This window comes from Pseudomonas sp. I3-I5, from assembly GCF_022699445.1.
Classification (GTDB): Bacteria; Pseudomonadota; Gammaproteobacteria; order Pseudomonadales; family Pseudomonadaceae; genus Aquipseudomonas; species Aquipseudomonas fulva.
Genome location: NZ_CP093940.1, coordinates 4,067,124 through 4,123,426, shown reverse-complemented (window position 1 = coordinate 4,123,426; position 56,303 = coordinate 4,067,124). Strand labels below are relative to the sequence as shown.

Genomic DNA, 56,303 nt, shown 5'->3' with positions numbered 1-56,303 from the left:
CAAACCAGTGCTCGGCCTCTTTCACGTCCAGCCCGGCACCCAGCAGCGCGAACATCTTGCCAAGGGCCGCCTCCCGCGTCATGCCGCCCCCGCTGACCAGGCCTGCTGCCCGCAGGCGGCTACCGGCAGCATAGGTATCGAAGACCACATCGCCTTCCGGGCACTGGGAAATGGCCACCAACATGACGCCACGCTGGCGTGCTGCACGCAAGGTGTCGAGCAGCGCCTGATCATCGGACGGCCCAGTGCCGCTGCCATAGCATTCCAGCAACAAGCCCTGCACGCCGCTGCCGAGCAAAGCCTCCAGATGACCTGCCTGCAAGCCAGGGAACACCGGCACTACCGCAAGGTTCACGCGCTCACGGGGCTGCTGGTAACCCAAGTGCGCCGGCAAGGGGGCTACGTGCTCACTCTGGCGATGGCGCGGCAAGGCCGCAAAGGCATCGAACGCTTCGCTGCGCAGCTTCGAGGCGCGGCAACCGTGCAGCAGCTTGCCCGCGAAGTACAGTTGCACACCCGCTTCGAGGGGATGATCGAACTGGCGCAGTGCGCCGCACAGGTTGTCCCAGGCGTCGCTGCCAGGTGCCCCTGCCGGCAGCATCGAGCCGGTCAGCAGGATGGGAACCGGCAGCCCCAGCAACAGGAACGACAGTGCCGCTGCACTGTAGGCCAGGGTGTCGGTGCCATGCAGCACCAGTACCGCATCATGGCCACGGACACGCACGGCATCGACGATCGCATCACGCATCGCCAGCCAGTTGTGCTGCTGCATGTTGGCACTGTCGAGCAGTGGGTCCAGTTCCTGGAGTGTCCAGGTGACTTCGGGGGCGTCTGCCATCATGGCGAAGTGATCGCGCATGCGGGACTCGAAGCCGCCGGATGGGGCCAGGCCTTCCGGCGTTTCGAGCATGCCGATGGTGCCACCGGTGTAGAGCACGAGGAGGTTCTTTACTGCGCGCATGGAAAGCGTCCGTAGCGATGAACGGGAAAGAAGAGCCGCGCTTTGCAGGGAAGGCTAGTGGGGCCGCAATGCGGCCCCTGGTGACTCAACCGACTGGCACAACCCTCGCTGGGGCGGCTGGCGATGTCAGCCTATCAGCGCAGCGGCTGAGCCTGGCCGACAGCTTTGTCAGCGGCTGTTTCCACCTGCGGGTTGGCAGGCCATGCAGTGCGGTCCAGGTCCAGGTCGGCGAACTTGGCCGAATCGAACACAGGCTGCTTGATGCCAGCCTTGCGCTGGTCATCGTAGTCGCGCATCACACGCAGGCCGACCTTGAACAGCAGGGCCAAGGCCATCAGGTTGACGAAGGCCAGGCACGTCATGGTGATGTCAGCGAAGGCGAACACGGTGGTCAGGTCCTGCATGGAGCCCCACACGACCAGCGCCAGCACCAAGGCACGGAAGCCCATCAATACTGCCCGGTTACGGGTGAGGAACTGCAGGCTGTTCTCACCCAGGTAGTAGTTGTAGAGGATGCAGGTGAACACGAACAGCGACAGGGCCACGCTGACGAAGATACGGCCCCAGTCGCCTACCACGGCAGCCAGCGAGTTCTGGGTCAGGACAATGCCATCGCCCTCGAAGCCAGGGGTGTAGAAGCCCGACAGCAGGATCAGCAGCGCGGTGCAGGTGCAGATCACGAACGTATCCAGGAACACGCTGAACGCCTGTACCACACCCTGGGCACCTGGGTGCTTCACGGCTGCGACGGCGGCCACGTTCGGTGCGCTGCCAAGGCCGGCTTCGTTGGCGAATACGCCACGCTTCACGCCCATGACGATGGCGCTGCCCAGCAGGCCGCCAAACGCCGGGTCAAGACCGAAAGCGCTCTTGAAGATGGTTTCGAGCATGGCCGGCACGTGTTCGATCTGGGTACCGATCACGTACAGGGTCACGCCGATGTAGGCCAGGGTCTTGATCGGTACGAGCAGGTCGGACACCGCCGCGATGCGCTTGATGCCACCAATGAAGGTGATGGCCAACAGCACTGCCAGCACGATGCCGGTGTGGCGCGGGTCGAAGTGGAAGGCGTTTTGCAGCGAGTGGGTCACGGTGTACGACTGCAGGCCGATGAAAGCGAAGCCATAGGTGACCAGCAGCAGAATCGAGAAGACGATCGCCATGCCCTTGTACTTCAGGCCATGCTGAATGTAGTAGGCCGGGCCGCCACGGTACAGGCCGTCGCCGTCGGCGCGCTTGTACACCTGGGCCAGGGTACATTCGAAGAAGCTGCTCGACATGCCCACCAGCGCGGTGACCCACATCCAGAACACGGCACCTGGGCCGCCCAGCGTCACGGCGATGCCGACACCTGCAATGTTACCGGCGCCCACGCGGCCGGCCAGGCTCAGCATCAGGGCCTGGAATGAACTCAGTTGGCCTGCCTGGCCACGCAGCGATTCCTTGAATACGCTAAACATGTGTACGAAGTGGCGGAACTGGACGAACCGGGAACGGAGGGTGAAGTAGCTACCCAGCCCCACGATCAGCACGATGAGCAGTTTCCCTGAGAGGAAATCGTTGAGTACTTCGAGCATTGGAAAATGACCTCGATTCTTATTCTTCGTGTGGAAAGACCAGCGGCCGGCAGGCGTACCGCTATTCGTTGGGGCGCATGGTTGGCCATGACAAGAGTCGTTACAATTTCGCGGTTTGGTCTTAATTGATGCGACTTGATGCTAAACTGGCGTCATTCGCGTCACGTAGGCCTTTGTCATGAGCGAGCATTTCGCTACCAATCTCAAGCTGGCTTGCAGCCACTACCGCTCTATCTCCGAAGTTTGCCGCCAACTGTCGATCAATCGCGCCCAGTTCAACAAATACCTGAGCGGCCAAAGCCGTCCGACGGCTTACAACCTCAAACGCATTGGCGATTTCTTCGGGGTGGAGGAATACGAGCTCGACCTGCCCGCCGATCAGTTTTCACGCTTGATCGGCGCGCGAGTGCCGTCTTCGGTCGAGCAAACCGGCGATCCGATCAGCGAGCTGTTTCGGCCTCTGCATGATCACGCGGGCAACCTGTCGCGTTACTGCGGGTATTACTTCGAGTACTCCAACTGCATGTCGGTGCCGGGTACGGTCCTGGTGTCGCTGGTGCATCTGTGGGAGGAGGGCGGTCGCTTCCTGTTCGAGCGCCAGGAGCGTCAGGAGCGGTCTACCGCGACAGACCAGCACGCCGAAGTGCGCTGTCGTTACCTGGGGGCTGCCTTCCAGTTGCAGGACCGGGTGTTCCTGATCGACTACGAATCGCTTACCTTCAACGAAATGAGCCAGACCATTCTCATCCCAAGCTTCAAGAGCCGTATCACCCGCCTCAATGGCCTCAAGGCCGGCGTGTCCAGCGGGGACCGGCGCAATCCTGCCTGTACCCGAGTGGTGTGGGAGTACCTGGGGCAAGAGATCAATCGCATCAACGCGTACCGCCAGGTGAAACTGTACCGGCCTGATGATCCACGCATAGATGAAGACATCCGCGAGCGGCTGGATGTGGGCCCGCTCAGGAATGGGTTGTTTGAAGTCGAGTAGGGGGAGCCGCGTCATGCGTGGTAGAGGATGAGGTCGGCCACGGCGCAACCTCCTCCGCCGCAATGATCATACGGCCCCACGTTGGACTTCCCCGCCCGGAAACCGCAAAATGGCCGCTTTCCCTTACAACCTCCGGATCTGCTGACTCTATGCGTATGCGCCTAATGCTGTTGGGTGGTGGCAATGCCCTCGGGCAAGCGCTGATTCGTCTTGGGGCCGAGGAGGACATCGCTTTCATGGCGCCGCGCCCTCCAGAGGAGGGCTGGGCGCCTGCCAGCCTCACCCAGTTGCTCGACGATCATCGCCCCGACGCCGTGGTCAACCTGGCGTATTACTTCGACTGGTTCCAGGCCGAGTCGGTCAGCGAGCAGCGTCTGGCGCTTCAGGAGCGCGCGGTGGAGCGGCTGGCAGAGTTGTGCCAGCACCACCAGATCACACTGGTCCAGCCCTCGAGCTACCGTGTGTTCGATGGCTCGCGTGCCACCGCCTACAGCGAGAAGGACGAGCCATTGCCGCTTGGCCTGCGTGGGCAGGCCCTCTGGCGTATCGAACAAAGCGTGCGTGCGGCCTGCCCGCAACATGTGCTGTTGCGCTTCGGTTGGGTGCTGGACGAAAGCATCGATGGCCTGCTTGGCCGTTTCCTGACGCGCGCCGAGCTCCCCCAGGAATTGCTGCTGGCCGATGATCGCCGTGGCAACCCGACACCCGTCGACGATGCGGCCAGGGTCATTCTCTCGGTGCTCAAGCAGCTGGACTGCAATTCGCCGCTGTGGGGGACCTACCACTACGCCGGGAACGAAGCGACCACCCCCGTGGCGCTAGGCCAGGCGATTCTCGCCGAGGCCGGCCAGCATCGTCAGCTCGCTGTACAGACGCCAACGCCGCAGGCTCATGCCGCGCGCCCGGATGCCAGCGAAGAGCCGCAGAACGCCGTGCTGGCCTGCAAGAAAATCCTTCATACCTTCGGTATCAAGCCCCGTGCCTGGCGTGCAGGCTTGCCGCCTCTTCTGGACCGGTTCTATCGCCATGGCTGATGCCCCCATCCTGATCACCGGCGGTGCCGGCTTCATCGGCTCCCACCTGAGTGACGCCTTGCTGGCGCGTGGCTACGCCGTGCGCATCGTCGACGACCTCTCCACGGGCAAGCGCGACAACCTGCAACTGGACCACCCCCTGCTTGAGCTTGTCGAGGGGGACGTTGCCGACGCCGAGCTGGTCCAGCGCGCTGCGGCGGGCTGCCAGGCCGTGGTGCACCTGGCTGCGGTGGCCTCGGTGCAGGCTTCGGTCGACGACCCGGTGCGCACGCACCAGAGCAATTTCATCGGCACGCTCAACGTGTGCGAAGCCATGCGTGTTCACGGGGTGCGCCGCGTGTTGTTCGCGTCCAGTGCAGCGGTCTACGGCAATAACGGTGAAGGCCAGTCCATCGCCGAAGACACACCCAAGGCGCCGCTGACACCGTATGCCGTGGACAAGCTGGCCAGCGAGCAGTACCTGGAGTTCTATCGGCGCCAGCATGGCCTTGAGCCTGTAATCTTCCGGTTCTTCAATATCTTCGGGCCGCGGCAGGATCCTTCCTCGCCCTATTCGGGCGTCATCAGCATCTTCAGCGAGCGTGCAGTGCAAGGCCAGCCAATCACCGTGTTCGGTGACGGCGAGCAGACGCGGGATTTCCTGTATGTAGGTGACCTGGTGCAGGTCATGGTGCAGGCGCTCGAACAAGCGCAGGTCGAGGAGGGGGCCGTGAACATCGGTCTCAACCAGGCCACGTCGCTGAACCAGATGCTCGCTGCGCTCCAGCAGGTGGTGGGCAGCTTGCCAGCAATCAGCTACACCACGCCGCGGTCGGGCGACATCCGCCATTCGCGTGCGGACAACAGGCGGTTGCTGGCTCGTTTCGACTTCCAGCGGGCCACCTCGATGGTGGAGGGGCTGGCCCGGTTGCTGGGCAAGCTCCGTTAGCAATCGAGGGGCGCTCTATTGGGCGTTCAGCAAGACGGTAACGAAAAAGGGGCGGCCTTGGCCGCCCCGTGCGTTTTGCAGCGGTCGATCAGAACTTGTAGCCCAGGCCGACCATGTAGACCCAAGGGTCCACGTCCACGTCGACCTTGGTCTTGCTATAACCCAAGGCGCTCGGGCCGTTCACGCTGGCCTTGGTGTCGATGTCCACGTACCAGACGGCGGCGTTGACCAGCAGGTTGTCGGTGATCATGTAATCCATGCCCAGCTGGCCGGCGAACCCGACCGAATCCTGCAGTTTCAGGTTGCTGAACCCTTGCTGCTTGCGGTTGCTGCTCAGGTCTTCATCGAAGAACAAGGTGTAGTTGATGCCCACGCCCGCATAAGGTTGGAACTTCGACGACGCCTCCATCGGGTAGTACTGCAACGAAAGGGTCGGCGGCAGCTGCTTGATGTCGGCCAGCTTGCCATCCAGCCCGCCGCCCAGCCCTTTCACGCCTACCGTGTGCTTGAACGGCGTGGCTGCCAGCAGTTCCAGGCCAACGTGGTCGGTGAGCATGTAGGCGAATGCCAGACCCAGCTGGGTATCGCTGTCCAGGGTCGCCTTGGTGCCTGCCACCTTGTTGCCGTCGAACTTCAGGTCGCTGCTGCTCTCGTTGGGCGCAGTGGTGATGGCGCCTGCACGTACGATGAAATCACCGGGCTGATACGCGTGCGCAGCCGGGGCGGCGAGTGCCAGGGCCACGAGTGAGGCACCGAGCAAGGACTTGTTCATGGAAGCTCCCAAAGGACGTTGATAATCGTGTAGTCCAATGGTACGGATGCGATTAAACAGAAAGTTTGACCCAGCTCAACGAAGCGTCTGCACCGGCCTTCGGAAGGCTCATCTGAGTTCGTAGGCGTAGATCTTCTCGGCTTCCATCTGGTAACCCGCCTCAGCCAGTTCGCTGCTCGAAGGTTTGACGTGCATCGTGCCCTCTATCCAGTAGGGCTGGTACAGATCCTCTACCCGTACGCCCATTTCACTGACGATGTGCACAATCTGGTTCGACGGGGGCGGGGGCACATGGATGCACGCGCCGTAGTACGGCACCAGCAGAAATTCGGTGGTGCGGCCTTGCTCATTGACTTCCAGCGGCACGATGTAGCCCGGCAGCTTGATCTGCTGGCCATCGAGGCTGTTCACCACCGGTGCACCGGGCGCCTGCTGGCGCGCGGCTGGGGCGGACTCGGCAGACAGCGCATCGCTGAGCTGCGACATGTCATGCAGGGGTGCCAGTTGCGGTGCGACGACCGGTGCGCCCTCTGGGATCAGGGCGGGCCAGTCGAGCTCCCGGGGCTGCGATGCCCACGCAGGCACCGCGAGCATCACGAGCAGCGAACAAAGCAGGCGCCGGGCGGAGCTGCTGATTGACAGGCCGGCGCCAAAACGGCCAGTCCATGCGCTTGCTAGCGCGTCGCGAGCCACGAAGCAGGCGGTGAGAAATCGCATCATCACAGGCTCTCAAAGGTGGATCGACAAGCCATCTGCCAACGACTGTCGATAGGCTCGCCATGCCGGAACGCTGCCCATCAACAGCGCTGCGCCAAGGATGATAGCCAGCAACGACCATTCATGCGTGCTGGGCCAGGCCAGTGGCAGGTACAAGCCATAGTTGGCCTGCACGTAACCCTGGGCCAGGGCGATACCGGCGTACAGCAGGCCAAGCCCGGCAACGATCCCGGCAGTTGCCAGTGCCAGGGCCTCAAGCACTAGCAGCCCGGCGATGTGCCATGGCCGTGCACCGACCGAGCGCAGGATCGCCATTTCCCGGCGGCGCTCGTTCAGGCTGGTGAGGATCGCCGTGAGCATGCCAATCAGGCCAGTGAGCACGACGAACAGCGACACCACGAACAGGGCCTGTTCGGCAGTGCCCATCAGGCTCCACAACTCCTGCAACGCCACCCCTGGCAAAATCGCCAACAGCGGCTCGTTCCGGTACTCATTGATTTCGCGCTGCAGGCTGAAGGTGGCGATCTTGTTGTTCAAACCCAACATGAACGCCGTGATCGCAGCGGGTTGCAGGTCCATGCCACGCGCCTGTTCTGCACTGATGCGTCCCGCACCTCGGGCCGGCACGCCGTTGTGCCAGTCGATATGGATGGCCTCCATGCCGGCCAGGCTGATGTGCAAGGTGCGGTCAACCGGCGTGCCGGTGCGCTTGAGTACACCGACCACGGTAAAGGGTTTGTCGTCGTGCTTGACCAGGCTGATCGCCGCCACGCCATGGGCCAGCACCAGTTTGTCGCCCAGCTTGTAGTGCAAGGCATCGGCAACCTCTGCACCCAGTACCACCTCGAAAGGATCGTCGGCAAATTCCCGGCCCTGGCGCAATGCCAGGTGCTGCTTGCGCCCGTACTGATAGTGGTCGAAATAGGCGCCGGTGGTGCCCATCACCCGGTAGCCGCGGTGCGAGTCGCCCAAGGAGATGGGGATCGCCCACTTCACCCGTGGGTCCTGGGCGTAGTGCTGGTAGCTGTCCCAGCGGATGTTGTTGGTGGCATTGCCGATGCGAAACACCGAGTACAGCAACAGGTTCACCGAGCCTGACCGCGCCCCGACAATCAGGTCAGTACCACTGATGGTGCTGGCAAAGCTGGCGCGGGCTTCGGTGCGCACCCGCTCGACAGCCAGCAGCAGGCACACCGACAAGGCGATGGCGAACGCGGTGAGAAAGGCGGTGAAGCGGCGGTTGGCCAGGCTGGCCAAGGCAAGACGAAGCAGGTACATCATGCCTCCCGGGGTTTGGCGGCGCGATTGAGCTCGGCCAGGGACAGGTGACGGTCGAACAACGGGGCCAGGCTTTGGTCATGACTGACGAACAGCAAGCTCGAGCCTGCCGCGCGGCATTCGTTGAACAGCAAGGCGATGAACGCTTCGCGGGTATCGGCATCCAGCGCTGATGTGGGCTCATCGGCGATCACCAGCTCGGGCTGGCCGATCAAAGCGCGGGCAGCGGCGACGCGCTGCTGCTGGCCGATCGACAGGCTGTCGGCCCGCCGCGCCAGCAACTGCCGATCGCCCAGGCCCAGATGGGCGAGCAATTCGCTGGCGGCCTGGTCGACGCTACCGTGGCGCTCGATGGCACGCTGGGCGCGGCTGCGGGAGAAACGACAGGGCAGCTCGACATTTTCCCGTACCGAGAGAAACGGCAGCAGGTTGAATTGCTGGAAGATGTATCCGGTGTGGTCCACACGGAAACGGTCACGGGCACCTTGGCCGAGTAAGGCCAGGTCCTGCCCAAGCAGTTGGATTCGCCCACGGGCTGGCCGGTTGACCCCGCCGAGCAAGCCCAGCAGGGTGGTCTTGCCACTGCCGCTGGGGCCCTTGAGAAACACGGCTTCACCGGCTTGCAGGTCAAAGGCGGGGATATCCAGCAACGGCGGTTGCCCCGGCCAGGCGAACTCCACGCCTTGCAGGTGGATCAGCGGCTGGTTCATTCAGAGTGTGACCACGGCCTTGGTTGGCGCGGTTTCCACTCCCTTCTGGCCGTTCGGGCCGATCAATTGCACATTGATTTTCTGCGTGGCGGGGAAGGCCTTGAACAGCGGCGACAGGTCGATCTGGGTGAGCTTTTCAGGCGCTGCGCAGGTGAATTGGTAATGGGCGTTGATGTCGCTGTGGACGTGGCCTTTCTCGTGCTCGTCGCCATCGTCGTCAGCCTTGGCCGCATCCCCGAACAGTGGGCTTTGCAGTTCTTGCTGGTCTGGCGTGCAACCAGCGGCCGCCGTCAGGGCGAACAACTTCAGGGGCTGTTCCAATTGCTGACGCACGGCGGCTACCTTGGCCTTGTCGGCATCGCTGCTGGCCATGTGCTCGAAGCCGACCAGGTTCATCGCCGGGCTGTCCAGCTCAAGCTCCAGGGTTTTGCCGTCGAGCACGGCATTGAGCTTGGCCACACCATGCTCATGGGCGGCAAGCGTGCCATGGCCGTGATCATGCTCATGTTCATCGTGGGCATGGGCCATCATGGCCAGGGGCAAGCAGGCGAAGGGCAGGGCTAGCAGCAGACGACGCATGGATGACTCCAGGAGCAGGTCAATAGGAGTGGTTATGTTATAACGATTGTTTGGCGGGCCGCCAGCCTCGTGGCTCAGGTTTCATGTTGCGGTAGCATGGCGACAATGACTTGAGTGAGGACCTACAGTGAGAATTCGTGGAACGATCGGTGAGTGGCCGGTGGACTTGACCATTGAGCTTGATCCCCAGGAATGGGCGCAGTTGGCGCGGCCAACCGAACAACTCCCCGCTTCGACACCCCAGCCAGCTGCCGCGATGCCTCCCGCAGCGACGAAGGATGACGGGCCATGGCGGGTAGCCTGCGAGTTGTTGCGCACGGCTGGCCGTATGGAGGGGCCAGAGCTGCTTGAGCAACTGCAGGGCGTCACGGGGGACTTTGGCGCAGCCAAGCGGTTGCTGGTGCGGTTGCGGCACCATGGGCAGGTACGGGTGTTCAGTGAGGGCGAAACGCCGATGTATGTATGGCAGACCGACGAAAAGGCGTAGATGACCTTCAAAGGCGTGACAGGTGTACCTGTGGCCGGCTCGCGGGTCATGGATGAACAGCCCAGGCAACGGGTGCTGTGCAGTCATCGTCAAGCTGTAGCCCTCATCAGCCTCCAGCCATTCTTAGCCCTCGGCGAAGCCTGAGCAAGGGCATGAGCAAGGCGGCGTGCCTCACTCGTGCCCTTCACGCCTGATAAGCGTCAGTACATCGCAGCGAACAGCTTACGGCGATACGTACCCACCAGCGGATGGGCACTGCCGAGCAACTCGAACACCTGCAGCAATGCCTTGTGCGGTAGCCCATTTTCGTAACCGCGATTGCGCTGGAACAACTTGAGCAGGCTTTCAAGCGCGGGCTCGTACTGCTGGCGTGCCAGCTGCTGGATGCACAGTTGGTACGTGGCCTCGTCATCTTGTGGGTTCTGTGCCAGACGGCTTTTCAGGTCTGCAACCTCCGGCAGGCTGGCGGCCTGGCGCAGGAAAGTCAGTTGCGCCTTGGCGCCGGCCAGGGCGGCCTTATGGTCCTCGGTCTTGACCGCGTCTAGCACCACCTGGGCCTCGCCCAGCTCACCGCGCTCGGCCAGGCAGCGGGCGTACAGGATCAGGCCTTCGGCGTTGCTATTGTCTTCTGCAAGCAATTGCTGCAGCACCGCTTCGGCTTCGCCAAAACGGCTTTCGGCGAACAGCGCCTGAGCCTGTTCCAGCGGCGAGGCGGTGGGTGGCGCCGGCAGTTGCACATGTGGCTCGAGCATGGTGCGGATCGCCGATTCCGGCTGAGCACCGGCAAAACCGTCGACCGGCTGGCCATCCTTGAACAGCACCACGGTTGGCAGACTGCGGATGCCGAATTGCGCCACGACCTGTTGCTCGACGTCGCAGTTGATCTTGGCCAGCAGCAGTTCGCCCTGGTACTCCTCGGCAATTTTTGCCAGAAGCGGCATCAGCGCTTTGCAAGGCGCGCACCATTCGGCCCAGAAATCGACCAGCACTGGCTTGTGGAATGAATTCTCGATCACCAGCTGCTGGAAGGTGGCATCGGTGGCATCGAAGATATAGGGGGTGTCCTGGGTCATCGCGACTCTCGCAAATCCGTGAATGGCACCACTATAAAGGCTCGCGGCTGGCGTGGTACAGGCTGACCCGGCGGAATTCGTGCGGCTCGGCCAAGTCCGGCAGGGTCAAGGCGTCGAGCACCCCAAGTGGTCGGTACAACGGGTGGCTGAAGTCCCGTACGCGAGAGTCGGCCACCAGTGCCTGTCGGCCCCGGTCGAGGAAGGTATCGAGCAGCGGCAGGTTGGCGCGGTCGTAGAGCACATCGGCCACCAGGATCAGGTCGAAACGGTCATCCTCGGCAAAAAAGTCGCTGCTGTAGCCCAGTTCCACCTGGTTCAAGGCGGCGTTGGCACGGCAGGCGTCCAAGGCCAGCGGATCAAGGTCGCAGGCCACGACCTCCAGCGCACCTGCACGGGCAGCGGCGATGCCGGCGATACCGGAACCGGCGCCAAAATCGAGCACCCGCTTGCCGGCTACCCACTCCCGGTGCTCGGCCAGGTAGCGCGCCATGGCCAGGCCACTGGCCCAGCAGAAGCTCCAGTACGGCGGATCTTCGAGAATGCGCCGGGTTTCTTCGCTGCTAAAAGCGCGGTCCATGTTCTGATCATCGATCAGCCATAATTTCAACGCACAGTCAGGCAGGTCGCTGATCACCAGCCGTGCCTCGCCAATCAGGCCGCTCAAGGCCTGTTGCAACGCCACTGGCGCCACTTACGGTGCCTTTTCGAACTGCAGCGGGCCGGTGGCCTGGGTCTGTGCCTGGGTGATGCGCAGCGGCGGCAAGTGCATGATCAACTGGCCTGAGCGGCTGGCTCGTCCACGCAGCTCTACCCTGGCGCCGGCCGGAAATGCCTCGGGGTTGAAACGCAGCTGGTAGGGCAGGGCCTGGCCGGTACCCGGCAAGGTGCTACTGGCCAGCAGCTGTTGCGGCCTGTCGCGGTCATCGATCACCAGCAGGGCAAGTTCTACCTCTGCGCCGGCGGGGATGCCCAGCAACGTGCCGCTCAGCTCACGCTGATAGGCCGGCAAGGGGCCAAGCGGCTGGGTCTTTTTGGACACTTTGGCGGGCGCCGGAGCAGGCGGTTGTTCGGTCTTGGGCTGGTCACTGCCGCAGGCGGTGAGCAGGGCGGCGCAGCACAGCACGGCAAGCGCTCGAAGTGGCATGGGGTAGTCCTTCAGGGGCAGAATTGCATGGATGTTAACCCCTTTGGCTTGTCTTGCCAGTGGGATGCGCTACCATGGCCCTCCCTTTTTTTGTTGCCTGCCACCATGCACTGTCCCTTTTGCGGTGCCAACGACACCAAGGTCATCGACTCGCGCCTGGTCGCCGAGGGCGAGCAAGTGCGGCGCCGTCGCGAATGCGTCGCCTGCGGCGAGCGCTTCACCACCTTCGAGACCGCCGAGCTGGTACTGCCCCGGCTGATCAAACAGGACGGTACTCGCCAGCCCTTCGACGAAGACAAGTTGCGGGCCGGCATGCAGCGTGCGCTGGAAAAACGCCCTGTCAGTGTCGAGCGCCTCGAGGCCGCCCTGGCCCACATCAAGAGTCGGCTGCGCGCCACCGGCGAGCGCGAGGTCAAGTCGCTGGTGGTGGGCGAGCTGGTGATGGGCGAGTTGCGCAAACTCGATGAAGTCGCCTACATCCGCTTCGCCTCGGTTTATCGGCGCTTCCAGGACCTTGACGAATTCCGCGAAGAAATCGACCGCCTGGCCCGTGAGCCGGCCAAAGAGTGAGCATGCAAACCCCCGCAGCTGTGCTTGACGCCCATTACATGGCCCGTGCCCTTGAGTTAGCGCGCAAGGGGCTCTACACCACCCACCCCAACCCGCGTGTGGGTTGCGTCATCGTCCGTGATGGCGAGGTGGTGGGCGAGGGCTGGCATGTGCGCGCCGGGGAGCCCCATGCCGAGGTGCATGCGCTTGCCCAGGCAGGCGAGCGTGCGCGGGGCGGCTGTGCCTATGTCACCCTCGAACCCTGCAGCCACCATGGCCGTACGCCGCCGTGTGCCGAAGCCTTGGTCAAGGCCGGTGTGGCGCGCGTAGTGGCCGCCATGCAGGACCCCAATCCCCAGGTGGCTGGGCGGGGCCTGCAGCGACTTGCCCAGGCCGGTATCGACGTGGCCAGCGGGGTGCTCGAAGAGCAGGCGCGGGCACTCAACCCCGGGTTCCTCAAGCGCATGGAACAGGGGTTGCCGTTCGTGCGCGCCAAGCTGGCCATGAGCCTGGATGGTCGTACCGCCATGGCCAGCGGCGAAAGCCAGTGGATCACCGGCCCTGCGGCGCGTTCTGCCGTGCAGCGTCTGCGCGCGCGCTCCAGCGTGGTGCTGACCAGTGCAAGCAGCGTACTGGCTGACGGTGCCCGCATGACGGTGCGTGGCGCCGAGTTGGGCCTGGACGCCGAAACCACCGCGCTTGCCCTGAGCCGGGCACCGCTGCGGGTGCTGGTCGATGGCCGTTTGCGCTTGCCCTTGCAGGCGCCCTTCTTCCAGGCCGGCCCCGCGCTGGTGGTGACCGCCGTCGCAGATGACCCTCGTTATGCCGCTGCCGGCCATGAACTGCTCAGCCTGCCGGGCGACAATGGCCATGTGGACCTGCGTGCCCTGCTTCAAGCTCTGGCCGCCCGTGGCGTCAACGAAATCCTGCTGGAAGCCGGCGCCGGCCTGGTCGGGGCCTTCGCCCAGCAAGGCCTTGTCGACGAGTACCAGCTGTTCATGGCAGGCACCTTCCTGGGCTCAAGCGCACGCCCACTGCTGGACTGGCCACTGAACCGCATGAGCGAGGCACCGCGGCTGAAGATCACCGACATGCGCGCAGTAGGCGATGACTGGCGGGTCACAGCCGTACCGCTGCCTGCGCCCGGCGTATAATGCGCGGCTTGCCCCGCGCACACCGTTTTGAGGAAGACCCATGTTCACCGGCATCATCGAATCCATCGGCACTATCCGCAGTCTGACGCCCAAAGGTGGCGACGTGCGCGTGCACGTCGACACCGGCAAGCTTGACCTGGGTGACGTCAAGCTCGGCGACAGCATCGCCGTCAATGGCGTTTGCCTGACGGCGGTGGAATTGCCTGGCAACGGCTTCTGGGCCGATGTGAGCGTGGAGACCCTCAAGCGCACGGCTTTCGTCGACTTGAAAAGTGGCAGCAAGGTCAACCTTGAAAAAGCGCTGACGCCAACCACCCGGCTGGGGGGACACCTGGTCAGCGGTCACGTCGACGGTGTCGGCGAAATCATCTCGCGCAGCGATAACGCCCGCGCCATCCAGTTTCGCGTGCGTGCGCCGCGAGAACTGGCCAAGTACATCGCCCACAAGGGTTCGATTACCGTCGATGGCACCAGCCTGACGGTCAACGAGGTCAATGGCGCCGAATTCGAGCTGACCATCGTCCCGCACACCCTGTCCGAAACCATCATGGCCGACTACCGCGCAGGGCGTCGGGTAAACCTTGAGGTCGACCTGCTGGCCCGTTACCTGGAGCGCTTGCTGCTGGGCGACAAGGCGGCCGAGCCGAGCAAGGGCAGTGGCATCACCGAAAGTTTCCTGGCCGCCAACGGCTTCTTGAAATCCTGATTGAGAAGGGGGTGCCGCGTGGCGCTCAACAGCATCGAAGAACTGGTCGAAGACATCCGCCAGGGCAAAATGGTCATCCTGATGGATGACGAAGACCGTGAGAACGAAGGCGATATCATCATGGCAGCCGAATGCTGCCAGCCCGAGCACATCAACTTCATGGCCAAGCACGCCCGTGGCCTGATCTGCATGCCGATGACCCGCGAACGTTGCGAAACCCTCAAGCTGCCCCTGATGGCGCCGCGCAATGGTTCAGGCTTCGGCACCAAGTTCACCGTTTCGATCGAGGCTGCCGAGGGTGTCACCACCGGCATTTCCGCCGCCGACCGTGCCCGCACCGTGCAAGCGGCTGCCGCCAAGGACGCCAAGGCCGAAGACATCGTCAGCCCTGGGCACATCTTCCCGCTCATGGCTCAGCCAGGCGGTACGCTGGCTCGCGCCGGGCACACCGAGGCAGCCTGCGACCTGGCACGCATGGCCGGGTTCGAGCCCAGCGGCGTGATCTGCGAGGTGATGAACGACGACGGCACCATGTCGCGCCGCGCCGAACTGGAAGTGTTCGCTGCCGAGCACGGCCTGAAGATCGGCACCATCGCCGATCTCATTCACTACCGCATGATCCACGAGCGCACCGTGCAGCGGGTTTCCGAGCAGTCGGTGGAAAGCGAGCTGGGCGAGTTCAACCTGGTCACCTACCGCGATGCGGTTGAAGGTGACGTGCACATGGCCTTGACCCTGGGCGCCATCTGCGCCGAAGAGCCCACCCTGGTGCGCGTGCACAACATGGACCCGCTGCGCGACCTGCTGCTGGTCAAGCAGCCGGGTCGCTGGAGCCTGCGCGCCGCCATGGCCGCCGTGGCCGAAGCCGGAAGCGGTGTGGTGCTGCTGCTGGGGCACCCGCTCGATGGCGATGTGCTGCTTGCGCATATTCGCGAAAGTGCAGGCGATGCACCGGCCAAGACCCCGACCACCTACAGCACCGTGGGTGCCGGTTCGCAGATCCTGCGTGACCTCGGCGTGCGCAAGATGCGCCTGCTGAGTTCGCCGATGAAGTTCAATGCGATATCCGGATTCGACCTGGAAGTTGTAGAATACGTGCCCTCCGAGTGACTTGAGGCGGCAATGACGCCCTGCAGCTCGAGTCCATACCCCTGTCGAGGCCGCCAGCAAGCGGCCTTGCGTTTGAAGATGAGAATATCGCAATGACCCTGAAGACCATCGAAGGTACCTTCATTGCCCCCAAAGGTCGCTATGCTTTGGTGGTTGGCCGCTTCAACAGCTTCGTCGTCGAAAGCCTGGTAAGTGGTGCCGTTGATGCCCTGGTACGCCATGGTGTCAGCGAAAACGACATCACCATCATCCGTGCGCCTGGTGCGTTCGAGATTCCGCTGGTTGCCCAGAAGGTCGCCCAGCAAGGTGCTTACGACGCGATCATCGCGCTGGGCGCTGTAATCCGTGGCGGCACCCCGCACTTTGAATACGTGGCGGGCGAGTGCACCAAGGGCCTGGCTCAGGTGTCCATGGAGTTCGGTGTTCCTGTGGCGTTCGGCGTACTGACCGTCGACTCCATCGAACAGGCCATCGAACGTTCCGGCACCAAGGCCGGCAACAAAGGTGCAGAAGCTGCCCTGTCTGCCCTGGAAATGGTAAGCCTGCTGGCGCAGTTGGAGGCCAAGTGATTAGCGACGAAAGCGATCGTTTCAACCCGCGCGATCCCAAGCCTGCGGATGCCGGCAAGCCATCGAAAAGCGCCAAACGCCGTGAAGCCCGCAAGCTCGCGACCCAGGCACTGTATCAATGGCACATGGCGCATCATTCGTTGAACGAGATCGAAGCGCAGTTTCGGGTCGATAACGATTTTGCAGATGTCGACGGCGCCTACTTCCGTGAAATCCTGCATGGCGTTCCGGCCATCAAGGGCGAAATCGACGGTGCGCTCGAGCCCTGCCTGGACCTGAGCCTTGACGAACTCGACCCGGTCGAACTGGCCGTGTTGCGTCTGTCCACCTGGGAGTTCATCAAGCGCATCGACGTGCCTTACCGCGTTGTGATCAACGAAGGCGTCGAGCTGGCCAAGGTCTTCGGCGCCACCGACGGTCACAAGTTCGTCAACGGCGTGCTCGACAAACTGGCACCGACGCTGCGCGAAGCCGAAGTCAAGGCGAACAAGCGCTGATTGCGGCGCAGCCTGGCCATGGGTGAGTTCGAGCTGATCAACCATTACTTCGCCTCCGCGCACTGTGCAGTGCACGGCGAGGGCGAAGGGGTGGCGCTGGGCATCGGTGACGACTGTGCTCTGCTGGATCTGCCTCCCGGTGAGCAGTTGGCCGTCTCGACCGATACTCTGGTAGCTGGGGTGCATTTCCCTGCCGTCTGCGACCCGAAGCTGCTGGGTCAGCGCTGCCTGGCAGTCGCCGTCAGTGACCTGGCCGCCATGGGCGCTACCGCGATCGGTTTCACGCTGGCCCTCACCCTGCCTGACGTCAGCCACGCGTGGTTGGAGGAATACTCGGCAGGGTTGAGCCGCATGGCTCACCGTTGCCGCATGAGCCTGATTGGCGGGGACACGACCCGGGGTCCGCTGAGCATCACCGTGACGGTCTTCGGCCGTGTGCCGGCCGGGCAGGCATTACGCCGCACTGGCGCCCAGCCGGGCGACCTGCTGTATGTCGGTGGCGTGCTGGGCAAGGCCGCTGGCGCCTTGCCTCTGGTGCTCGGGGAGCGCCAGGCGCCGCCGGACGTGGCAGAGCCGCTGCTGGCCCACTATTGGGCGCCCATGCCGCAGCTCACCCTCGGTGCCTTGCTCAGAGGGCACGCCACGGCGGCACTGGATATTTCCGATGGGTTGCTGGCCGATTGCGGTCATATCGCCAAGGCCTCTGGCGTGGCGCTCGAGGTGAACCTGGCGCAGGTGCCAGTGTCCCCCGAAGTGGAGGCGTTCCTGGGCCGCGAGGCAGCCGTGCAGGCAGCGCTCGCCGGTGGCGACGACTACATACTGGCGTTCACGGCACCTCCGGACGCCTTGACGCACCTTGCGCACTTTGGCTTCATCCAGGTCTACCCCATTGGCCGCGTGCTGCAAGGGCAGGGCGTGTCCCTGCGCGATGCGCACGGTCAGGACATCACGCCTCGGCAGCGGGGCTATCAACACTTTAGGGAGATACCGTGACCGACCACCCCAATCAGGTGCCTGCGGAGTTCGTTCCGCCATCGGTCTGGCGCAACCCTTGGCACTTCATCGCGTTCGGGTTCGGCTCCGGCACCTTGCCCAAAGCGCCCGGCACCTGGGGCTCGCTGGTGGCGATACCCTTCATTCCGCTCTGGCAGATGCTGCCCGATTGGGGGTACTGGCTGGTACTGGGGATCACCATGCTGTTCGGCTTCTGGCTGTGCGGCAAGGTGGCCAATGACTTGCGCGTGCATGACCACGAAGGCATCGTCTGGGACGAAATGGTCGGCATGTGGATCACGCTGTGGTTGGTGCCCGATGGCTGGCAGTGGCTGTTGGCGGGTTTTTTGATGTTCCGTTTCTTCGACATCCTCAAGCCTTGGCCCATTCGCTGGATCGATCGTCACGTGCATGGCGGCGTCGGCATCATGCTCGATGACGTGCTGGCCGGCGTCTTCGCCTGGTTGGGCATGCAGGTTCTGGTATGGGCTGTCGCGTAGAACGGGGGCTGCCATGGTGCTGAAGGGTATGCTACTGGCATTGTTGATGGCCGCTGCCCCATGGGCGGCTGCCGGCGACAGCCAGCCTGGCCAGATTCGCCTGGTCAGCGAGGAGTGGGCCGACTACACCAACGCAGATGGCACCGGTGTGGCCTGGGACGTGATGCGCAAGGTGTTCCAGCCCGCAGGGATCGAGGTCGTGCCGCAGAGTGCGCCGTATAGCCGTGCCATTGGCCTGGTCAAACGTGGCGAGGCTGACGCCTGGGTTGGCTCGTACAAGGACGAAAGTGAAGACAACCTCTACCCTCGCTGGCATTTCGACGTCGACCATATCTACGCCCTGGGGCTTGCCAGCAAGCCGGCCCCTACACTGGCAACCATAGGCGACTATCGCCTGGCTTGGGTGCGTGGCTATGCCTATGGCAAATACCTGCCCCGCGTGCGGGAGTACCGTGAAATCCAGCGACGCGAAGGCATTCTGCCCATGCTGGAGCATGACCGGGTGGACTTCTATGTCGACGCCATGACCGAAGTGGACTACGTCATCGGGCAAAGCTCGCAACCCGATCGATTCCGGCGCACCCATGTGGTCGAGCTGCCCATGTACCTGGCGTTTGCCCGCAGTGAGCGGGGTGAGGCACTGCGTGATGTGTTCGACAAACGCATGGCCGAACTGGTGCGCAGCGGCGAACTCAAGCCGATATTCGAACGTTGGAAACAGCCGTATCCTTTCGATGCCAGTACCAAACCGTAGCGCGTGGTACATGCCCGCAACCGCTACGCATCGAGGTTTTCGATAATAACCGGCGGTATACTGCGGGAGCACTGCCTGTAAGCTGCTGATACAATCGGTCCATTGAAATTCCCACTTATCCCAGGAGCACAACGTGCCCGTCGTCTTTGTTGCCGCCTCTAAACTCCCGACGCCTTTCGCGACTTTCACCATGCACGGCTTTCTGGATGAAGCCACTGGCCGCGAGCATGTGGTGCTCAGCCTGGGTGATATCGCCGATGGGCAGCCGGTACTGGGGCGCCTGCATTCCGAATGCTTGACCGGCGATGCCTTGTTCAGTCAACGCTGTGATTGCGGGTCGCAACTCGAAGCTGCCCTCCAGGCGATCGCCCGAGAAGGTCGTGGCGTGCTGCTTTACCTGCGCCAGGAAGGCCGTGGCATTGGCCTGCTGAACAAGATCCGCGCCTACGAACTGCAGGACGGAGGGGCGGACACGGTCGAAGCCAACGAGCGCCTCGGGTTTGCTGCGGATCAGCGCGACTATGCCATCTGCCTGCCGATGCTCGAGCACCTGGGTGTCAAGGCGTTGCGCTTGATGACCAACAACCCGCGCAAGGTCAAGGCCTTGACCGACATGGATATCGTGGTGGCCGAGCGTGTGCCGCTACACACCGGGCACAACCCGCACAACAGCCATTACCTGGCAACCAAGGCCGGCAAGCTGGGCCACATGCTGGGCAATGAACACCAGGGCGAGGTGCCCCAGGCGTGACCCGCGCCGAGGTCAAGCGGCGCCTCGCCCTGGCTTGGTGGCAGTACCTGGCGGTGGGGCTTGTGCCGCTGCCGGTCATGGCCTGGGCCTTTGGCGGTGGCGAGGCGATGATTCCCATGTTGGCCATGCCGCTGTTCATCGCTGGCGCAGCCACGTTGTTTCTCACCTTGCCGCGCTTCGGTGCCTACAAGCGCGCGCTGATTGCCACCTCCAAGGCGCTCGGTACCGAAGCCGAGCCTGCTGCGTGGATCGAACTGGCTCGCGTGCGGCGCCTGGCCATGACCTATGCCTGCTTCCCCGCCTGGGTAGCCGCCGTGTCGGTACTGGTGGGCCTGGAAACCGTCCCACAGGTGCTACTGGCCTTGTCCACCGTGGTCTTGCTCTACTTGTACCGTCTGCCGTCTCAGCTTGGCTGATGCGCCGGCTCATAGCGGGGCTGGCGCTACTGGCCTGCAGCCTGGCGAGCGCTGGGCCACTACGCGTCGTCAGCCTGGCACCGTCGTTGACGGAAATCATGCTCGAACTGCAGGCAGGCGACCTGCTGGTGGGGGTGCTCGATGGGGGTGAACGGCCACCGGCGTTGCGAGCGTTGCCCTCGGTGGGGCGCTATGGCCAGCTGGACATGGAGCGTTTGCTCAGTCTGCGCCCTGATCTGCTGCTGCTGTGGCCGGGCAGTGTACCGCCCGCGCAGCGCGACCAGCTCAAACGTCTGGGCATCCCTGCCTTCAGCGCAGAGCCCCACAGCATCGAGCAGTTGATTGGCCAGATCGAAGAAATCGCTGAACACGTAGGCCACGCTGACCAAGGCCGCCGCTACGCTCGCGCCCTGCGTGCACGATTGAAAACACTGCGCCAGCAGTACCGTCGCGACAGGCCCCTGCAGGTCTTCTACCAGGTCTGGGATCGCCCCTTGTACACCTTGGGTGGTCAGCAAGTGATCAGCGATGCACTGGCCGTCTGTGGTGCGCGTAATGTCTTTGCGGATTTGAACCCGGCAGCGCCCCAGGTGAGCGTAGAGTCGGTCATTGCGCGCGACCCCGACATCATCCTGGCCGCCGATGTGCAACAGTTGGCCAGTTGGAAGGCCTGGCCGACGCTGCGCGCGGTGGCGCAAGACGGGTTACTGGTGGTGCCGGACAACGGCATCGAGCGCCCCAGTGGGCAGATGATCGAAGCGACGGCTCGCCTGTGCGAACTGCTGGCCGCTAGAGCGCCGGTGCCCACGTCACGCTGAACAACAGCGTGCGCCCTTCTTCCTGGTAGGCATGGGGGCTGCCCTCGTAGCTGTACAGGGCGCGGCTGTAGCCACGGTCGAACAGGTTGTCCAGCTTCGCCTCCACGGTCAGCGCCTCGGTGGCTGCCCAACTGCCGCGCAGGCCCAGCAACCCATATCCACCCAAACGGTTGCGGTTGGCTTCATCATCGTAGCTGCTGCTGACAGCCTGTACGCTCGCACCGATGCCGAAGGGTCCCACACGGCGGTCCAGGTCCAGGCTCAGGGTGCGGCGTGCCCGTCGGGCCAATGTATGGCCACTGTCGCGGTCACGTGGGTCGATCATTGCCAGGCCCAGCTGGCTGCTCCATTCGCCCCACTGTTGGGCCAGGGCCAGCTCTACGCCGTCGACGCGCGCCGAGGCCACGTTGCGGGGAATGGCGTCCTGACCGAACACGATCGCATCGCGCAGGTCGGTGCGGTACAGGGAAGCCTCCAGGCGGGTGTCGGTAGACAGCTGGCTGCGCCACTGCACTTCATAGGTCCTGGCGTGCTCGGGGTCAAGGTCAGGGTTGCTGAACTGCGGGTAATACAGGTCGTTGAACGTCGGGGCCCGGAAGCCTTCGCTGTAGGACAGCACCACATCATTGCGATCATCGAGCGCAACGCTCACGCTGCCACTCCAGGTGGTGTGAGTGCCGAACTGCTCGTTGCGGTCCTGGCGTACGCCCGCTTCGGTGGAGAACAGCGGGCCTTGATAGCGGTGCTGAAGAAACACCGCCCGGTTCCAGCGGCTGTCCTTCTCGAAGTCGGTACTGGCGTGCACGCGGTCCTGATACCAGTCGGCGCCGGCGAGCAGGCTGTGCTGATCGTTCAGGGCCAGGTCGTTCTGCCAGGTCATCTGGTCGCGGTAGGTGTTGAACACAAAGCGTTCTGAGCTCAACGTGTCGCGCTTGTCGTCACGGTTTTCGCTGTGCGCCACCTCCATCCGCGTGTGCCAGTTGTCGCTGAGCTGGGCGTCGAGGTAACTGCCCAGGCTGGCGACGGTGAAGTCGGTGTACGGCTGTTGGCCGACGCTTTGGAAGGTGACAGGGTCGAAGCCGCCGAATGGATTGTCGTATTGACTGCGGCCCTGACTGTGCAGCAGGTTCAGGCCGACTTCGATGCGCTCGCCGAGCGTCTGGCTCAGGCTGAAGTTGAGCGATTTGTTGCGGTAAGCGTCATGGTCGGCGTCACTGCTGAACGACGGTCCGGTTGAATCGATGCCTGCCGTTTCGTCCAGGCTTGCGCCCAGGTTGAAGCGCGTTGAGCCATCGGCGCCCGACACACCCAGGCTGCGCTGGAAGGTTTTTCGGCTACCGGCAGCCAGGCGCACGCGCGGGTGCAGGCCGTCACCGAGGCTCCGTCGGGTGAACACTTGGATGACCCCGCCAATGGCATCGCTGCCATATACCGCCGACCGAGAGCCGCGAAGCACTTCGACACGCTCGATCTGGTCGACGTTGAGAAACTGCAGGCCGCTGTCGCCTGAGGTCGCGTTGGCGATGCGTACACCATCGACCAGCACCAGCGTTTGCGCGGTCTTGGTGCCGCGAATGAAAAGGCCTGGCAAGCTGCCGCGCCCGCCGGTCGGTGCCACTTGCACGCCCGGCACGCGGCTGAGCAGGTCCATGACGCTACTCGGTTGCAGGCGGTCGATATCGGCCCGGGTAAACACGGTGTTCGCAGCACTGGTGGCGGTGCGCGATTCGACCTGGCGGCTGGCGCTGATGAGCACGTCAGACAGTTTCAGGGCGTCATCTCGTTCGGACGCCAGCAAGGGCAGAGGGAGGCAAAGCAGGGTGGCAAGGGTCGGGTTTTTCACGGGCGGTACATATCTGCGAAGTCTGCGCACTCCAACACAGCGGAGCCCAGCGCAGAAAGGCCCTTGCCCTCAGAGTCGCCATGAACGAAAAAGAAGCCGGCAATCACAGACCGCGTTGGGTAAATGACTGCCTGCTCGTTTGGCTGAGCACCCGGGCTGCAGCGCAGCCCTGCACATCAAAGCCCCAGCTTGACCATGCGGGCCTTGACACTAGCTTCGATGCCCGCTGCATCCAGCCCACACTCTGCCAGCATCTGCGCGGGCTTGGCATGCTCCACATAAAGGTCCGGCAAGCCCAGGTGCAGCAACGGCTTGACCACCGCCTCCCTGGCCAGGCACTCGCCTACGGCAGCACCGGCGCCGCCCATGATGGCATTTTCTTCGAGGGTCACCAGCAGTTCGTGGCTACCTGCCATTTCCAGCACCAGGGCATCATCCAGCGGCTTGACGAAGCGCATGTCGACGACCGTGGCGTTGATCTGTTCGGCTACTTGCAGGGCTTCGGCCAGCTGCACGCCAAAGACCAGCAGCGCGACCTTTTCACCCCGGCGACGCACCACGCCCTTGCCAATCTCCAGCGGTTCCAAGCCCTCGTCGACAGCAGCGCCAGGGCCTGTACCGCGCGGATAGCGCACGGCAGCCGGGCCGTTGTAGAGGTGGCCCGTGCTGAGCATCTGGCGCAACTCGCTTTCGTCGCTGGGGGTCATCACCAGCATGCCAGGGATGCAGCGCAGGTAGGACAGGTCATAGCTACCGGCATGGGTCGGGCCATCTTCACCCACCAGACCGGCGCGGTCGATGGCGAACAGCACGTCCAGGTTCTGCACGGCCACGTCATGAATCAACTGGTCATAGGCCCTCTGCAGGAAGGTCGAGTAGATAGCCACTACCGGTTTGCTACCTTCGCAAGCCATGCCCGCCGCGAGCGTGACGGCATGCTGTTCGGCAATCGCCACGTCGAAATAGCGTTCAGGGTAGCGTTCGCTGAACGCCACCAGGTCGGAGCCTTCCTTCATGGCCGGCGTAATGCCCACCAGGCGATCGTCGGCAGCGGCCATGTCGCAGAGCCACTGGCCGAACACGGCGGAATATTTCGGTCCGCTGGCCTGTTTCGGCGCAACCGGCTTGTCCACAGGCTCGAGCTTGGTAATGGCGTGGTAGCCGATCGGGTCGATCTCGGCCGGGGCGAACCCCTTGCCCTTTTTAGTCACCACGTGCAGGAACTGCGGGCCCTTCAGGTCGCGCATGTTGCGCAGGGTGGCGATCATCGTGGGCAGGTCGTGACCATCGATGGGGCCGATGTAGTTCCAGCCCAGCTCTTCGAACAGCGTGCCGGGTACCAGCATGCCCTTGGCATATTCTTCGGTACGCCGCGCTATTTCCCACGCACCTGGCAGGCGCGACAGCACTTTCTTGCTGCCTTCGCGCATGCTGGAGTAGGTGCGGCTGGAGAGGATCTTGGCCAGGTAGTTGGACAAGCCCCCCACATTGCGCGAGATCGACATGTCGTTGTCGTTGAGGATCACCAGCATGTCGGCGTTGACTTCCTGGGCGTGGTTCAACGCCTCGAACGCCATGCCTGCGGTGAGTGCGCCGTCGCCGATGACCGCAATCGACTTACGAGCGCTGTTTTGCAGGCGCGCCGCGATGGCCATGCCAAGGGCTGCGCTGATCGATGTGCTGGAGTGACCGACGCCGAAGGTGTCGTACACGCTTTCGCTGCGGCGCGGGAAGGCGGCTACGCCGTCCTTCTGGCGAAGGCTGAGCATGCGGTTGCGGCGCCCGGTCAGAATCTTGTGCGGGTAGGCCTGGTGGCCCACGTCCCATACCAACCGGTCATCGGGGGTATCGAAGACGTAGTGCAGGGCGATGGTCAGCTCGATGACGCCCAGGCCGGCACCGAAGTGCCCACCGGTCTGGCCCACGGTATACAGAAGTTCCTGGCGCAACTCGTCGGCCAGGGTCTCCAGGTCGGCTTCGGCCAGACGGCGCAAGCCATCTGGCGTGTCAGCGCGGTCGAGCAGCGGCGTGACCGGGCGTTCGCGGGGGATCTCTTGAAACGTCGTGGGCATCAGGCGAGTCGTTATAGGTGTATTAAGACGCGGCAGTTTACCCCATTGTAGGAAAAGCTGCCCATTCAGACGGGTGACGCGCTGGCGGCTTAACAGCCATCACGCGGTACTCGCCAGGTCAGTTGCGGCGTTCGACGATGTAGCACGCCAGGGCTCGCAGTGGCTCGGCCTTTTCGTCGAACCTTTCCAATGCGACCAATGCCTGGTCGCGCAGTTCGATCGCGTAGGCCTTGGCCGCCTCCATGCCCAGCAGGGCGGGGTAGGTCGGCTTGTCGCGGGCGATGTCGGCGCCCTGGCGTTTACCCAGTGTAGCCGTATCGCTTTCCACATCGAGGATGTCGTCCTGAACCTGGAAGGCCAGGCCGATGGCCTGCGCATACACCTGCAAGGCATCGAGCTGCGCCTGGTCGGCGCGGGCACTGGCCAGCCCGCCCAGGCGGACGCTGGCCTCGATCAGTGCACCGGTCTTGTGCCGGTGCATGAACGCCAAGGCTTGCTGGTCCAGCTTCATGCCCACCGAGCCCAGGTCGATGGCTTGCCCGCCCACCATGCCAGCGGGGCCGGCGGCCGAGGCCAAGGCCTGCACCATGGCCAGGCGAAGTGCGTCGGTCTGGGGGCTCAGGCGGGGGTCGAGCAATGCGCTGAAGGCCAGGCTTTGCAGGCCGTCACCGGCAAGAATGGCACAGGCCTCGTCGAACGCCTTGTGCGTGGTCGGCTGGCCGCGGCGCAGGTCGTCGTCATCCATGGCCGGCAAGTCGTCGTGGACCAGCGAGTAAGCGTGGATGAGCTCGACGGCGCAAGCGGCGCCGTTGGCGTGCTCCGCCGGAGCGCCCAAGGCCTCGCAGGCCGCGTAGACGAGCAGCGGGCGTACGCGTTTGCCGCCGTTCATCACGCTGTAGCGCATTGCGGCGTACAGGCGTTCAAGCTCGGCCGTGGGGGCGATGAACAGCGGCTCGAGTGCGCCATCGACGCGTGCCTGGCAGGCGGACTGATAGGCACCGATCATGCCTCGGGCTCCACGTCGAAGGGCTGGGCAGTCAGCTCGCCATCGCGCTCCAGCAGAACCTGCACCTTCTGTTCGGCCTGAGCCAGTGCGCCTTGGCAATCACGCGTCAGGGCAATGCCTTGTTCGAAAGCGGCAAGCGAGTCCTCCAGGGACAACTCGCCGTTCTCCAGGCGCTCGACCAGTGCCTGCAACTCGGCAAGGGATTGCTCGAAATCAAGGGAAGCTTTTTTGCGGGCCATGGCGGCAGTCTCGGCGGTAGTCTGAACGCCGCGACACTAGCAGAGCGGGGCGGGGTGAGCAAACCGCCATTGGCACGGCAGCGCCGGGTTGGCGCTACCGTTCAGGCCCTGGCGTGGCCAGGTCGATCAGATCGCCGCAGCCGTTTGCGCCTGCAGCGCCAGTCGATACTGCGCCAACTCGTCGATGGTCAGCATGGGAAGGTTGTACTGGCGTGCGTAGACGGCCACTTCCTCACCGCGAGCCATCGTGCCGTCAGGGTTCATCAATTCGCACAAGACGGCTGCCGGCCGCAGTCCGGCCAGGCGGGCCAGGTCAACCGACCCTTCGGTGTGACCGCGACGCGTGAGCACACCGCCATTGCGCGCGCGCAGCGGAAACACATGCCCAGGGCTGACGATATGCCGTTGCTCGGCCGAAGAGCGCAGTGCAGCGGCAATCGTGGTGACCCGGTCCTGGGCGCTTACGCCAGTGCTGATGCCCTCGGCAGCTTCGATGGTGACCGTGAACCCGGTGCCGTGGCGGGCCTGGTTGTTCTGGACCATGGGTGCCAGTTGCAGCTCATCGACCGTTGCCTCGTCCAGGCACAGGCAGACGATACCGCTGCAATCGCGGATCATCATGGCCATGGTCTGCAACGAAATGTTCTCGGCAGCGGCAATGATGTCCGCTTCATCTTCACGGTCGTCATCGTCAAGCAGCAGCACGGGGCGACCGGCCTTGAACGCGGCGATGGCGGCGGTGACATTGGGAAAGTGCACAGGGTGCAAGGTAGACATGAAACGCTCCTCGTAAGTGATCGATGAACGTCTCGGGGCGAGCAAAATGCGTGCGCAAGGGTGCCCGTGGGGCCCCTGCCTGACGCCTTCTTTCATCCGGACTATGACCGTCGGCCCTGGAATCTCACCAGGTCTGCTGACCTCCGGCATGACCGGAGCGCTCGCGGGCTCATCTTTCGATTTACCGCCGGTGGGGACTTTCACCCCGCCCTGAAGACCGGGCAAGCATACCGCACCCTGTGCCTGGGTTGGCAACCCGCCGTTATGATCTAGACCGCTGTCAGCGGCTGGGCGAGGTGCCCTGCGGTGCTGCTTTGCTCAAGGTGTCGATCACCCAGTGCAGCGACGCCGAAAGCATCGGCCCATGCCCAAGGCCGTCGAACTGCTTGAAAGACACCTGCACGCCCTTGAGCTGGGTCAGGCTGGCGGCGAGGCTCCGTGCCGTCTGATCGGCGTGGGGCTGGGCCGGTTCGCGGGGGCTGGCCGGCTCCAGTGAGCCGCGCATCAACAGCACCTGCGGTTGGGCATCCCCCAACCGCGCCGGCAGGCTTGCCGCTTCGCGCAGGATCGCGCCGTCATGCCACCACAGCGATGGGCTGGCCGCCGCATAGACGGCGAATGACTTGGGCCGGGTGAAGAGGGCATGGAGCACGGCCAGGCCGCCATACGAGTGCCCCCACAGCGTCTGCTGCTGGGGGTCGATGCTCACCAGTGCTGCCAGCCCCGAGCGCATGCGGGTCTCCAGCAGGTCAAGAAAGGCATCCACCCCGCCGCTGGGTAACCCGGTGAGTGGGTCGCGTTGCTCTGTCTGCCCGGCCAGCGCCGGCGTGTAGTCGTAGGTTCGGCTGGTTCTGTCGATGCGCTGGCGGGTCTGGTAACCCACGGCGACCAGTACGGGGGCCTGGCCGGCGGCCAAGGCATCGAGTCGTTGTGGGTCCAGTGCGCTCAGGGCTGCATTGCCGTCGAGCATCCACAACACAGGGTAGCCGGTTGCGGGGGCGGCGCGCTTGGGCAGTCCTATCCACAGCCGGTAGTGACGCGCGCCGTCTGCCGAGTCGAGGTCCAGGTGGGTGAATCGATAGGCCAGGTCCTGGCGTGCCAGCAGCGTCGTATCCATCGGCTGGTCATGCTCGGGCTGGGCCGTGGCGGCACCGGTCACAAAGGCCAGCACAAGCGCCAGGCCCCGGATCATTCTGTTCATCAGGCATCTCTTCACGGCATTGCAGGCGCTGCAACTCAAGCAGCCAGATGATAATCAGCCTTTGACATGCGTAAAGCGCCTTAACTTTCTAAACCGTTGACGCTGGCCGGCAGGGTAAGGTGCAGGCGCAAGCCTGGGTGAGCATTGCAGGCCCAGAGTCTGCCACCCTGCAATTGAACGGCGCGGCGGGCAATGGCCAGGCCCAGTCCGAAGCCTGCGCCGCTGGCGGTCAGCCGCTGGTACGGTTGGAAAATGCGCTCAAGCGCGGCCTCAGGCACGCCGGGGCCTTGATCGCGCACGCACAGGTGCCAATGCGTACCCTCGCGCCAGCCCTCCAGGCAGACGGTTCCCTCGGGCGGAGAGTGCCGGATGGCGTTTCGCAGCAGGTTCTCCAGCGCCTGGGCCACGCTGTCCAGGTGCACCTGGACCACGCAGTCCTGCCCGAGTGTGCACGGCAGGCGTGCGGGGCTCCAGCCGCTTTCGAAGCAGATGTCCTGGCACAGCGCCTCCCACAGTGATGCCATCAGTACCGGTTCGGTGGCCAGGACGGGCTGCTCGGTATCCATCCAGGCCAGGTCGAGGGTGTCTTCCAGCAGTTTCTGCATATGGCTCGTTTCATAATCCATGCGCGCGCGTAACTGGGCGGCGGGCAAGTTGCTGTCATGGGCAATACGCAGGCGTGCCAGCGGCGTGCGCAGTTCGTGGGACAGTGTGCGCAGCAGCAGCCGCTGCTGTTCCAGGCTCTGGCGCAAGCGATTGGCCATGTGATCGAAGGCCTGCGCCAGTTCGCCCAGCTCATCGCGCCGGTCTTGCAGGGGCAGGCCTGGGCTGTCCAGGTCGTTGGCCCGCAGCGCATCGGCGCGGTCACGCAGGCGGTTCAACGGGGCGACAAGGTGACGGTACAGTGCCAGCCCCATCAGCAGGGCCAGCAAGGCCGGCGCCACACCGTGGGTAACCAGGTGAGTCCAAGGCGTCAGCCCGGTGGGCAGCAGCCGCTCGGGCAGTTGCATCACCAGGCGACCGTGCTCGGGATGGCGCGGGAAGGTAATGCTGACGTAAGGCAGTTCGCCTTGCAGGCGGCGGCTCATGGGCCAGTTCAGCTTGCGCATGAAGGTCAGGTGACCCGCTTCCTCGGCTGTGAGCTGTGTGGTCCCCAGGCTTTGCAGGTAAGGGCCGACGACGGCTGCCCAGGTGTCCTCGGCCCTTTGCACCTGCTTACGCCAGGTCTCGACCCCCACGGCGCCTCCTTGCTCCCAGGCGAGCTCGGCCTGCCGGGCATAGCGGGCCAGGTAGTCCTGGTCGGCCTGAGCCAGGAAATAGGTGCTGCGTTCCACCGTCAGGCCCCAGGTCCAGATCAACCAGGTGAGCAGCAGGCAGAAGCTGACCTGCAGCAGGGCCAGCTTCCACAGCAGCGGATGACGCCGCATCAGGCCGGGCTCTGCACGACCAGGACATAGCCCTGACCACGCACAGCCTGGATGAGCAGATGCTGTATGCCAATGTCCGCCAGCTTGCGGCGCACGTTGCACACATGCACATCCAGGCCCCGATCCAGGCGCGTGTAGCCACGGTGCAGGACGGTCTGGTACAGGAAAGGCTTGCTCAGCGGCTCCCCGGCATGGGCGTGCAGCGTGATCAACAGGCGGAACTCCGAGCCAGTCAACCCCGCCGGCATGCCGTTGTGCATGACGTCCTGGGCCGCGTGGTCGAATACGGGCTCATCAGCGCGCGTTGCCAGGGGCGGCGTGCTGTGGAAGGCGACCCGGCGCAACAGTGCGTCTACCCGCGCATCCAGTTCCGCCAGGCTGAAGGGCTTGGGCAGGTAATCGTCGGCGCCGCGGGTGAATCCGGTGATGCGGTCCTGCTCGGCACCCAATGCCGACATGAGGATCACCGGTACGGCCTGCTTGCGCCGCAGTGCATCGAGCAGGCTCAGGCCATCGAGACCTGGCAGCATGATGTCCAGCAGCGCTAGGTCGAATGCGCATCGCCGGGCATTGGCCAGCGCCGCTTCTCCCGTCGCGCATGCATGTACCTCGAAGCCACGGTCGATGAAATGGCGGTAAAGGTCGTGGCATAAGCGTGGGTCGTCTTCGACCAGCAGCAAGGAGGTGGGCACGGCGAGCCTTGAATGAGAATTTATATCAGTTGCAAATCATCCCACCGGACTCGGCCCTAGGCAATGGCCCCAATGTGTTAAGAAGGTTAATGCTGCTGCATGCCCTGTACCTGCTCCGGTATCGTTCGCAAAAAGCAATATGTTTCGTTTGCGAATTACTATCATATGGGCGAAGGGTGCGGCATGAATGTTCTCAGTGGGGCAGGGCGCGCGCGGCGCGTGCGGGGATGGCTGGTGGCAGGGCTGGTGGCGCCGTTTTCACTTTCGGCATTGGCGCAAGACGTAGCCGTGGTGGTCAATGCCGATGACCCCCTTGACCTGCCTGCATTGACCATCGAAGGCAATCGGCTATACGACATGCTGCCCTCCGAAGCCACTGGCGGGTACAGCGTGGACGCCGCCACCGTGGGCACCAAGACGCCAGCCGCCTTGAAGGACATCCCGCAGTCGATCACCGTCTATACCCAGGATTACGTCAAGGATCGGCAGTTTGTCCACCTCGATGACCTGGCCAAGTACACGGCCGGCTTGCGTACCCTGACCAACGACAGTGGTCGGTCGTCGATCTACGCCCGTGGCTATGAGTACAGCGAATTCAACATCGACGGCCTGCCAGCACCGATGGCGAGCATCTTCGGAACCGTGCCATCGCTTGTGGCCTTCGACCGTGTCGAGATCATGCGTGGCCCGGCCGGACTATTCAGCAGCACCAGCGAACTGGGCGGTATCGTCAATATGGTGCGCAAGCGGCCGACGGCGGACTTTCAGGGGCATGTCGAGGGTTACTACGGCACCTGGGATACCAATCACCAGGAACTGGACCTGAGCGGGCCGCTGGACGAAAACGGACGGGTGCGCGGTCGCTTCATCGCCTCGCGCGACGACACCAATGGCGAAGTCGACTACAACGCCAACACCAGCAACAGCTACTACGGCGCGCTCGATGTCGACCTGGACGAGGCCACCACCTTGTCGTTCGGCCTGATCCACGAGGTCAAGAACATCACGCCGCACAACGGCTACCCGGCAACGTTGGACGGCAAGGTCCCTGACTTCAGCCATTCCCGCTTTCTGGGCGCAGACTGGAACGCGTTCGACGGCAAGACCACCGATCTGGTCGCTGAGCTGACCCATCGATTCGACAACGGTGGTTATGGCCGCATCGCTGCCCGCGGGTCGCACCGCGATACCAACTATCTCTACGCCTTCACGGCCACGAACCCTACCACGGGCAAAAACTCCGAACGCGCCAGTGCACGTGATTTCACCCAGGACACCTACGCGGTCGATGCCAGCTACAGCCAGCCCTTCGAAACCTTTGGCCAGGTCAGCGAGTTCGTCGTCGGCAGCGATTACAAGAACTACGATACCGAGTACCTGAACGGGGCCACGACGCTGGGCAACATCAACGTCAACACCTACTCGCCCAAGCAGTTCGCTAAACCAGCTGCGAACTACACGACCGAGACGGGCATGCAGGAAGAGGAGTACGGCTTGTATTCCAAGGTGACCTTCCGCCCGGTCGAGCGCCTGGCGTTGATTGCCGGTGGGCGGTTCAGTTGGTACCGCGGCGATTTCTACACCACGACCCTCAAGACGGGTGTCACTGCGGACGACAGCAAGCAGGTCGATGGTCATTTCACACCCTATGCGGGGGCAGTCTATGACCTTTCCGAAAACCATGCGCTGTATGCCAGCTATTCCCAGGTGTTCAAGCCGCAATCGGCAACCGATGGCGACGGCCGGGTACTCAAGCCACGCGAAGGCGAGCAGTACGAAGTGGGCATCAAGAGCAGCTACTTTGGTGGCGCGCTCAACACGCGCCTGTCGGCGTTTCGCCTGACCGACGAAAACCGCGCCACCACCCGTTACGACAGCGAAGGCGTTGCGACCAATGACTCGGTAGCTGCCGGCAAGACACGGGTCAAGGGCGCGGAAGTGGAAGTCAGCGGCAAGCTGACCGATAACTGGGAGCTGCTAGGCGGCTACACCTGGATGGACACCGAAACCGTGAAGGGCGATGCCGAAACCACGTTCTTCATCATGCCGCGCCACCAGGCGTCGCTGTGGAGCAAATACACCATCAGCCGTGGCGCACTCACCGGGCTGGCCATCGGTGGCGGCGTTTCGGCAATGAGCAATTTCCACTCGGAAAACGGCGGGGTACGCATCGACGCGCCGGGTTATGCCACCGTGGACGCCATGCTTTCCTACCCGGTGACCTCCAGGCTGACTGCCACCGTCAACGTCAACAACCTGTTCGATCGCGATTACCTGTCGCGGGTGGGTTCGACTTCCACGTTCAACTTCTACGGCCCGTCGCGCAGCGTGCTGGTGGGTGCGCGTTACGATTTCTAGAGGCGTGTACCGACGGGTAATGCGGCGCCGCCTGAGCGTCTCGCCGCATTTTCCTGGCTGAAAAACAGGCATTAAAAAGCCGGCTTGTGGCCGGCTTCTCGGGGACGCTTCCGACTAATTTATGGTAAGCCGCAATCGCCTTAACGGTGTGGCCAAAAGAGGCCTGAAAGAGATGGCTGATGCCCGTATGGGGTATCGCCGAGCCCTCTGGACTGCGGCTTGGGCCGGTCGGGGCTGATGTGCGCGTAGCATACAAGGGCATGCACCTGATGCCCAGCAAAAAATGGCACAGGGTGTTTCAGCCAGGCCGCTGCCGTCGAAAATGGGACCAGTGATAGACCCATCCCAGGATCTCTAGCCCTTGCGCCTGGCGCTGGCTGGGGGTCAAGCGCTCGACGGCATAGTTGTGCCGGTCATGGCTGTGTAGGTAAAGCGTGCCGTGCTCACCCATGGTCAGGTTGTGCACGCGCAACGCACCATTGATCAGCAGGGCATAGGTTTCGCCCTCCACGATCTGGGTCATGCTCATGTCGATGGCCAGGGTCGCTTCGACGGGGATCAAGGGGGCCATGTTGCCGCCTGGCATGGCCATGCAGATGGACGTGTCGTGTTTGACACCCAGCATTCGCAGGGCGTTGGCCGGCAGGCGCAAGGCACGCCCCGACACCTTGCACAGCAGGCCATTGCGCACCTCGTGGAACGGCACGTGCACTACGCGCCCGCGATGAACCGCACGCGGAATGGGAGCATCTATCGGCACAGGGCGTGGCGGACAGGTGCGCAGGATGGCATTGGGATGCTTGGCGCCTTCACCCGTGCGCAGCCAGCGACGGTGCACGCAGAACAGGTCGGCAAGCTCGTCCAGGCGAGCCAGCGGGACCCCGCGATTGAACCAGTTGTTGACGTGCTGAGGCGTCACGCCGCGCTGTGCGGCGAAGTCGGCAGGGGTCAGTCCGCATTCCTGAAGAAGGGCTCTTAAACGTTCACCAGATGTGTTCATGGGGAAAGTTTAGCGGCACGGTGCCACCAAGGGTATGAACAAGATGTTGATGGGCAAAGGGGAAACGTAGGGCAGTCAGACGCGGGTGTAGGACGTTGTAGGACGCTTGCGCCGCGATTGGCTGTGAAGCGTATTGCGCGCCAAAAAAAACCCGCCGAAGCGGGTTTTTCGTGCAATCAGGATCAGCCTTTGTAGGCTTCAACCGATTTGGTGATCGCAGCGCGGGCGGCGTCAGCGCCGTCCCAGCCTTCGATCTTGACCCACTTGCCTTTCTCGAGATCTTTGTAGTTGGCAAAGAAATGCTCGATCTGCTGGATCAGCAGGGCAGGCAGGTCGGTGTACTCCTTCACGTCCACGTACAGCTGCGACAGCTTGTCGTGGGGGACCGCGATGACCTTGGCGTCGCCGCCGCCATCGTCGGTCATGTTCAAGACACCCACCGGGCGGGCGCGGATGACCGAACCTGGGGCCACTGGGTAAGGGGTAACCACCAGCACGTCCAGCGGATCACCGTCGTCAGCCAGGGTGTTGGGGATGAAGCCGTAGTTGGCCGGGTAGAACATAGGGGTGGCCATGAAACGGTCGACGAACAGCGTGTCGCTGTCCTTGTCGATCTCGTATTTGATCGGCGCGTGGTTGGCCGGGATCTCGATGGCGACGTAGATGTCGTTCGGCAGGTCTTTGCCCGCCGGAATCTTGCTGTAGCTCATTGGGCAGTGCCCCCGTGTTTGACCAAAAAAGTGGCGGCGATTATAGGCATATTCCGACGGGGCATGCCACGTCTGGCCCAATGAACCGGGCGCTAGACGGGGGGATGGCGATTGTCGGGATGCTCGCTTTGCAACCGGGTCAGGCGTGCAAGCGGGTTCTGCCGGTAGAACAGCGACAGTTGCTGGTAGACCTCGGGGTAGGCCTGGTGCAGCAGGTCGGGGGCGCTGAAGAAGTACTCGCTGGTTACGGCGAAGAACTCGGCGGGGTTTTCGGCGGCATAAGGGTCGATCGGCGTGTCGGCTTCCGGGTCCCGATCGAGTTGCCGGTTGAGGTCGTCGAAGGCGTGTTGCATGGCATTCGCCCAGCGTTGCACAGGCATGTCGCTGTGCAGGGGAGGCAGGCCATTGGCATCGCCATTGAGCATGTCCAGCTTGTGCGCCAGCTCATGGATGACCAGGTTGTAGGCTTCCCAGCCACCGCTGCCGAATACGCCATTGCAGGCCAGGATGATCGGGCCCTGCTGCCAGGCCTCGCCACTGTGTTCGCCGTCCCAGGCGTGCTCCACGCCGCTGGCGTCCCGGTGGCGCTGCGGGCTTTTGAAGTCGTCGGGGTAGAGGATGATTTCGTGAAAGCCCTGGTACCAGTTCAGGTCGCCCAGGTGGAGTAACGGCAGTTGAGCTTGCGCTGCCAGTACCAGGCGTTGCTCATCGTCGAGCTCGACGCCTGGCAGGCACGTCAGGTGCTTTTCGTTCAGGAACAGGATGCTGGCCTCGCGCAACCATTGGTCTTCGGCCTCGTCGATACCGTCCAGTATGGGCAAGCGCTCGCGTACGGCTTGCCACTGCTGGACGCTGATCGGGAAGCGCGCCAACGTGCGCTTGCGCCGCCAGGCGCTGAACGACCACATGCCCGCCCAAGCGCCTCAGTGCGCTTTGGCCGTGCGGCCCAGGCGGGTGCGCAGCAGGCCGAGAATCATCGGGACCAGCGACAGCAGGATGATGCCCACTACCATCAGCGACAGGTGCTGCTTGATGAACGGCACGTTGCCGAAGAAGTACCCCAGCGTGACCAGGCCACCTACCCAGAGCAACGTACCGGCAATGCTGAAACCGAGAAAGCGCGGGTAGTGCATGCGGGCAATACCGGCCACGAACGGCGCGAACGTGCGCAGGATGGGCAGAAAACGCGCCATGGTGACCGTCTTGCCGCCGTGACGCTCGTAGAAGTCGTGAGTGCGCTGCAGGTAGTCGCGGCGGAAAATCTTCGAGTTCGGGTTGCTGAACAGGCGCTCACCGGCCGTTCGCCCGATCACGTAGTTGGTGCTGTCGCCCAGGATGGCAGCGATCATGAGCAACCCGGCCAGCAGGACAGGGTCCATGCCGCCGCCGGCAGCGACTGCACCGGCGATGAACAGCAAGGAATCGCCTGGCAGGAAGGGCATCACCACCAGGCCGGTTTCGCAAAATATGACAGCAAACAAAATGGCATAGATCCAGGGCCCGTAATTGGTGACCAACAGATCAAGGTACGCATCGAGATGCAGGATGAGGTCCAGCGGGTTGAAATCCATGTACAGCACCTGTGGTCTGGGTCGAAGGCTCGGTTACCTGGAGGAGTGAAATTTCACACATGACAAGTGGGCCATTATACGGCGAAGTGAGGATCACGCCCGCACAGTTTGTAGCGAGGGATTACGGCAGTAGGAAGGCGTGAGCCGCGTTGTAGTAAGGCAGACAGACACTGAGGCCATGGGTATCGTTCATCGTCCACGTTCGACGCACGGAGGCTTCGACGAGCGTGTTCAGTCCCCCGTCTGTAGCGCGCAGCAGGGCAGCGGGGGCACCGCCATCCTCCTGCGCAGGTGCTCAGCCCTTGCCCAGCAGAAAATTACCTTTCTGGCTGGCCAGTTCGTCACTTTCCAGGCTGTGAACTTCAGCCTCATCCTTGAGGTTCACGCCTGACAGCTGGCGCCGACAGGCTTCACGCATCAGGTACAGCAGCCGATGCGCGGCCATGCCGTAGCTCAACCCCTCCAGGCGAACATTGGAAATGCAGTTGCGGTAGGCATCGGTCAGCCCGACCCTCGGGGCGTAGGTGAAGTAAAGCCCCAGGCTGTCCGGTGAACTGAGCCCTGGCCGCTCACCGATCAGCATCACGGTCATGCGAGCCCCGAGCAGCTCGCCGACCTCGTCTGCCACCGCCACGCGTCCTTGCTGAACCAAGGAGATGGGCGCGCAGGTCCAGCCTTTGGCATTGACCTGCTCCTCAAGGCGCGTCAGAAACGGGAGTGTATGACGGTGTACCGCCAAGGCAGACAGCCCGTCGGCAACCACGATTGCCAAGTCGACCCCGCCGGGGTTGGCCTGGGCATGCTGGCGCAAGGTGGCGACCGAATCCTCGTTCAGGCGCCGGCCCAGGTCGGGCCGCTGCAGGTATTGATGACGGTCGCTTGCGGCGCTGTGCAACACGAGGCTGTCGCGCCCGCGTTGATCGAGCTGTGCGGTCAGCTCAGCCACGTCGAATGGAAGGTGCACGGCGTCCCGAGCCTGGGCATGGGCGAACTGGAAGTCCAGTTGCGCACTGGTCGGAAGGCTGGTGCCCACGCGCCCCAAGGCGATACGCGCGGGGGTGAGGTTGCGCAGGGCCAGCCAAGGGTTTTCGGGGGTGGGGGTGCGGTTGTCCATGATCGGCGATTCCTATGCAAGCTGTGCCAAGGCCTGCCGGAAGGCTGGCGGCAGGTTGTCACCAAAGCGTATCCGGCCGTCGGCCTGGGTGAAGATGCCGGTCCGTGCCAGCCATGCTTCGAACTCAGGCCCAGGCTTGAGGCCCAGGGTTTGGCGGGCATACAGGGCGTCATGGAACGACGTGGTCTGGTAGTTGAGCATGATGTCGTCCGAGCCGGGAATGCCCATGATGAAGTTGATCCCGGCGACCCCCAGCAGCGTCAGCAGCGTGTCCATGTCGTCCTGATCGGCTTCGGCGTGGTTGGTGTAGCAGATGTCGCAGCCCATCGGCACGCCCAGCAACTTGCCGCAGAAGTGGTCTTCAAGGCCCGCGCGAATGATCTGCTTGCCGTTGTAGAGGTACTCCGGGCCAATGAAGCCGACCACGGTATTGACCAGAAACGGCTTGAAGTGGCGGGCGACGGCATAGGCGCGGGTTTCACACGTCTGCTGGTCGACACCATGGTGGGCATTGGCCGACAGCGCACTGCCTTGGCCGGTTTCGAAATACATCAGGTTCTGCCCCAGAGTACCGCGCTTGAGCGACAGCCCTGCTTCATACCCTTCCTGCAACACGTTCAGGTTGATGCCAAACCCTGCATTGGCCGCCTCGGTGCCGGCGATGGACTGGAAGACCAGGTCCAGTGGCACGCTCCGGTTGACCGCCTCGATCGAGGTGGTGACATGGGTGAGCACGCAGGACTGGGTCGGAATGTCGTAGCGCTGGATGATGGCATCGAGCATTTCCAGCAGCGCGCAGATGGAGGCGGTGCTGTCCGTGGCCGGGTTGATGCCGATCATGGCATCGCCATTGCCGTACAGCAGGCCGTCGAGAATGCTCGCCGCGATACCGGCCGGTTCGTCGGTAGGGTGGTTGGGCTGCAGTCGCGTCGACAAGCGCCCGCGCAGGCCCATGGTGCCGCGAAACTGGGTGACGACACGGATCTTCTGGGCCACCAGCACCAGGTCCTGGACGCGCATGATCTTCGATACGGCAGCCGCCATTTCCGGCGTCAGGCCCGGCGCCAATGCGCGCAGGCTGTTTTCGTCGGCCTGCTCGCTCAACAGCCAGTCACGCAAGCCGCCCACGGTCAGGTGGCTGACCGGTGCGAACGCCTGTGCATCGTGAGTATCGATGATCAAGCGGGTGACTTCGTCGTCTTCGTAGGGGATCAGCGCTTCGCTCAGAAAATGCGAGAGCGGAATGTTGGCCAATGCCATTTGCGCAGCCACACGCTCGCCATCGCTTGAAGCCGCGACCTCGGCGAGGTAGTCGCCGGAGCGTGCCGGGCTGGCCTTGGCCATCACTTCCCTGAGGCTGTCGAAGCGATAGACCAGGTTGCCTACGGTGTGTACGAAACTTGCCATGCAGATTCTCCAAAGCCGCGGGGCGCCCCGCGGCGAGTGTCGTCGATCAGTGCAAGGCCTCTTCGGCCTTCTGGATCGCGGCGAATTCCTCTTCTGGCGTGCCCGCTACCAAGTGGTGACGGCTGTAGAACGCAAAGTACGCAATCAGCACCGCATAGATCACGGCAGCGCCAATCACCACGCGCGGGTCGACCAGGAAGCCGGCGACCACGGCGATGCAGGCCAGCACCAGGGCCAGGCCCGAGGTGAAGATGCCGCCTGGGGTGCGGTAAGGGCGCTCCATCTTCGGGCGACGGATGCGCAAGGTGATGTGCGCCGCCATCATCAGTACATAAGACAAGGTAGCCCCGAACACGGCAACCAGGATGAGCAAGTCGCCTTGACCTGTCAGCGACAGGGCAAAACCGATGATGCCTGGGATCACCAACGCCATGACCGGTGCCTTGCTCTTGTTGGTCTCGGACAGTTTGCGCGGCAGGTAACCGGCTCGCGACAGCGCGAAGATCTGGCGCGAGTAGGCATAGATGATCGAGAAGAAGCTGGCGATCAGGCCTGCCAGGCCCACCAGGTTGACGAAGCTGCCCATCCAGGTGGAACCGCCGTAAGCCTTGGCCAGCGCCTCGACCAGCGGATTGCCGGAGGCCTTGAGTGCTTCGGAGCCTGCGCCGCCGGGGCCGACGATCAGGATCAGCAGGGCGAATGCCACCAGCACCAGCATCGCGCCAATCAGGCCGCGAGGCAGGTCGCGCTTGGGGTTCTTGGTTTCTTCGGCAGCCAGTGGCACGCCCTCGACTGCCAGGAAGAACCAGATCGCATAGGGAATGGCTGCCCACACGCCTACATAGCCAAACGGCAGGAAGCTGCTGGCCCCTGCGGCATCGGTGACGGCGATGTCGAACAGGTTGGCTGCATCAAAATGGGGCACCATGGCCACCAGGAACACGGCCAGTGCAACGGCGGCGATGGCGGTGATGATGAACATCAGCTTGAGCGCCTCGCCCACGCCAAAGATGTGGATGCCGATGAACACCACGTAGAACGCCAGGTAGATCATCCAGCCGCCGATGCCGAACAACGACTGGCAATAGGCGCCGATGAAGGTGGCAATGGCCGCCGGCGCGATGGCGTACTCGATCAGGATGGCGGTGCCGGTCAGGAACCCGCCCCAGGGCCCGAAGGCGCTGCGGGCGAACCCGTAGCCACCGCCGGCAGTAGGGATCATCGACGACAGTTCGGCTAGGGAGAAGCACATGCACAGGTACATGGTGGCCATCAGCAGGGTAGCGAGGAACATGCCGCCCCAGCCACCCTGGGCCAGGCCGAAGTTCCAGCCGGCGTAGTCGCCGGAGATGACGTAGGCAACGCCTAGGCCGACCAGAAGCACCCAGCCGGCGGCGCCTTTCTTGAGTTCACGCTGTTGGAAATAGTCGGAACCGACTTTCTCGAAATCTACGGAAGAGCCTGCCGGGCTACCGGCTGGTTGTTCGCTTGGCATGGTTTCACCTGTTCTTTTTCTTGGTGGCCGGAAGGGGTTCGGGCCGATGGTGATCTGTACTGCAGGAAGCGAGCCAGAGCGGTTGGTACATGACAACCGCCCTGAACAGAGGGCCAGTCAACGCCGGCCTTTGCACCGTAACCGGTGAAAAGACCGGCGCAGGGCTTAGAAGAAGCCCAGTGGGTTGATGTCGTAGCTCACCAGCAGGTTCTTGGTCTGCTGGTAGTGATCGAGCATCATCTTGTGGGTCTCACGGCCAACACCGGACTTCTTGTAACCCCCGAAGGCCGCATGCGCCGGATACAGGTGGTAGCAGTTGGTCCACACACGCCCGGCCTTGATGCCGCGGCCCATGCGGTAGGCACGGTTGATGTCGCGGGTCCAGACCCCGGCGCCCAGGCCGAACTCGGTATCGTTGGCAATGGCCAGGGCTTCGGCCTCGTCCTTGAAGGTGGTGACGCTCACCACCGGGCCGAAGATTTCCTCCTGGAACACGCGCATCTTGTTGTTGCCCTTGAGCAGGGTCGGCTGGATGTAGTAACCGGTGGCCAGCGCGCCTTCGAGTTTCTCGACCTTGCCCCCGGTCAGCAGCTCGGCGCCTTCCTGCTGGGCGATCTCGAGGTAAGACAAGATCTTCTCGAACTGCTGTTGCGAGGCCTGTGCACCGACCATGGTGTCGGTGTCCAGCGGGTCGCCGCGCTTGATCTGCAGCACCTTCTTCATCACCACTTCCATGAACTGCGGGTAGATCGACTCCTGGACCAGGGCTCGGGATGGGCAGGTGCACACCTCGCCCTGGTTGAAGAATGCCAGGACCATGCCTTCGGCAGCCTTGTCGATGAAGCTCGGTTCGGCCTGCATGATGTCTTCGAAGTACACGTTCGGCGATTTACCGCCCAGTTCCACCGTCGACGGGATGATGTTCTCGGCCGCGCACTTCATGATGTGCGAGCCCACGGGCGTGGAGCCTGTGAAGGCAATCTTGGCGATGCGCTTGCTGGTGGCCAGCGCCTCGCCCGCTTCACGGCCATAGCCTTGCACCACGTTCAGCACGCCCTTGGGCAGCAGGTCGCCGATCAGCTCCACCAGCACGGTAATGCCCAGTGGCGTCTGTTCGGCGGGCTTGAGCACCACGCAGTTGCCTGCTGCCAGCGCCGGCGCGAGTTTCCAGGCGGCCATCAGGATCGGGAAGTTCCACGGGATGATCTGACCGACCACCCCCAGCGGCTCATGGATATGGTAGGCCACGGTGCTTTCGTTGATTTCCGCAGCGCCGCCTTCCTGGGCGCGGATGCATCCGGCGAAGTAGCGGAAGTGGTCGACGGCCAGCGGGATGTCGGCATTGAGGGTTTCCCGCACGGGTTTGCCGTTGTCCCAGGTTTCGGTGATGGCCAGCACTTCGAGGTTCTGCTCGATACGGTCGGCGATGCGCAGCAACACGTTGGAGCGGTCCTGGACGGACGTGCGGCCCCAGGCATCGGCAGCGGCGTGGGCAGCGTCCAGGGCCTTGTCGATGTCTTCGGCGGTGGAACGGGGGAATTCGGCAATCGGCTGCCCGTCCACGGGCGATGTGTTGGTGAAGTACTCACCCTTTACCGGAGGAACGAACTCACCACCGATGTAGTTGCCGTAGCGGCTTTTGAAGGAAACCTTCGCGCCTTCGGTACCGGGATGTGCATAACGCATGGTGTGTCTCCTGGCTATTGTGTTTGTGTGGAGTGCAAAGCGTAGAGCAAAGGTTGGGCCATCGTTTTGCGCTTCAATGAAATCAAGCAGTTGGCGCCGCACAGCGCCCACTGGCTACCCGCGATGTGCCGTGTTCGATACAGGCTTGGGTGACACTGTGTACCGTCGATGACACGCCTTGTGGCGGGTGCATTGCAAACCGGCCTGCTGTGGAGGATGCTGGCTTTAGCCTCTATCTGCGGAGAACCACAATAATGCAGAGCAATCCATTTACCCGGCATGCCAGGCAAGTGCACACGGTCGCCCATGGCGGCGGTGTCGAAGGCGGCAGCGACCCGTCCATTGCCCGCTCCTGGCTGCGCTGCCTGGAGGACTATCATCTGGATCCCGCGCTGGCCGAAGCCCCGGTGGTCCTCGAGCATGGCCGCCTGCTGGAAAGCCGCGAACGCATGCGCCAGGTGCTGCAAATCGCCGATCAGGAAATGAACAGCCTGCACCAGCAGCTTTCCGGTGCCGGCCATGCGGTGCTGCTCACCGATGCCCGTGGTGTGATCCTCAATTGCGTCACCGCTCCTACCGAGCGGCGCAGCTTCGAGCAGGCCGGGCTGTGGCTGGGCGCTGACTGGAGCGAGGCGCGAGAGGGCACCAACGGCATCGGCACCTGCCTGGTCGAACGCCAGGCGTTGACCATTCACCAGCACGAACACTTTCGTGGGCGGCATACGGGGCTGACCTGTTCGGCCAGCCCGGTGTTCGACCCTCACGGGCACTTGCTGGCCGTGCTGGATGTGTCTTCAGCGCGGCCCGACGTCTCGCGCCAAAGCGAATTCCACACCATGGCCATGGTGACCCTGTCGGCCAAGATGATCGAAAGCTGCTATTTCATGCGCCAGTTCGAGCACCACTGGCTGCTGCGTTTTCACCTGCAGGCCGAGTCGGTCGGGCTGTTCAGCGAGGGGCTGCTGGCAGTCGACGGCGATGGCCGTATCTGCGCGGCCAACCAGAGTGCGCTGAACCTGCTGGGCCGCGTGCGCGCCGGCGTGGAAGGGCAGACCCTGGAGCAGTTTTTCGCCTGCACCCATGACGAGCTGTTCAGCCGTGCCATGCCCGATGGCAGCGCAGCCTGGCCGCTGCTGACCCTGGACGGGCGGCAGCTGTTCGCCAGCCTGCGTGGCCAGGCACGTACGCCGGTCTGGACCGTGCCCGCCGGGCATGCGCGCCGCGTCGTCCGGCAGCCTGCGCAGGTCTGCCTGCTGGACCCGGCGCTGCAACACGATTTTCGCCGCAGTGTGCGGGTGTTCGAGCGCAATGTACCGCTGCTGCTGAGTGGAGAGACGGGCTGCGGCAAGGAAGCCTTCGCCCAGGCCGTGCATCAGGCCAGCGAACGCCGGGACAAGCCCTTCGTGGCCATCAACTGTGCATCCATCCCCGAAAGCCTGATCGAAAGCGAGTTGTTCGGCTATCGGGCCGGCAGCTTCACCGGGGCGCGCAAGGAGGGCATGCGCGGCAAGCTGCTGCAGGCCGACGGCGGTACCTTGCTGCTCGACGAGATCGGCGACATGCCCTTGGATCTGCAAACGCGGCTGCTGCGCGTGCTCGAAGAGCGGCAGGTGGTGCCAATCGGCGGCGAGCCGCAGGCTGTGGATGTACGCATCATCAGTGCCACCCACCGGGACCTGTTGCAACGAGTGGCCCAGGGTACGTTCCGTGAAGATCTTTACTACCGCCTCAATGGGCTCGAAGTCGCATTGCCTGCCGTGCGCGAGCGCAGCGACAAAGCGCAGTTGCTGGACGTGCTGCTGAGCCAGGAAACCCAGGGCCAGCTGATCGAGCTCGAACCCCAGGCGCGTCAGGCACTGCTGGACTACCCCTGGCCTGGTAACGTGCGGCAGATGCGCAACGTACTGCGCACCCTGGCAGCCCTGTGCGACGAGGGTCGCGTCACGCTGGCAGACTTGCCTGCCGTGGTGCGTACGCCGCGTGGGCAAGACGCAGCGCCCGTGGCCATGTCGGGCTTGCCGAATGAGGGTTCATCGGTACCTGGGAACAAGACCACATTGGAGGCGGCCGAACGCCATGCGCTGCTGGCCGTTCTCGAGGCCCGGCATTGGCAGCTTACCCGGGTAGCTGAACATCTGGGCATCAGCCGTAACACGCTGTATCGCAAACTGCGCAAGCATGGCATCAGTCGGCCCTTGTAACGAAACAGCGGGTGCGATTTGTCGCGCCCTGGGCTACCCTGCCTCGAAGTTTTGCGAGGTCGACCATGCACATTCACATTCTCGGTATTTGCGGCACTTTCATGGGCTCGCTGGCGGTGCTGGCCAAGGAACTTGGCCACCGCGTCACCGGATCGGACGCCAACGTCTATCCGCCGATGAGCACCCAGCTCCAGGCCCAGGGCATCGAGCTGACTCAGGGATATGACCCTGCCCAGCTGGAGCCGGCTCCCGATCTGGTCGTCATTGGCAACGCCATGTCCCGTGGCAACCCGGCGGTGGAGCATGTGCTCAACAAAGGCCTGCCTTATGTGTCGGGCCCGCAGTGGTTGGCCGACCATGTGCTGCAGGGTCGCTGGGTGTTGGCAGTCGCCGGTACCCACGGCAAAACCACCACCAGCAGCATGCTGGCCTGGGTGCTCGAGCATGCCGGCATGAGCCCTGGGTTCCTGATCGGTGGGGTGCCGCAGAATTTCTCCGTATCGGCGCGGCTGGGTGATACGCCGTTCTTCGTGGTCGAAGCGGACGAGTACGACAGCGCCTTCTTCGACAAGCGCTCGAAGTTCGTGCATTACCATCCGCGCACGGCAATCCTGAACAACCTGGAATTCGACCACGCCGACATTTTCCCTGACCTTGCTGCCATCGAGCGTCAATTCCATCACTTGGTGCGCACCATCCCCAGCGAAGGGCTGGTGATCCATCCCACGTCCGAACACGCGCTGGCCCGGGTCATCGAGATGGGCTGCTGGACGCCCGTGCAGACCACCGGTGACGGCGGTCAGTGGCAGGCACGCCTGCTCAGCCCGGACGGATCGCGTTTCGAGGTGCTGTTCGACGGGCACGTGCAAGGCGTGGTGGAGTGGGCCCTGACCGGTCAGCACAACGTGGCCAACGCCTTGGCGACCCTGGCGGCCGCTCGTCACGTTGGCGTGGCACCGGCGATGGGCATCGAGGGCCTCAGTGCGTTCAAGAGCGTCAAGCGGCGCATGGAAAAGGTCGCCGAAGTGCAAGGCGTGACCATCTTTGATGATTTCGCCCATCACCCCACGGCCATCGCCACCACCCTGGACGGCCTGCGCAAGCGCGTGGGTGATGCAGCGGTGATCGCCGTCATCGAGCCGCGCTCCAATTCGATGAAACTGGGCGCGCACCGCGATGGCCTGCCTGAAAGCGTCAACGATGCTGACCAGGTGATCTGGTATGCCCCGGCCAACCTGGGTTGGGACCTGGCAGCCACGGCCGCGCAATGCAAAGTCCCCAGCGTAGTGGCCGACAGCCTCGAGGCGATCATTGAGCAGGTCAAGCGCCAGGCGCGACCCGGTACCCAGGTGGTGATCATGAGCAACGGCGGCTTTGGCGGCCTGCACGGCAAGCTGGCCGAGGCGCTCAAGTGAACGGGCCGCAACGCATTACCCTGGCGATGACCGGGGCGTCGGGTGCGCAGTACGGCCTGCGCCTGCTCGATTGCCTGGTGCGCGAAGATCGGGAGGTGCACTTTCTGATTTCCAAGGCGGCACAGCTGGTCATGGCGACCGAAACCGACGTCCTGCTGCCTGCCAAGCCGCAGGCGATGCAGGCGTTTCTGACCGAGTACACCGGGGCTGCCGACGGGCAAATTCGGGTGTACGGCAAGGAAGACTGGATGTCGCCCGTGGCCTCGGGTTCCGGCGCACCGGCGGCCATGGTGGTGGTGCCGTGCTCCACCGGCACGCTGTCGGCGATCGCCACCGGTGCGTGCAACAACCTGATCGAGCGGGCTGCCGATGTCACCCTCAAGGAGCGTCGGCAGTTGATCCTGGTGCCTCGTGAGGCGCCGTTTTCTACCATTCACCTCGAGAACATGCTCAAGCTGTCGCAGATGGGTGCGGTGATGCTACCGGCCTCGCCTGGCTTCTATCATCAGCCACAGACCATCGACGATCTGGTCGACTTCGTGGTGGCGCGCATCCTCAACCTGCTGAACATCCCTCAGGACATGCTGCCGCGTTGGGGTGAACATCACTATGGGGTGGATGATTGAAAAGAGGGCTGGCCGGGACATTGGCTGTGTTGATGCTTGGTGGGTGCGCCACGGTACGCACCCTGGATGGCACCAAGCCAGGGGCGCCCGTGGTCTATGCAGGCACCCGGCTGGATTGGTATGCGATCAGCGGTGGCTGTTGCCCCCAGGCCCGCTTCGGCGTCGAGGCGCCTCGGTTCGCCTCCCTCGATCTGCCGGCGAGTTTTCTGCTCGATACCTTGTTACTGCCGTTGACCCTGCCAGCTGCCGCCGGCATCTACTATCACGGCAGCGGCGGCTTCTGAGGGCTGCACCTAGCCGCTTGCGAGCAGGCAGCGGCTCAGTTTTTCCCCAACTTGCGCAACTCGTCCGACTCCACGATCCGGATACCGTCCTCTTCCTCCAGCGCCAGGCGCCACAGCGCTCGCGCCAGGGTGCAGGCCTCTATGCCCCGGTACTTGCCAGGAATCAGCTTGGAAAAGGGAGCGGCCAGGGTTTCAGTGAGCCTTGGCTCGGTGCGTTCCCCGAGCAACAGCGACGGGCGGACGATGGTCAGTTGAGGCCAGTCCTGGGCTTTGAGGGCTTCTTCCATCTCACCTTTGACGCGGTTGTAGAAGATCGAGGATGTCGGGTCGGCACCCACGGCACTGATTACCAGCAAGTGCCTGGCCCCCATCTCGCGGGCTCGCTTGCTGAAGGCCACCACCATGTCCAGGTCCACGGCCTTGAATGCAGACTCCGAGCCTGCCTGCTTCAATGTCGTGCCCAGGCAGCAGTAGGCAATGTCCACGCGGCCCTCCAGCTGGGGTAAAAAGACAGCCGGATCGCCCACGGGGTTTTCCAAGTGTGGATGTTCTGCCAAAGGCCGGCGTGTAGGCGCCAGCACCCGGGTGATGGTGGGCTCGTTGAGCAGGCGGTCGAGCAGGTGCTCGCCAGTCAGGCCGGTCGCTCCGGCAAGCAAGACATGCTGAGGCGTCAAGTACATGATGTCTCTCCCTTGTTACACACAAGCTTAGTGGGTGCGCGGCGTTTTCGCCTGTGCCCCCACCGCGGCCTGTGTCGTATTGCGCAAGGCCTCTTCGGCTTGATGCCGGCGTAGGCGCTGCCAGTGCTCCAGTACGTTTGGCGGTGCCCACAGCTGCGGCTCGGACGCTTCGAAGCCTTCGTTTCGTTCACGTTCGGCAACGCGGGTGCGCGCCAGTTCAAACGCCTGTTTCAGATCGTCCGTCTGGTTCAGCGCCTGCGCGAAAAGGGCATCGCCAAAATAGGTGAAGTCGGCTTCTTCCGAGCAACCGAAGGAAACCCGGTCGGCTCGGGCTGCTGTCATCAGAAGTGTGCGCGAGTCCTTCAGGGCATCGATGTAACCACCGGAATAACACGCGGAAATGACGATGACCTTGTCACGATTTTTCAAGGGGGCCAGTGCATCGGCCAACTCGTCGGCGGAAATATCGGCCAGTTGCAGGCGTGGTTGATCGAGGACCAGTTGGTGGTCCTGACTGCCGTGGCTGGTGAGGTAGATAAACAGCAGGTCTTCCGGGCCGCTGCGCTCGGCCAGGGTGCTGGCTGCGCGGGTGATGCTCTGCCGCGTGGCCATGGGGCGCGTCGCCATGAAGTCGCGATGGTTGACCAGCGTCACCTGCCCTTTGGCACCAAAGCGTACTTTCAGCAGGTTGCTCACGTAATCGGCTTCGCGCAGAAAAACGCTCTGCTGCCCGTCGCCACCCACCACCAGGCTGTACAGCTCGACCGCCGGCTGGGACCGGGGCACGGCGGCCAAGGCTTCCTTCAGCAAGCGCCCTTGATTGAGCAGTGCCATGTCGAGCGGGTCCGGCAGCAAGGTGCCGTGTTCATCGCGGACCCGAACGCCATTGGCCCAGATACCGGCTTGTACCTTGCCGTCAGCCAGCGTCAGGCGCCCCTGCCCGTGGTAGGCATCATCGAGCATGTGGCCCACATATTGACTGCCATCCGCCAGTTGCAGGCTGCCCTGGCCCGACATGCGCCAGTCGAGGAAGGTGCCTTTGTAATGGCTGCCATCGCTGCCCAGCATTTCACCCTCGCCGCTGAGCGAACCGTCCTTGAACTGACCGATCCACACGTCGCCTTCGGCGTTTTCATAGCGCCCGCGGCCTTCGAGGCGGTTGTCCTTGAACTCGCCGATGTACTGCTCGCCTTCGACGCTGTCGTAGGTGCCAGTGCCTTGCAATTGGCCATCCACGAACCTGCCGCTGAACTGATTACCGCTGGCGTCGCTGCGCACGCCGGCGCCGTTGGGCTTGCCCTTGGCGAACAGGCCCCGGTAGCGACTGCCGTCGGCCAGCTCCAGTTCGCCTGCGCCGTCGTAGAGGTCGTCCTTGAACTGCCCGCGGTAGGTTTGCCCGGTCTGCTTGAGGGTGCCTTCGCCATCGCGCCTGCCATGGCGGAAGGTACCCGCATAGTGGCTACCCGGAGTGGTCAGGTCGCCAAGCCCTTCGAACAGGCCAGCGGCGAACTGGCCGCGGTAGACTTCGCCGTTCTGCCCATGCCATTCCCCCTGACCGTGCCACAAGCCGTCCTTGAAGCCGCCGGCATACCAGCTGCCATTGGGGTAATCGATACGTCCTTGGCCCTGCAGCAAGCCGTCGACCACCTGGCCACGGTAGCGGCCGCCGTCCGGCAGGCGTGCATCGGGTGGGCTCAGGGATTCGCCATCCCCACAGGCAGCGAGCAACAGGAGCAGGGTCAGGGGAAGCAGTGGACGCATGGCGAGGACCGGGCAGTGAGTGCGCCGATTATGACTCAGATCGGGCGCCTGAAACAGCGAGTGGTGCGGGCGGGGCGAGGGGGCTTTGCGCCACGTTTGCAAGCTGTGGGGGCCTTGGGTAGAAGCGGCCTTGCCGGGGCGCCGGACCGGCAAGGCCGCTCTAGAGGGAGCTTCGATACCGTGCGCTTAGCGACCCAATCCCGGCGACACAATGATCTTCACGTTTTCCTCCTTGTTGTTCACCAGTTCCTCGAACCCCAGCTCGACGATTTGCTCCAGCCCGATGCGGCCGGTCACCAGCGGGCGTATGTCCAGCCGACCATCGGCGATGAAGGCGATCACGTCGGCGAACTCGCCGTTGTAGGCCAGGGCGCCGATCACCTGCTTCTCGGTGGACACCAGTTCGAAGAAGTTGAATTCACTCGGCTCTTCGAAAATCCCCACCATCACACACTTGCCGGCCTTGCGAAGGGTGTCGATGGCCAGCTTGGCCGTGTGCTTGTTGCCGATGCACTCGAAGCTCACGTCAGCCCCCAGCCCGGCGGTGAGCACGCGAACCTCGGCCAACACATCGCACTGGTTAGGGTCCAGGACCACGCTGGCGCCCACTTCCAATGCCTTGGCCTTGCGCGCCGAAGACATTTCCAAGGCGATCACCCGCGCCGCGCCTGCCGCCTTGGCGCACATGATGGTGCACAGCCCGATGGTACCGGCGCCCACCACCACCACGGTCTGGCCCAGCAGGCTGCCCGCTTTTTTCACCGCGTGCATGCCGACCGCCAGCGGTTCGATCAGCGCCCCTGCCTCCGCTGGAAAACCGGGCGGCAGCCGGTAGAGCAGATTGGCCGGCACATTGACCCGCTCGGCGAAGGCGCCATTGTTCATCAGCCCTGTGAACGCCAGTCGCTCACAGATGTTGTACATCCCATGGGTACAGTAATAACAGGTCCCGCAGTGCTGGCAGGCGTCCGCCGCCACCGGATCGCCCACCGCATAGCCCTCGACCCCTGCGCCGAGCTTGGCGATCCGGCCGCAGAACTCGTGGCCAAGGATGCACTGGCCCTGAATACCGGTAAGAGGATGTGGCGCGTCTACCGGGATGAAGACCGGCCCGGCCACGTATTCGTGCAGGTCCGAGCCGCAGATGCCGCACCAGTCCACCTGGATCTGCACCCACCCAGGTGCAGGATCGGCCGGGAGAGGCACCTGCTCGACGCGGATGTCGTTGCGCCCGTGCCAGACCGCCGCGCGCATGTGTGGGTTGCTCAAGTCGTTCATAGGAATCTCCAGAAGCCAGGGAGGGTCAATGGCTGCGCAGGAAAGCGAGCAGGTGCTGGTTGACCGCGTCGGCGGCCTCCATCTGCACCATGTGGCCAGCGTCCGGCATGACCACCACCTGGGCTTCCAGGCCCTGGGCGTGACTGGCCGGAATGATCGCGTCCTTGCCGCCCCAGATCACCAGGGCGGGGTGCTGGCCCAGGACGCCGCGCAGGTCGTGGCGTTGCCGATCGCCCTCGGCCAGGGCCGAGGCCAGCACCTGCAGCGCCTGGTCTACGCCCTCAAGACGCTTGAACTTGAGCATGTCTTCGAGCAGCTGCCGCGTGACCAGGGCTGGATCGGCGAACAGTTGCACCATCTGCGGCTTGAGGGCGTTGCGGCTACTTGCCGCGACGAACCCTTGCAGGTATTGCCCATTGATCGCCTCGCCCAGACCCGCGCTGGCGATCAGACCAAGGCTGGCCACCCGGTGCGGTGCCAGGCGCGCAAGGCCCAGGCAAACCGCGCCGCCCATGGAGTGGCCGACCAGGTGCGCCCGGGGAAGGTCCAGGTGATCGAGCAGGGCCAGCACCGTTTCGCTCAGTTCCTCCAGGTCACCGCGCTGCAAGGCTTTCGCCGACTCGCCATGGCCCGGCAGGTCGAGGGCGATCACGCGTCGATCGGTGGCCAGGGCAGGGTGGTTGAACAGCCAGTTGTTGAGGTCGCCGCCAAAGCCATGTACCAGCACCAAGGGCGTCCCGCCTTCGCCCAATTCGAACCAACGCAACAAGCGCCCCTTCACCTCGGCTTTCTGAGGCGCCGGGCCTTGGGCCTGGTCGGTGCTACCTTCGGCCACGAACTCGGCCTGGAAGCGCTGTACCACAGCGTCGATGTCGGCGTCGTCGGCTTCGCCTTCAACCACCACGGCCAACAGCGCACCTACCGGCAGGGTCTCATCCGGCTTGGCCACCAGGCGGCGCAGCACGCCACTGAACGGCGCCTCGACGCTGCTGCTGATCTTGTCCGTCTCCACGTCCAGCACTTCGTCGCCCTTGGTGATGACGTCGCCTTCCTGTTTGAGCCAGGTGTCTACCCGGCCTTCGGTCATCGACAAGCCCCATTTGGGCATGGTCAGGGTATGGATCTGGCTCATGCGGCGCTCCTTGTAGCGTCGAGGACGGTGCGCACGGCTGCTTCGATTTTGGCAGCGTCGGGGATATACAGGTCTTCCAGGGCGTCGGAAAACGGAACGGGCGTGTGCGGCGCCGTCACCATTTCGATGGGCCCTTTCAGCGCGCTGAATGCCTTCTGCGCCACCAGGGCGCTGATGTCCGTGGCCATCGAACAACGGGGGTTGGCCTCGTCGATCACCACCAGGCGCCCGGTCTTCTCGACACTCTCAAGGATGCTGTCTTCATCCAGTGGACTGGTGGTGCGCAGGTCCAGGACTTCGCAGTCGATGCCCTGGCGGGCCAGGTTGTTGGCGGCTTCCATGGCCACATGCACCATGCGGCCATACGTCACCAAGGTGACATCGCTGCCATCGCGCAGGTAGTTGGCTTCGCCGAACGGCACCGTGTACACCTCTTCCGGTACGTCGCCCTGCATGCTGTACAGCAGCTTGTGCTCGCAGAAGATCACCGGGTCGTTGTCGCGGATGGCCTGGATCAGCAGGCCCTTGGCGTCATACGGTGAGGACGGGCACACCACCTTCAGGCCTGGGATATGCGTCCACAGCGAGGTGAGCATTTGCGAATGTTGGGCCGCGGCGCGCAGCCCGGCACCGTACATGGTGCGCATGACCAGCGGCGTCACGGCCTTACCGCCGAACATGTAGCGAAACTTGGCCGCCTGGTTGAGGATCTGGTCCAGGCAGCAGCCGGCGAAGTCGACGAACATCAGTTCGCAGACCGGGCGCAAGCCCTGGGTGGCCGCACCAACGGCAGCGCCTACGTAGCCGATCTCCGAGAGGGGCGCATCCAGCACGCGGCCTGGAAACTGGTGGTACAAGCCCTTGGTCACGCCCAGCACGCCACCCCAGGCATCGTCTTCGCCTGGCGCGCCTGCACCGCCGGCCACATCTTCGCCAATGATGAACACGGTATCGTCACGACGCATCTCCTGAGCCAGGGCTTCGTTGATGGCCTGCTGGTAACTGATCTTTCTTGCCATGGTGGTTCTCCTGTTGTTCTTGTTCTGAGCGGCTCAGGGATAGGCGACGTAGACGTCGGTGAGCAGGTCGGCAGGTTGTGGCTTGGGGTCGGACTTGGCGCGTTGCACGGCGTCCTCGATCAGGTCCTCGACGCGGGCGTCGATGCTGTCCAGCTGCCCTGCTTCGAGCAGCCCCGCGCGCACGGTCTTGTCGCGGAACTGCAGCAGGCAGTCACGGGTTTCGCGCAAGTTCTTCACCTCATCGGGCGCGCGGTAGGTTTGCGCATCGCCTTCGAAGTGACCGTAGTAGCGGCTGAGCTTGACCTCGATCAGCGACGGCCCCTGGCCGGAACGTGCGCGCTCGATGGCGGCACCGGCGGCTTCGTGAACCGCGAAGAAATCAAAACCGTCGATGGTGACCCCTGGCATGCCGAAGCCGGCCGCGCGGTCGGCTATGTGATCGCAGGCCACTGACCAGTTGGACGCCGTGGCTTCGGCATAACCATTGTTCTCGGCGACGAAGATGCACGGCAGGTTCATGATCGCGGCCATGTTCATGGCTTCGAACACCGCGCCTTCATTGGAGGCGCCATCTCCGAAGAAGACCACGGACACATCGTCGCGGCCCTTGAGCTTGGCTGCCAGCGCAGCGCCCACCACCAACGGTGCGCCGGCGCCCACGATACCGTTGGCGCCGAGCATGCCCTTGCCCAGGTCGGCAATGTGCATCGAGCCGCCCTTGCCGCCGCAGACCCCGGTCTTCTTGCCGTAGATCTCGGCCATCATCCCGTACACATCCACGCCCTTGGCGATGCAGTGGCCATGGCCGCGATGGTTGGAGGCGATGCAGTCGCTGTCGCGCAGGTGGGCCATCACCCCCGCCGCGCTGGCCTCTTCACCCGCGTAAAGGTGGACGAAGCCGGGTATTTCGCCTGTGGCGAACTCGACGTGCAGGCGTTCTTCGAAGGCACGAATGGTGCGCATCACTTCATAGGCATGCAGCAGTTGTGCGGAACTCGGTTGATTGGACATCTTGTTGTTCTCCGGGGTTGTCTCAACGGGTCGCGGGGTGCAGCGGGTGGCCCAGGGGTACAGCCAGCAGACGATGCTGGGCGGCATGCGTGAGCACCGCCTGCACGTCCACACTCAAAGGGCCCAGGTGATCGAGGGTGATGGTGGGGGTGTCATGGGCGCAGAATTCGATTTCCCGCTCGCCGTCCAGCGCCAAGGTGCCCTGGACGAGGACCGGGCGGTACGGCGCGTCAGGCGCCATGTAGCCCGAGGCAGTAATGCCGCAGGCTTGCAGCACGCCGGGTGCCACGGGGGCCAGCAGCGCCTGCCCGGCGTTTTCGCCCAGGCGCACCCAGGCGCCGTGAGGCGCTTGCCGCGAGACCGGGCTCCACAGGCCGCACAGTGCCGACAAGCCGATGGCGTGGGGCTCGGCAAAGCAGGCGAAGATTTCGCTCAGGTCCTCGCTGCGGCTCAGGGCCCGCGCACCGATGAAACGTTGAGGCGATACCGCGACCTCCACCAGCGCCCATTCGCTCAGTTGCTGTTGGGGCACCCTGACCAGCAAGCGTTTGTTGCGGCGCAGGCCGATGGAGGTTGGCACCTTGCCGCTGACCACCAGGCCGCCTGCAAGGCCCGCACTGGTGGCTTCGCGCAGCTCCGGGAAGGCGTTGTTGGTGCCGGTGGACAAGGTCAGCAAGGGTACGTCGCCAGCTTCTGCCGCGACGGCCTTGTGCGTACCGTCGCCCCCCAGCACAGCGATCAGCGACACCCCCCGCGCCACCATGTTGCGCGTGGCAAGGCGGGTGTCGCTGACGGTCTGGGTCAGCGGCAGGTCGAGTATCTCGAGGGCAGGCCAGTGTTGATCGCGCGCCATCGGCCCGGTGCAGGCTTTGACCACGGCGGCGGCGATGCCAGTCATGTCGCTGGGCATCAGCACGTGGCCGACACCTGTTGCGCCGAATGCGGCGAGCAGGCGCGCGATGGCAGCGGCTTTGTCAGTGCTGGAGTACAAGCCGGCAGTGGCTGTCAGGCGACGCAGGTCTCGGCCTGAAGCAGGGTTGGCAATGATGCCGACCAGTGGGGCGGGTAGCGGCATGGCGCACCTCGTGTTCTTGTTTGCAAGGACAAGAGCAAGCGCGGTGCCAGCTCTGAATGAAATCCCGCAAAGGCCCGCCGCAGAGGCCTGGGATCGTCTTGCCTGCTGCCAGGCGGGTCGCCGTGCTGAGACGCCAGGTGCCGCTCTGGGCGTTGTGCGGCGAGACGCTGAGACGCTGCGTCTCAATCACACCTTTGATCACACCGTGCTTGTCCATGCCTGCGCGCAGGCGCTTAATGGCTGCACAACCACAAGAACAGCAACGAGAACCGGAGGGCCCGAATGCTTGCCGCGAACTCCCGCGCTCATGTCGACTGCGTCAGCAGGGTACTGAAGAACGCCGACCGTCTGCCCCAGGCGCCAGTACCGCCGTTGATCCTCGATTCCTGGCGTCGCTCCATGGAGCTGTACCGTCTCGATCCCGCCTCCGAGCAAGGGCCGCGTATCCTTTCCCAGGCCCTGCTCAACGAATGCCGAGAGCGCTCGGAGCTGTTCCTGCGCATTGCCGGGGATGCCGTGGCACGCTTGCACGAACAGGTGCGCGAGGCCGACTACTGCGTGCTGCTGACCGATGCCCAGGGCCGCACCATCGATTACCGGGTCGAGTCGGCCATTCGCACTGACTGCCGCAAGGCCGGCCTGTACCTGGGCACCTGCTGGTCGGAAGGAGAAGAGGGTACCTGCGGGGTAGCGGCGGTGCTGACCACCAAGGCACCGGTCACCGTGCACAAGCGCGATCACTTTCGCGCTGCCTTCATCGGTCTGACCTGTAGCGCGGCGCCTGTTTTCGACCCCTTTGGCGAGTTGCTGGGGGTGCTGGACGTCTCTGCGCTGCGCTCGCCCGACGACCGCCGCAGCCAGCACCTGATCCGGCAATTGGTCGAGCAGACCGCACGCGAAATCGAGAACGCCTTTTTCATGCACAGCGCCCAAGGCCACTGGGTGATGCGTGCCCACGGCACCCCAGGCTACGTGGAAAGCCAGCCTGACTATCTACTGGCCTGGGACGCCGACGGTCGCCTGCAGGCGATGAACAGCCTGACACGGCAACGCCTGATGCAGCGCCTGGGACGCTTGCCTGCTCACATTGGTGAGCTGTTCGACCAAGAGCAATTGCGACGGGTCAGCAACGCGTCTGCGCAACGTCTGCCAGGGTTGGGCGAGCTGTATGGCCGGGTCAGCGCCCCCCAGCGCAAGCAGCCGGTCGAGCCCTTGCTGCAAGGCTTGGACCGGCGCATCGAACAACACTTGCGCCTGGCCACACGGGTCAAGGACTGTAACCTTGCAGTGCTGGTGCAGGGTGAGACGGGTACAGGCAAGGAAGTTTTTGCTCGCCAGGTGCATCAGCAAAGCAAGCGCGGCACCGGCCCGTTCGTCACGCTCAACTGCGCCGCCATCCCCGAGAACCTGATCGAGAGCGAGTTGTTTGGTTATGTCGCGGGCGCCTTTACCGGGGCTTCGAGCAAGGGTATGCAAGGGCTTGTACACCAGGCCGATGGCGGCACGCTGTTTCTGGACGAGATTGGCGACATGCCACTGAGCCTGCAGACCCGACTGTTGCGGGTACTGGCAGAAGGTGAGGTAGCCCCCTTGGGGGCTGCGCGGCGCCAGCGCGTGGACATTCAGGTGATCTGCGCCACGCACCGCGACCTGGCGGCGAGGGTGGAGCAGGGACAGTTTCGTGAGGACTTGTATTTTCGCCTGGCCAACGCCCGCTTCGCGTTGCCGGCGCTGCGCGAGCGCGAAGACCGGCTGGGGCTCATTCACCAGTTGCTGGCCGAAGAGGCCGACGCGTGTGGCGTGAGCGTGGCGCTAGCCGACGATGCCTTGCAGGCGTTGCTGGAGTACCGCTGGCCGGGGAACCTGCGCCAGTTGCGGCAGGTGTTGCGTTATGCGTGCGCTGTGAACGAGGGTGGGCAGCTGCGCCTGCTTGACCTGCCTGAGGAAGTCCGTGGGCAGGAGGTTGGCCGAGTCACGAGCGAGGCGTCCTGCCCGGCGCGGCAACGATTGCTGGATGCGTTGATCCGGCATCGTTGGAAGCCCGCCGAGGCTGCCCAGGCGTTGGGCATTTCGCGTGCGACATTGTATCGGCGCGTGCACGAGCATCGCATCGAGATGCCTCGTATGAAAGGGTAGCGTCGTGGCGGCATCTTTTTGC

At 63.7% G+C, this 56,303-nt stretch carries 55 protein-coding genes and 1 riboswitch (1 of these 56 only partly in view); of the genes, 22 read left to right on the top strand and 33 right to left on the bottom strand.

All coding sequences use genetic code 11. The features are described 5' to 3' along the window. On the bottom strand, nt 1–961 hold the 5' portion of the coding sequence (locus MOP87_RS18420; RefSeq protein ID WP_145280807.1) for an asparaginase. The gene continues 26 nt to the left of window position 1, outside the view; the window shows 961 of its 987 coding nt (coding positions 1–961); it begins with the start codon at nt 959–961; its stop codon lies off the left edge, out of view. A 134-nt stretch (nt 962–1,095) separates the two neighbouring features. Next, nucleotides 1,096–2,538 (bottom strand): alanine/glycine:cation symporter family protein, encoded by a 1,443-nt coding sequence (locus tag MOP87_RS18415; protein ID WP_059183593.1) that lies wholly within the window; start codon nt 2,536–2,538, stop codon nt 1,096–1,098. A gap of 178 nt (nt 2,539–2,716) precedes the next feature. Between MOP87_RS18415 and MOP87_RS18410 the strand changes: the two genes are divergently transcribed. From MOP87_RS18410 to MOP87_RS18400, 3 genes are all read left to right on the top strand, one after another. Continuing rightward, complete coding sequence (locus tag MOP87_RS18410) at nt 2,717–3,526, top strand: helix-turn-helix transcriptional regulator (RefSeq protein ID WP_028687672.1); 810 nt, start codon at nt 2,717–2,719, stop codon at nt 3,524–3,526. Nucleotides 3,527–3,675: 149 nt separating this feature from the next. Beyond that, entirely contained in the window at nt 3,676–4,560 is an 885-nt protein-coding gene (locus MOP87_RS18405; protein ID WP_033695074.1) for a sugar nucleotide-binding protein, read from the top strand. Beyond that, nucleotides 4,553–5,488 (top strand): NAD-dependent epimerase/dehydratase family protein, encoded by a 936-nt coding sequence (locus MOP87_RS18400; protein WP_242809888.1) that lies wholly within the window; start codon nt 4,553–4,555, stop codon nt 5,486–5,488. The genes MOP87_RS18405 and MOP87_RS18400 overlap by 8 nt, the downstream gene beginning before the upstream one ends. 88 nt (nt 5,489–5,576) lie before the next feature. Here the strand turns inward: MOP87_RS18400 and MOP87_RS18395 are convergent, their stop codons facing one another. The 5 genes from MOP87_RS18395 to MOP87_RS18375 form a co-directional block, all read right to left on the bottom strand. Continuing rightward, nucleotides 5,577–6,260, bottom strand: coding sequence for an OmpW family outer membrane protein (locus MOP87_RS18395; protein WP_023534960.1), 684 nt, complete (start codon nt 6,258–6,260; stop codon nt 5,577–5,579). Between the two features lie 108 nt (nt 6,261–6,368). Next, nucleotides 6,369–6,854, bottom strand: a complete 486-nt coding sequence (locus MOP87_RS18390) for a DUF3299 domain-containing protein (protein ID WP_033695077.1) — start codon at nt 6,852–6,854, stop codon at nt 6,369–6,371. A gap of 135 nt (nt 6,855–6,989) precedes the next feature. Continuing rightward, on the bottom strand, nt 6,990–8,255 hold the full coding sequence (locus MOP87_RS18385) for an ABC transporter permease (RefSeq protein ID WP_145280805.1): 1,266 nt from the start codon (nt 8,253–8,255) through the stop codon (nt 6,990–6,992). Continuing rightward, a complete protein-coding gene (locus tag MOP87_RS18380; RefSeq protein ID WP_028687669.1) occupies nt 8,255–8,965 on the bottom strand; it encodes an ABC transporter ATP-binding protein in 711 nt (236 codons plus the stop codon). The genes MOP87_RS18385 and MOP87_RS18380 overlap by 1 nt, the downstream gene beginning before the upstream one ends. After that, nucleotides 8,966–9,544, bottom strand: a complete 579-nt coding sequence (locus MOP87_RS18375) for a DUF2796 domain-containing protein (protein ID WP_027915122.1) — start codon at nt 9,542–9,544, stop codon at nt 8,966–8,968. A 127-nt stretch (nt 9,545–9,671) separates the two neighbouring features. Here MOP87_RS18375 and MOP87_RS18370 point away from each other — a divergent pair, with 127 nt between their 5' ends. Next, nucleotides 9,672–10,031 carry a hypothetical protein gene (locus MOP87_RS18370; RefSeq protein WP_128610097.1) on the top strand — a complete coding sequence of 120 codons (360 nt, stop codon included), beginning with the start codon at nt 9,672–9,674 and terminating at the stop codon, nt 10,029–10,031. A 200-nt stretch (nt 10,032–10,231) separates the two neighbouring features. Here MOP87_RS18370 and trxA read toward each other — a convergent pair whose 3' ends face one another. Genes trxA through MOP87_RS18355 form a run of 3 tightly spaced genes read right to left on the bottom strand, consistent with a single transcriptional unit; the run spans nt 10,232 to nt 12,248 of the window. Next, a complete protein-coding gene (gene trxA, locus MOP87_RS18365) occupies nt 10,232–11,104 on the bottom strand; it encodes a thioredoxin (RefSeq protein WP_027915124.1) in 873 nt (290 codons plus the stop codon). A 31-nt stretch (nt 11,105–11,135) separates the two neighbouring features. Next, nucleotides 11,136–11,795 (bottom strand): 50S ribosomal protein L11 methyltransferase, encoded by a 660-nt coding sequence (locus tag MOP87_RS18360; protein ID WP_027915125.1) that lies wholly within the window; start codon nt 11,793–11,795, stop codon nt 11,136–11,138. Next, on the bottom strand, nt 11,796–12,248 hold the full coding sequence (locus MOP87_RS18355) for a YbaY family lipoprotein (RefSeq protein ID WP_242809887.1): 453 nt from the start codon (nt 12,246–12,248) through the stop codon (nt 11,796–11,798). 105 nt (nt 12,249–12,353) lie between these two features. Here MOP87_RS18355 and nrdR point away from each other — a divergent pair, with 105 nt between their 5' ends. The 12 genes from nrdR to MOP87_RS18295 all read left to right on the top strand — a co-directional run bounded on the left by nrdR (nt 12,354) and on the right by MOP87_RS18295 (nt 21,065). After that, a complete protein-coding gene (gene nrdR, locus MOP87_RS18350) occupies nt 12,354–12,818 on the top strand; it encodes a transcriptional regulator NrdR (RefSeq protein WP_027915127.1) in 465 nt (154 codons plus the stop codon). Between the two features lie 2 nt (nt 12,819–12,820). Beyond that, complete coding sequence (ribD, locus tag MOP87_RS18345) at nt 12,821–13,951, top strand: bifunctional diaminohydroxyphosphoribosylaminopyrimidine deaminase/5-amino-6-(5-phosphoribosylamino)uracil reductase RibD (protein WP_023535003.1); 1,131 nt, start codon at nt 12,821–12,823, stop codon at nt 13,949–13,951. A gap of 40 nt (nt 13,952–13,991) precedes the next feature. Continuing rightward, nucleotides 13,992–14,657 (top strand): riboflavin synthase, encoded by a 666-nt coding sequence (locus MOP87_RS18340; RefSeq protein WP_023534964.1) that lies wholly within the window; start codon nt 13,992–13,994, stop codon nt 14,655–14,657. An 18-nt stretch (nt 14,658–14,675) separates the two neighbouring features. After that, nucleotides 14,676–15,767 carry a bifunctional 3,4-dihydroxy-2-butanone-4-phosphate synthase/GTP cyclohydrolase II gene (gene ribBA / locus MOP87_RS18335; protein WP_242809886.1) on the top strand — a complete coding sequence of 364 codons (1,092 nt, stop codon included), beginning with the start codon at nt 14,676–14,678 and terminating at the stop codon, nt 15,765–15,767. Between the two features lie 92 nt (nt 15,768–15,859). Next, nucleotides 15,860–16,336 carry a 6,7-dimethyl-8-ribityllumazine synthase gene (gene ribE, locus MOP87_RS18330; RefSeq protein WP_023534949.1) on the top strand — a complete coding sequence of 159 codons (477 nt, stop codon included), beginning with the start codon at nt 15,860–15,862 and terminating at the stop codon, nt 16,334–16,336. Next, on the top strand, nt 16,333–16,833 hold the full coding sequence (nusB, locus tag MOP87_RS18325) for a transcription antitermination factor NusB (RefSeq protein WP_027915130.1): 501 nt from the start codon (nt 16,333–16,335) through the stop codon (nt 16,831–16,833). The genes ribE and nusB overlap by 4 nt, the downstream gene beginning before the upstream one ends. A gap of 18 nt (nt 16,834–16,851) precedes the next feature. Next, nucleotides 16,852–17,826, top strand: a complete 975-nt coding sequence (gene thiL, locus MOP87_RS18320) for a thiamine-phosphate kinase (protein WP_110607349.1) — start codon at nt 16,852–16,854, stop codon at nt 17,824–17,826. Further along, nucleotides 17,823–18,326 carry a phosphatidylglycerophosphatase A gene (locus tag MOP87_RS18315; protein ID WP_023535011.1) on the top strand — a complete coding sequence of 168 codons (504 nt, stop codon included), beginning with the start codon at nt 17,823–17,825 and terminating at the stop codon, nt 18,324–18,326. The genes thiL and MOP87_RS18315 overlap by 4 nt, the downstream gene beginning before the upstream one ends. Before the next feature lie 13 nt (nt 18,327–18,339). Beyond that, entirely contained in the window at nt 18,340–19,080 is a 741-nt protein-coding gene (locus MOP87_RS18310; protein WP_027915132.1) for a transporter substrate-binding domain-containing protein, read from the top strand. A gap of 133 nt (nt 19,081–19,213) precedes the next feature. Next, the gene (ribA, locus tag MOP87_RS18305) at nt 19,214–19,831 is read left to right on the top strand and encodes a GTP cyclohydrolase II (RefSeq protein WP_023534989.1); all 618 of its coding nucleotides are present in this window, start codon (nt 19,214–19,216) and stop codon (nt 19,829–19,831) included. Then, nucleotides 19,828–20,247, top strand: coding sequence for a hypothetical protein (locus tag MOP87_RS18300; RefSeq protein ID WP_027915133.1), 420 nt, complete (start codon nt 19,828–19,830; stop codon nt 20,245–20,247). The genes ribA and MOP87_RS18300 overlap by 4 nt, the downstream gene beginning before the upstream one ends. After that, complete coding sequence (locus MOP87_RS18295; protein WP_242809885.1) at nt 20,247–21,065, top strand: cobalamin-binding protein; 819 nt, start codon at nt 20,247–20,249, stop codon at nt 21,063–21,065. Before MOP87_RS18300 ends, MOP87_RS18295 begins: the two co-directional genes overlap by 1 nt. On the opposite strand, the gene MOP87_RS18290 is transcribed toward MOP87_RS18295, so the two are convergent. The 8 genes from MOP87_RS18290 to MOP87_RS18255 all read right to left on the bottom strand — a co-directional run bounded on the left by MOP87_RS18290 (nt 21,037) and on the right by MOP87_RS18255 (nt 30,322). Continuing rightward, complete coding sequence (locus MOP87_RS18290; RefSeq protein ID WP_242809884.1) at nt 21,037–22,908, bottom strand: TonB-dependent receptor; 1,872 nt, start codon at nt 22,906–22,908, stop codon at nt 21,037–21,039. The genes MOP87_RS18295 and MOP87_RS18290 overlap by 29 nt on opposite strands. 176 nt (nt 22,909–23,084) lie before the next feature. Further along, on the bottom strand, nt 23,085–24,980 hold the full coding sequence (gene dxs, locus MOP87_RS18285; RefSeq protein WP_242809883.1) for a 1-deoxy-D-xylulose-5-phosphate synthase: 1,896 nt from the start codon (nt 24,978–24,980) through the stop codon (nt 23,085–23,087). 118 nt (nt 24,981–25,098) lie between these two features. After that, nucleotides 25,099–25,986: a (2E,6E)-farnesyl diphosphate synthase gene (ispA, locus tag MOP87_RS18280; RefSeq protein ID WP_181073884.1), complete on the bottom strand. Its 888-nt coding sequence runs from the start codon at nt 25,984–25,986 to the stop codon at nt 25,099–25,101. Next, entirely contained in the window at nt 25,983–26,225 is a 243-nt protein-coding gene (locus MOP87_RS18275) for an exodeoxyribonuclease VII small subunit (protein WP_023534977.1), read from the bottom strand. Before MOP87_RS18275 ends, ispA begins: the two co-directional genes overlap by 4 nt. 126 nt (nt 26,226–26,351) lie before the next feature. After that, a complete protein-coding gene (gene ribB, locus MOP87_RS18270; protein ID WP_023534985.1) occupies nt 26,352–27,002 on the bottom strand; it encodes a 3,4-dihydroxy-2-butanone-4-phosphate synthase in 651 nt (216 codons plus the stop codon). An 80-nt stretch (nt 27,003–27,082) separates the two neighbouring features. Continuing rightward, nucleotides 27,083–27,224: riboswitch (FMN riboswitch) on the bottom strand. 58 nt (nt 27,225–27,282) lie between these two features. Beyond that, complete coding sequence (locus MOP87_RS18265; RefSeq protein WP_242809882.1) at nt 27,283–28,203, bottom strand: alpha/beta hydrolase; 921 nt, start codon at nt 28,201–28,203, stop codon at nt 27,283–27,285. A gap of 80 nt (nt 28,204–28,283) precedes the next feature. Beyond that, a complete protein-coding gene (locus MOP87_RS18260) occupies nt 28,284–29,630 on the bottom strand; it encodes a sensor histidine kinase (RefSeq protein WP_028687659.1) in 1,347 nt (448 codons plus the stop codon). Beyond that, on the bottom strand, nt 29,630–30,322 hold the full coding sequence (locus MOP87_RS18255) for a response regulator transcription factor (RefSeq protein ID WP_278187372.1): 693 nt from the start codon (nt 30,320–30,322) through the stop codon (nt 29,630–29,632). Before MOP87_RS18255 ends, MOP87_RS18260 begins: the two co-directional genes overlap by 1 nt. 183 nt (nt 30,323–30,505) lie before the next feature. Between MOP87_RS18255 and MOP87_RS18250 the strand changes: the two genes are divergently transcribed. Continuing rightward, a complete protein-coding gene (locus MOP87_RS18250; protein WP_242809881.1) occupies nt 30,506–32,680 on the top strand; it encodes a TonB-dependent siderophore receptor in 2,175 nt (724 codons plus the stop codon). Between the two features lie 298 nt (nt 32,681–32,978). Here the strand turns inward: MOP87_RS18250 and MOP87_RS18245 are convergent, their stop codons facing one another. The 8 genes from MOP87_RS18245 to MOP87_RS18210 form a co-directional block, all read right to left on the bottom strand. Beyond that, nucleotides 32,979–33,680 carry a helix-turn-helix transcriptional regulator gene (locus MOP87_RS18245; RefSeq protein WP_027915144.1) on the bottom strand — a complete coding sequence of 234 codons (702 nt, stop codon included), beginning with the start codon at nt 33,678–33,680 and terminating at the stop codon, nt 32,979–32,981. 182 nt (nt 33,681–33,862) lie between these two features. Further along, a complete protein-coding gene (ppa, locus tag MOP87_RS18240; protein WP_023534987.1) occupies nt 33,863–34,390 on the bottom strand; it encodes an inorganic diphosphatase in 528 nt (175 codons plus the stop codon). A 92-nt stretch (nt 34,391–34,482) separates the two neighbouring features. Continuing rightward, nucleotides 34,483–35,298, bottom strand: a complete 816-nt coding sequence (locus MOP87_RS18235) for a zinc-dependent peptidase (protein ID WP_110607339.1) — start codon at nt 35,296–35,298, stop codon at nt 34,483–34,485. Between the two features lie 15 nt (nt 35,299–35,313). Further along, on the bottom strand, nt 35,314–35,961 hold the full coding sequence (locus tag MOP87_RS18230; protein WP_023535016.1) for a DedA family protein: 648 nt from the start codon (nt 35,959–35,961) through the stop codon (nt 35,314–35,316). 295 nt (nt 35,962–36,256) lie between these two features. Then, nucleotides 36,257–37,075 carry an ethanolamine ammonia-lyase subunit EutC gene (gene eutC, locus MOP87_RS18225; protein WP_242809880.1) on the bottom strand — a complete coding sequence of 273 codons (819 nt, stop codon included), beginning with the start codon at nt 37,073–37,075 and terminating at the stop codon, nt 36,257–36,259. Between the two features lie 12 nt (nt 37,076–37,087). After that, the gene (locus MOP87_RS18220) at nt 37,088–38,482 is read right to left on the bottom strand and encodes an ethanolamine ammonia-lyase subunit EutB (protein WP_242809879.1); all 1,395 of its coding nucleotides are present in this window, start codon (nt 38,480–38,482) and stop codon (nt 37,088–37,090) included. 46 nt (nt 38,483–38,528) lie between these two features. Continuing rightward, complete coding sequence (eat, locus tag MOP87_RS18215) at nt 38,529–39,977, bottom strand: ethanolamine permease (protein WP_027915148.1); 1,449 nt, start codon at nt 39,975–39,977, stop codon at nt 38,529–38,531. 165 nt (nt 39,978–40,142) lie between these two features. Beyond that, complete coding sequence (locus MOP87_RS18210; RefSeq protein ID WP_023534991.1) at nt 40,143–41,663, bottom strand: aldehyde dehydrogenase family protein; 1,521 nt, start codon at nt 41,661–41,663, stop codon at nt 40,143–40,145. A gap of 254 nt (nt 41,664–41,917) precedes the next feature. Between MOP87_RS18210 and MOP87_RS18205 the strand changes: the two genes are divergently transcribed. From MOP87_RS18205 to MOP87_RS18190, 4 genes are all read left to right on the top strand, one after another. Continuing rightward, nucleotides 41,918–43,864, top strand: coding sequence for a sigma-54-dependent Fis family transcriptional regulator (locus MOP87_RS18205; RefSeq protein ID WP_242809878.1), 1,947 nt, complete (start codon nt 41,918–41,920; stop codon nt 43,862–43,864). 65 nt (nt 43,865–43,929) lie between these two features. Beyond that, nucleotides 43,930–45,279: a UDP-N-acetylmuramate:L-alanyl-gamma-D-glutamyl-meso-diaminopimelate ligase gene (mpl, locus tag MOP87_RS18200; RefSeq protein WP_027915151.1), complete on the top strand. Its 1,350-nt coding sequence runs from the start codon at nt 43,930–43,932 to the stop codon at nt 45,277–45,279. Continuing rightward, complete coding sequence (ubiX, locus tag MOP87_RS18195) at nt 45,276–45,905, top strand: flavin prenyltransferase UbiX (protein ID WP_027915152.1); 630 nt, start codon at nt 45,276–45,278, stop codon at nt 45,903–45,905. Before mpl ends, ubiX begins: the two co-directional genes overlap by 4 nt. Beyond that, nucleotides 45,902–46,189, top strand: coding sequence for a YceK/YidQ family lipoprotein (locus MOP87_RS18190; protein ID WP_027915153.1), 288 nt, complete (start codon nt 45,902–45,904; stop codon nt 46,187–46,189). Before ubiX ends, MOP87_RS18190 begins: the two co-directional genes overlap by 4 nt. A 35-nt stretch (nt 46,190–46,224) precedes the next feature. Here MOP87_RS18190 and MOP87_RS18185 read toward each other — a convergent pair whose 3' ends face one another. The 7 genes from MOP87_RS18185 to MOP87_RS18155 form a co-directional block, all read right to left on the bottom strand. Next, on the bottom strand, nt 46,225–46,869 hold the full coding sequence (locus MOP87_RS18185; protein ID WP_023534952.1) for an oxidoreductase: 645 nt from the start codon (nt 46,867–46,869) through the stop codon (nt 46,225–46,227). A 27-nt stretch (nt 46,870–46,896) separates the two neighbouring features. Continuing rightward, nucleotides 46,897–48,630, bottom strand: coding sequence for a C13 family peptidase (locus MOP87_RS18180; RefSeq protein WP_027915155.1), 1,734 nt, complete (start codon nt 48,628–48,630; stop codon nt 46,897–46,899). A gap of 186 nt (nt 48,631–48,816) precedes the next feature. Further along, nucleotides 48,817–49,884 carry a 2,3-butanediol dehydrogenase gene (locus MOP87_RS18175; RefSeq protein ID WP_225806720.1) on the bottom strand — a complete coding sequence of 356 codons (1,068 nt, stop codon included), beginning with the start codon at nt 49,882–49,884 and terminating at the stop codon, nt 48,817–48,819. Between the two features lie 49 nt (nt 49,885–49,933). After that, nucleotides 49,934–51,040 (bottom strand): acetoin dehydrogenase dihydrolipoyllysine-residue acetyltransferase subunit, encoded by a 1,107-nt coding sequence (locus MOP87_RS18170; protein WP_242809877.1) that lies wholly within the window; start codon nt 51,038–51,040, stop codon nt 49,934–49,936. Then, nucleotides 51,037–52,059 carry an alpha-ketoacid dehydrogenase subunit beta gene (locus MOP87_RS18165; protein WP_028687649.1) on the bottom strand — a complete coding sequence of 341 codons (1,023 nt, stop codon included), beginning with the start codon at nt 52,057–52,059 and terminating at the stop codon, nt 51,037–51,039. Before MOP87_RS18165 ends, MOP87_RS18170 begins: the two co-directional genes overlap by 4 nt. A gap of 33 nt (nt 52,060–52,092) precedes the next feature. After that, nucleotides 52,093–53,070 (bottom strand): thiamine pyrophosphate-dependent dehydrogenase E1 component subunit alpha, encoded by a 978-nt coding sequence (locus MOP87_RS18160; protein WP_023534974.1) that lies wholly within the window; start codon nt 53,068–53,070, stop codon nt 52,093–52,095. A gap of 22 nt (nt 53,071–53,092) precedes the next feature. After that, nucleotides 53,093–54,145: an NAD(+)/NADH kinase gene (locus MOP87_RS18155; protein WP_242809876.1), complete on the bottom strand. Its 1,053-nt coding sequence runs from the start codon at nt 54,143–54,145 to the stop codon at nt 53,093–53,095. 282 nt (nt 54,146–54,427) lie between these two features. Here MOP87_RS18155 and MOP87_RS18150 point away from each other — a divergent pair, with 282 nt between their 5' ends. Then, entirely contained in the window at nt 54,428–56,281 is a 1,854-nt protein-coding gene (locus MOP87_RS18150) for a sigma-54-dependent Fis family transcriptional regulator (protein WP_028687647.1), read from the top strand. Nucleotides 56,282–56,303: the final 22 nt, after the last annotated feature.

Bases quoted from the DNA above. Each gene is read 5' to 3' on its own strand.
- MOP87_RS18175 (WP_225806720.1), bottom strand. From the start codon at position 49,884: ATGCGCGCGGCGGTCTGGCACGGGCGCAACGACATCCGCGTCGAGCAG.
- MOP87_RS18230 (WP_023535016.1), bottom strand. From the start codon at position 35,961: ATGGATTTCAACCCGCTGGACCTCATCCTGCATCTCGATGCGTACCTT.
- MOP87_RS18170 (WP_242809877.1), bottom strand. From the start codon at position 51,040: ATGAGCCAGATCCATACCCTGACCATGCCCAAATGGGGCTTGTCGATG.
- MOP87_RS18250 (WP_242809881.1), top strand. From the start codon at position 30,506: ATGAATGTTCTCAGTGGGGCAGGGCGCGCGCGGCGCGTGCGGGGATGG.
- MOP87_RS18260 (WP_028687659.1), bottom strand. From the start codon at position 29,630: ATGCGGCGTCATCCGCTGCTGTGGAAGCTGGCCCTGCTGCAGGTCAGC.
- MOP87_RS18310 (WP_027915132.1), top strand. From the start codon at position 18,340: ATGGTGCTGAAGGGTATGCTACTGGCATTGTTGATGGCCGCTGCCCCA.
- MOP87_RS18235 (WP_110607339.1), bottom strand. From the start codon at position 35,298: ATGTGGTCGTTCAGCGCCTGGCGGCGCAAGCGCACGTTGGCGCGCTTC.
- mpl (WP_027915151.1), top strand. From the start codon at position 43,930: ATGCACATTCACATTCTCGGTATTTGCGGCACTTTCATGGGCTCGCTG.
- dxs (WP_242809883.1), bottom strand. From the start codon at position 24,980: ATGCCCACGACGTTTCAAGAGATCCCCCGCGAACGCCCGGTCACGCCG.
- MOP87_RS18265 (WP_242809882.1), bottom strand. From the start codon at position 28,203: ATGAACAGAATGATCCGGGGCCTGGCGCTTGTGCTGGCCTTTGTGACC.
- MOP87_RS18180 (WP_027915155.1), bottom strand. From the start codon at position 48,630: ATGCGTCCACTGCTTCCCCTGACCCTGCTCCTGTTGCTCGCTGCCTGT.
- MOP87_RS18400 (WP_242809888.1), top strand. From the start codon at position 4,553: ATGGCTGATGCCCCCATCCTGATCACCGGCGGTGCCGGCTTCATCGGC.
- MOP87_RS18395 (WP_023534960.1), bottom strand. From the start codon at position 6,260: ATGAACAAGTCCTTGCTCGGTGCCTCACTCGTGGCCCTGGCACTCGCC.
- MOP87_RS18220 (WP_242809879.1), bottom strand. From the start codon at position 38,482: ATGGCAAGTTTCGTACACACCGTAGGCAACCTGGTCTATCGCTTCGAC.
- ribD (WP_023535003.1), top strand. From the start codon at position 12,821: ATGCAAACCCCCGCAGCTGTGCTTGACGCCCATTACATGGCCCGTGCC.
- MOP87_RS18295 (WP_242809885.1), top strand. From the start codon at position 20,247: ATGCGCCGGCTCATAGCGGGGCTGGCGCTACTGGCCTGCAGCCTGGCG.
- eutC (WP_242809880.1), bottom strand. From the start codon at position 37,075: ATGGACAACCGCACCCCCACCCCCGAAAACCCTTGGCTGGCCCTGCGC.
- MOP87_RS18385 (WP_145280805.1), bottom strand. From the start codon at position 8,255: ATGTACCTGCTTCGTCTTGCCTTGGCCAGCCTGGCCAACCGCCGCTTC.
- nrdR (WP_027915127.1), top strand. From the start codon at position 12,354: ATGCACTGTCCCTTTTGCGGTGCCAACGACACCAAGGTCATCGACTCG.
- MOP87_RS18210 (WP_023534991.1), bottom strand. From the start codon at position 41,663: ATGCGTTATGCACATCCCGGTACCGAAGGCGCGAAGGTTTCCTTCAAA.
- MOP87_RS18375 (WP_027915122.1), bottom strand. From the start codon at position 9,544: ATGCGTCGTCTGCTGCTAGCCCTGCCCTTCGCCTGCTTGCCCCTGGCC.
- MOP87_RS18380 (WP_028687669.1), bottom strand. From the start codon at position 8,965: ATGAACCAGCCGCTGATCCACCTGCAAGGCGTGGAGTTCGCCTGGCCG.
- MOP87_RS18405 (WP_033695074.1), top strand. From the start codon at position 3,676: ATGCGTATGCGCCTAATGCTGTTGGGTGGTGGCAATGCCCTCGGGCAA.
- thiL (WP_110607349.1), top strand. From the start codon at position 16,852: ATGGGTGAGTTCGAGCTGATCAACCATTACTTCGCCTCCGCGCACTGT.
- MOP87_RS18390 (WP_033695077.1), bottom strand. From the start codon at position 6,854: ATGCTCGCGGTGCCTGCGTGGGCATCGCAGCCCCGGGAGCTCGACTGG.
- MOP87_RS18165 (WP_028687649.1), bottom strand. From the start codon at position 52,059: ATGGCAAGAAAGATCAGTTACCAGCAGGCCATCAACGAAGCCCTGGCT.
- MOP87_RS18340 (WP_023534964.1), top strand. From the start codon at position 13,992: ATGTTCACCGGCATCATCGAATCCATCGGCACTATCCGCAGTCTGACG.
- ribE (WP_023534949.1), top strand. From the start codon at position 15,860: ATGACCCTGAAGACCATCGAAGGTACCTTCATTGCCCCCAAAGGTCGC.
- MOP87_RS18355 (WP_242809887.1), bottom strand. From the start codon at position 12,248: ATGCCACTTCGAGCGCTTGCCGTGCTGTGCTGCGCCGCCCTGCTCACC.
- ribB (WP_023534985.1), bottom strand. From the start codon at position 27,002: ATGTCTACCTTGCACCCTGTGCACTTTCCCAATGTCACCGCCGCCATC.
- MOP87_RS18410 (WP_028687672.1), top strand. From the start codon at position 2,717: ATGAGCGAGCATTTCGCTACCAATCTCAAGCTGGCTTGCAGCCACTAC.
- MOP87_RS18245 (WP_027915144.1), bottom strand. From the start codon at position 33,680: ATGAACACATCTGGTGAACGTTTAAGAGCCCTTCTTCAGGAATGCGGA.
- MOP87_RS18415 (WP_059183593.1), bottom strand. From the start codon at position 2,538: ATGCTCGAAGTACTCAACGATTTCCTCTCAGGGAAACTGCTCATCGTG.
- trxA (WP_027915124.1), bottom strand. From the start codon at position 11,104: ATGACCCAGGACACCCCCTATATCTTCGATGCCACCGATGCCACCTTC.
- MOP87_RS18205 (WP_242809878.1), top strand. From the start codon at position 41,918: ATGCAGAGCAATCCATTTACCCGGCATGCCAGGCAAGTGCACACGGTC.
- eat (WP_027915148.1), bottom strand. From the start codon at position 39,977: ATGCCAAGCGAACAACCAGCCGGTAGCCCGGCAGGCTCTTCCGTAGAT.
- MOP87_RS18150 (WP_028687647.1), top strand. From the start codon at position 54,428: ATGCTTGCCGCGAACTCCCGCGCTCATGTCGACTGCGTCAGCAGGGTA.
- ppa (WP_023534987.1), bottom strand. From the start codon at position 34,390: ATGAGCTACAGCAAGATTCCGGCGGGCAAAGACCTGCCGAACGACATC.
- MOP87_RS18275 (WP_023534977.1), bottom strand. From the start codon at position 26,225: ATGGCCCGCAAAAAAGCTTCCCTTGATTTCGAGCAATCCCTTGCCGAG.
- ispA (WP_181073884.1), bottom strand. From the start codon at position 25,986: ATGATCGGTGCCTATCAGTCCGCCTGCCAGGCACGCGTCGATGGCGCA.
- MOP87_RS18160 (WP_023534974.1), bottom strand. From the start codon at position 53,070: ATGTCCAATCAACCGAGTTCCGCACAACTGCTGCATGCCTATGAAGTG.
- MOP87_RS18185 (WP_023534952.1), bottom strand. From the start codon at position 46,869: ATGTACTTGACGCCTCAGCATGTCTTGCTTGCCGGAGCGACCGGCCTG.
- MOP87_RS18155 (WP_242809876.1), bottom strand. From the start codon at position 54,145: ATGCCGCTACCCGCCCCACTGGTCGGCATCATTGCCAACCCTGCTTCA.